Origin of the sequence: Pseudomonas sp. NPDC089569, from assembly GCF_050280625.1 — a bacterium.
In the GTDB taxonomy this organism is placed as follows: Bacteria; Pseudomonadota; Gammaproteobacteria; order Pseudomonadales; family Pseudomonadaceae; genus Aquipseudomonas.
In genome coordinates, this window is the sequence record NZ_JBNNVQ010000030.1 from 1 (window position 1) to 57,671 (window position 57,671).

At 61.7% G+C, this 57,671-nt stretch carries 48 protein-coding genes and 3 pseudogenes (1 of these 51 running past the window's edge); 24 read left to right on the top strand and 27 right to left on the bottom strand.

What is annotated here, in order from left to right:
• Nucleotides 1-95 precede the first annotated feature (95 nt).
• The 10 genes and pseudogenes from ACQKP2_RS14435 to ACQKP2_RS14480 all read right to left on the bottom strand — a co-directional run.
• Nucleotides 96-608, bottom strand: a pseudogene (locus ACQKP2_RS14435) (CvpA family protein); the annotation flags it as partial.
• Between the two features lie 98 nt (nt 609-706).
• Nucleotides 707-1,372, bottom strand: a complete 666-nt coding sequence (locus ACQKP2_RS14440) for an SPOR domain-containing protein (protein WP_427577325.1) — start codon at nt 1,370-1,372, stop codon at nt 707-709.
• Nucleotides 1,356-2,663: a bifunctional tetrahydrofolate synthase/dihydrofolate synthase gene (gene folC / locus ACQKP2_RS14445; protein WP_427577326.1), complete on the bottom strand. Its 1,308-nt coding sequence runs from the start codon at nt 2,661-2,663 to the stop codon at nt 1,356-1,358. Before folC ends, ACQKP2_RS14440 begins: the two co-directional genes overlap by 17 nt.
• The gene (accD, locus tag ACQKP2_RS14450; protein WP_427577327.1) at nt 2,660-3,580 is read right to left on the bottom strand and encodes an acetyl-CoA carboxylase, carboxyltransferase subunit beta; all 921 of its coding nucleotides are present in this window, start codon (nt 3,578-3,580) and stop codon (nt 2,660-2,662) included. The genes folC and accD overlap by 4 nt, the downstream gene beginning before the upstream one ends.
• 225 nt (nt 3,581-3,805) lie before the next feature.
• Nucleotides 3,806-4,429, bottom strand: a complete 624-nt coding sequence (locus tag ACQKP2_RS14455; protein WP_427577329.1) for a phosphoribosylanthranilate isomerase — start codon at nt 4,427-4,429, stop codon at nt 3,806-3,808.
• 63 nt (nt 4,430-4,492) lie between these two features.
• Entirely contained in the window at nt 4,493-5,317 is an 825-nt protein-coding gene (truA, locus tag ACQKP2_RS14460; protein WP_427577386.1) for a tRNA pseudouridine(38-40) synthase TruA, read from the bottom strand.
• Nucleotides 5,318-5,609: 292 nt separating this feature from the next.
• The gene (locus ACQKP2_RS14465; protein WP_427577331.1) at nt 5,610-8,267 is read right to left on the bottom strand and encodes a FimV/HubP family polar landmark protein; all 2,658 of its coding nucleotides are present in this window, start codon (nt 8,265-8,267) and stop codon (nt 5,610-5,612) included.
• Nucleotides 8,268-8,472: 205 nt separating this feature from the next.
• Nucleotides 8,473-9,483: an aspartate-semialdehyde dehydrogenase gene (locus ACQKP2_RS14470; RefSeq protein WP_427577332.1), complete on the bottom strand. Its 1,011-nt coding sequence runs from the start codon at nt 9,481-9,483 to the stop codon at nt 8,473-8,475.
• A gap of 136 nt (nt 9,484-9,619) precedes the next feature.
• Entirely contained in the window at nt 9,620-11,302 is a 1,683-nt protein-coding gene (locus ACQKP2_RS14475; protein ID WP_427577333.1) for a methyl-accepting chemotaxis protein, read from the bottom strand.
• Nucleotides 11,303-11,588: 286 nt separating this feature from the next.
• Complete coding sequence (locus ACQKP2_RS14480) at nt 11,589-12,905, bottom strand: Na+/H+ antiporter family protein (RefSeq protein WP_427577334.1); 1,317 nt, start codon at nt 12,903-12,905, stop codon at nt 11,589-11,591.
• Between the two features lie 554 nt (nt 12,906-13,459).
• Between ACQKP2_RS14480 and ACQKP2_RS14485 the strand changes: the two are divergent.
• The 3 genes and pseudogenes from ACQKP2_RS14485 to ACQKP2_RS14495 all read left to right on the top strand — a co-directional run.
• A pseudogene (locus ACQKP2_RS14485) lies at nt 13,460-14,530 on the top strand (PDC sensor domain-containing protein); the annotation flags it as partial.
• Between the two features lie 318 nt (nt 14,531-14,848).
• Nucleotides 14,849-15,388: pseudogene (locus ACQKP2_RS14490) on the top strand (methyl-accepting chemotaxis protein); the annotation flags it as partial.
• A 248-nt stretch (nt 15,389-15,636) separates the two neighbouring features.
• Nucleotides 15,637-17,313: an MFS transporter gene (locus ACQKP2_RS14495; RefSeq protein ID WP_427577336.1), complete on the top strand. Its 1,677-nt coding sequence runs from the start codon at nt 15,637-15,639 to the stop codon at nt 17,311-17,313.
• Between the two features lie 147 nt (nt 17,314-17,460).
• On the opposite strand, the gene ACQKP2_RS14500 is transcribed toward ACQKP2_RS14495, so the two are convergent.
• Genes ACQKP2_RS14500 through ACQKP2_RS14510 form a run of 3 tightly spaced genes read right to left on the bottom strand, consistent with a single transcriptional unit; the run spans nt 17,461 to nt 19,715 of the window.
• Complete coding sequence (locus ACQKP2_RS14500) at nt 17,461-18,777, bottom strand: sensor histidine kinase (protein ID WP_427577337.1); 1,317 nt, start codon at nt 18,775-18,777, stop codon at nt 17,461-17,463.
• On the bottom strand, nt 18,774-19,442 hold the full coding sequence (locus ACQKP2_RS14505; protein WP_427577338.1) for a response regulator transcription factor: 669 nt from the start codon (nt 19,440-19,442) through the stop codon (nt 18,774-18,776). The genes ACQKP2_RS14500 and ACQKP2_RS14505 overlap by 4 nt, the downstream gene beginning before the upstream one ends.
• A 3-nt stretch (nt 19,443-19,445) precedes the next feature.
• A complete protein-coding gene (locus tag ACQKP2_RS14510; RefSeq protein WP_427577387.1) occupies nt 19,446-19,715 on the bottom strand; it encodes a PepSY domain-containing protein in 270 nt (89 codons plus the stop codon).
• 285 nt (nt 19,716-20,000) lie between these two features.
• On the opposite strand from ACQKP2_RS14510, the gene ACQKP2_RS14515 reads away from it, so the two are divergent.
• From ACQKP2_RS14515 to codA, 3 genes are all read left to right on the top strand, one after another.
• The gene (locus tag ACQKP2_RS14515; RefSeq protein ID WP_427577339.1) at nt 20,001-21,080 is read left to right on the top strand and encodes a patatin-like phospholipase family protein; all 1,080 of its coding nucleotides are present in this window, start codon (nt 20,001-20,003) and stop codon (nt 21,078-21,080) included.
• 75 nt (nt 21,081-21,155) lie between these two features.
• Nucleotides 21,156-21,512 (top strand): 6-carboxytetrahydropterin synthase QueD, encoded by a 357-nt coding sequence (gene queD / locus ACQKP2_RS14520; RefSeq protein WP_003223505.1) that lies wholly within the window; start codon nt 21,156-21,158, stop codon nt 21,510-21,512.
• A 178-nt stretch (nt 21,513-21,690) separates the two neighbouring features.
• Nucleotides 21,691-22,935 carry a cytosine deaminase gene (codA, locus tag ACQKP2_RS14525; RefSeq protein WP_427577341.1) on the top strand — a complete coding sequence of 415 codons (1,245 nt, stop codon included), beginning with the start codon at nt 21,691-21,693 and terminating at the stop codon, nt 22,933-22,935.
• A 103-nt stretch (nt 22,936-23,038) separates the two neighbouring features.
• On the opposite strand, the gene ACQKP2_RS14530 is transcribed toward codA, so the two are convergent.
• Complete coding sequence (locus tag ACQKP2_RS14530) at nt 23,039-24,031, bottom strand: diaminopimelate epimerase (RefSeq protein WP_427577342.1); 993 nt, start codon at nt 24,029-24,031, stop codon at nt 23,039-23,041.
• 167 nt (nt 24,032-24,198) lie between these two features.
• Here ACQKP2_RS14530 and ACQKP2_RS14535 point away from each other — a divergent pair, with 167 nt between their 5' ends.
• A complete protein-coding gene (locus ACQKP2_RS14535; RefSeq protein ID WP_427577343.1) occupies nt 24,199-25,350 on the top strand; it encodes an MFS transporter in 1,152 nt (383 codons plus the stop codon).
• Between the two features lie 148 nt (nt 25,351-25,498).
• On the opposite strand, the gene ACQKP2_RS14540 is transcribed toward ACQKP2_RS14535, so the two are convergent.
• The 5 genes from ACQKP2_RS14540 to ACQKP2_RS14560 form a co-directional block, all read right to left on the bottom strand.
• Nucleotides 25,499-27,922: a TonB-dependent siderophore receptor gene (locus tag ACQKP2_RS14540; RefSeq protein ID WP_427577344.1), complete on the bottom strand. Its 2,424-nt coding sequence runs from the start codon at nt 27,920-27,922 to the stop codon at nt 25,499-25,501.
• 98 nt (nt 27,923-28,020) lie between these two features.
• On the bottom strand, nt 28,021-29,004 hold the full coding sequence (locus tag ACQKP2_RS14545) for a FecR family protein (protein WP_427577345.1): 984 nt from the start codon (nt 29,002-29,004) through the stop codon (nt 28,021-28,023).
• Between the two features lie 40 nt (nt 29,005-29,044).
• Nucleotides 29,045-29,545: a sigma-70 family RNA polymerase sigma factor gene (locus ACQKP2_RS14550; RefSeq protein WP_427577347.1), complete on the bottom strand. Its 501-nt coding sequence runs from the start codon at nt 29,543-29,545 to the stop codon at nt 29,045-29,047.
• Between the two features lie 131 nt (nt 29,546-29,676).
• Nucleotides 29,677-30,042, bottom strand: a complete 366-nt coding sequence (locus ACQKP2_RS14555; protein WP_427577349.1) for a cytochrome c3 family protein — start codon at nt 30,040-30,042, stop codon at nt 29,677-29,679.
• Between the two features lie 5 nt (nt 30,043-30,047).
• A complete protein-coding gene (locus ACQKP2_RS14560; protein ID WP_427577350.1) occupies nt 30,048-30,758 on the bottom strand; it encodes a ferric reductase-like transmembrane domain-containing protein in 711 nt (236 codons plus the stop codon).
• 525 nt (nt 30,759-31,283) lie between these two features.
• Between ACQKP2_RS14560 and ACQKP2_RS14565 the strand changes: the two genes are divergently transcribed.
• Entirely contained in the window at nt 31,284-31,643 is a 360-nt protein-coding gene (locus tag ACQKP2_RS14565; RefSeq protein WP_427577351.1) for a DUF6124 family protein, read from the top strand.
• Between the two features lie 375 nt (nt 31,644-32,018).
• A complete protein-coding gene (gene tynA, locus ACQKP2_RS14570; RefSeq protein ID WP_427577352.1) occupies nt 32,019-34,307 on the top strand; it encodes a primary-amine oxidase in 2,289 nt (762 codons plus the stop codon).
• 479 nt (nt 34,308-34,786) lie between these two features.
• Here tynA and ACQKP2_RS14575 read toward each other — a convergent pair whose 3' ends face one another.
• Complete coding sequence (locus ACQKP2_RS14575) at nt 34,787-35,095, bottom strand: cupredoxin domain-containing protein (RefSeq protein WP_427577354.1); 309 nt, start codon at nt 35,093-35,095, stop codon at nt 34,787-34,789.
• Nucleotides 35,096-35,109: 14 nt separating this feature from the next.
• Nucleotides 35,110-36,078, bottom strand: a complete 969-nt coding sequence (locus tag ACQKP2_RS14580) for a metallophosphoesterase family protein (RefSeq protein ID WP_427577356.1) — start codon at nt 36,076-36,078, stop codon at nt 35,110-35,112.
• 166 nt (nt 36,079-36,244) lie between these two features.
• Between ACQKP2_RS14580 and ACQKP2_RS14585 the strand changes: the two genes are divergently transcribed.
• Nucleotides 36,245-36,757, top strand: coding sequence for a sigma-70 family RNA polymerase sigma factor (locus tag ACQKP2_RS14585; RefSeq protein ID WP_427577357.1), 513 nt, complete (start codon nt 36,245-36,247; stop codon nt 36,755-36,757).
• On the top strand, nt 36,750-37,493 hold the full coding sequence (locus ACQKP2_RS14590) for an anti-sigma factor family protein (protein ID WP_427577358.1): 744 nt from the start codon (nt 36,750-36,752) through the stop codon (nt 37,491-37,493). The genes ACQKP2_RS14585 and ACQKP2_RS14590 overlap by 8 nt, the downstream gene beginning before the upstream one ends.
• A gap of 294 nt (nt 37,494-37,787) precedes the next feature.
• Here ACQKP2_RS14590 and feaR read toward each other — a convergent pair whose 3' ends face one another.
• The 3 genes from feaR to paaY form a co-directional block, all read right to left on the bottom strand.
• The gene (gene feaR, locus ACQKP2_RS14595; RefSeq protein ID WP_427577359.1) at nt 37,788-38,699 is read right to left on the bottom strand and encodes a transcriptional regulator FeaR; all 912 of its coding nucleotides are present in this window, start codon (nt 38,697-38,699) and stop codon (nt 37,788-37,790) included.
• Nucleotides 38,700-38,785: 86 nt separating this feature from the next.
• A complete protein-coding gene (paaX, locus tag ACQKP2_RS14600; protein ID WP_427577361.1) occupies nt 38,786-39,709 on the bottom strand; it encodes a phenylacetic acid degradation operon negative regulatory protein PaaX in 924 nt (307 codons plus the stop codon).
• A 150-nt stretch (nt 39,710-39,859) separates the two neighbouring features.
• The gene (paaY, locus tag ACQKP2_RS14605) at nt 39,860-40,462 is read right to left on the bottom strand and encodes a phenylacetic acid degradation protein PaaY (protein WP_427577362.1); all 603 of its coding nucleotides are present in this window, start codon (nt 40,460-40,462) and stop codon (nt 39,860-39,862) included.
• Between the two features lie 347 nt (nt 40,463-40,809).
• On the opposite strand from paaY, the gene paaF reads away from it, so the two are divergent.
• From paaF to paaZ, 12 genes are all read left to right on the top strand, one after another.
• Nucleotides 40,810-41,583, top strand: a complete 774-nt coding sequence (gene paaF, locus ACQKP2_RS14610; RefSeq protein ID WP_427577363.1) for a 2,3-dehydroadipyl-CoA hydratase PaaF — start codon at nt 40,810-40,812, stop codon at nt 41,581-41,583.
• A gap of 49 nt (nt 41,584-41,632) precedes the next feature.
• Complete coding sequence (gene paaG, locus ACQKP2_RS14615) at nt 41,633-42,424, top strand: 2-(1,2-epoxy-1,2-dihydrophenyl)acetyl-CoA isomerase PaaG (RefSeq protein ID WP_427577364.1); 792 nt, start codon at nt 41,633-41,635, stop codon at nt 42,422-42,424.
• A gap of 3 nt (nt 42,425-42,427) precedes the next feature.
• On the top strand, nt 42,428-43,945 hold the full coding sequence (gene paaH / locus ACQKP2_RS14620; RefSeq protein WP_427577365.1) for a 3-hydroxyacyl-CoA dehydrogenase PaaH: 1,518 nt from the start codon (nt 42,428-42,430) through the stop codon (nt 43,943-43,945).
• Nucleotides 43,938-44,387, top strand: a complete 450-nt coding sequence (paaI, locus tag ACQKP2_RS14625; protein ID WP_427577367.1) for a hydroxyphenylacetyl-CoA thioesterase PaaI — start codon at nt 43,938-43,940, stop codon at nt 44,385-44,387. Before paaH ends, paaI begins: the two co-directional genes overlap by 8 nt.
• Nucleotides 44,380-45,591, top strand: a complete 1,212-nt coding sequence (gene pcaF, locus ACQKP2_RS14630) for a 3-oxoadipyl-CoA thiolase (protein ID WP_427577369.1) — start codon at nt 44,380-44,382, stop codon at nt 45,589-45,591. Before paaI ends, pcaF begins: the two co-directional genes overlap by 8 nt.
• Before the next feature lie 99 nt (nt 45,592-45,690).
• Complete coding sequence (gene paaK / locus ACQKP2_RS14635) at nt 45,691-47,016, top strand: phenylacetate--CoA ligase PaaK (RefSeq protein WP_427577371.1); 1,326 nt, start codon at nt 45,691-45,693, stop codon at nt 47,014-47,016.
• Nucleotides 47,017-47,513: 497 nt separating this feature from the next.
• Nucleotides 47,514-48,503 carry a 1,2-phenylacetyl-CoA epoxidase subunit PaaA gene (gene paaA / locus ACQKP2_RS14640; protein WP_427577372.1) on the top strand — a complete coding sequence of 330 codons (990 nt, stop codon included), beginning with the start codon at nt 47,514-47,516 and terminating at the stop codon, nt 48,501-48,503.
• Between the two features lie 141 nt (nt 48,504-48,644).
• Nucleotides 48,645-48,926 (top strand): 1,2-phenylacetyl-CoA epoxidase subunit PaaB, encoded by a 282-nt coding sequence (gene paaB, locus ACQKP2_RS14645; protein WP_007943393.1) that lies wholly within the window; start codon nt 48,645-48,647, stop codon nt 48,924-48,926.
• 8 nt (nt 48,927-48,934) lie between these two features.
• Nucleotides 48,935-49,696 carry a 1,2-phenylacetyl-CoA epoxidase subunit PaaC gene (gene paaC / locus ACQKP2_RS14650; RefSeq protein WP_427577373.1) on the top strand — a complete coding sequence of 254 codons (762 nt, stop codon included), beginning with the start codon at nt 48,935-48,937 and terminating at the stop codon, nt 49,694-49,696.
• Entirely contained in the window at nt 49,683-50,216 is a 534-nt protein-coding gene (gene paaD / locus ACQKP2_RS14655; protein WP_427577375.1) for a 1,2-phenylacetyl-CoA epoxidase subunit PaaD, read from the top strand. Before paaC ends, paaD begins: the two co-directional genes overlap by 14 nt.
• Before the next feature lie 32 nt (nt 50,217-50,248).
• On the top strand, nt 50,249-51,325 hold the full coding sequence (gene paaE, locus ACQKP2_RS14660) for a 1,2-phenylacetyl-CoA epoxidase subunit PaaE (RefSeq protein ID WP_427577376.1): 1,077 nt from the start codon (nt 50,249-50,251) through the stop codon (nt 51,323-51,325).
• Between the two features lie 128 nt (nt 51,326-51,453).
• Entirely contained in the window at nt 51,454-53,508 is a 2,055-nt protein-coding gene (paaZ, locus tag ACQKP2_RS14665) for a phenylacetic acid degradation bifunctional protein PaaZ (RefSeq protein ID WP_427577377.1), read from the top strand.
• Nucleotides 53,509-53,759: 251 nt separating this feature from the next.
• Here paaZ and ACQKP2_RS14670 read toward each other — a convergent pair whose 3' ends face one another.
• From ACQKP2_RS14670 to ACQKP2_RS14680, 3 genes are read right to left on the bottom strand one after another with little or no spacing between them, the layout of a single operon-like run.
• A complete protein-coding gene (locus ACQKP2_RS14670; RefSeq protein ID WP_427577378.1) occupies nt 53,760-54,668 on the bottom strand; it encodes a helix-turn-helix domain-containing protein in 909 nt (302 codons plus the stop codon).
• On the bottom strand, nt 54,665-56,083 hold the full coding sequence (locus ACQKP2_RS14675) for an aminotransferase (RefSeq protein WP_427577380.1): 1,419 nt from the start codon (nt 56,081-56,083) through the stop codon (nt 54,665-54,667). The genes ACQKP2_RS14670 and ACQKP2_RS14675 overlap by 4 nt, the downstream gene beginning before the upstream one ends.
• Nucleotides 56,084-56,138: 55 nt before the next feature.
• Nucleotides 56,139-57,245, bottom strand: a complete 1,107-nt coding sequence (locus ACQKP2_RS14680; RefSeq protein ID WP_427577382.1) for a polyamine ABC transporter substrate-binding protein — start codon at nt 57,243-57,245, stop codon at nt 56,139-56,141.
• A 218-nt stretch (nt 57,246-57,463) separates the two neighbouring features.
• On the opposite strand from ACQKP2_RS14680, the gene ACQKP2_RS14685 reads away from it, so the two are divergent.
• On the top strand, nt 57,464-57,671 hold the beginning of the coding sequence (locus tag ACQKP2_RS14685; protein WP_427577383.1) for an enoyl-CoA hydratase-related protein. Its footprint extends 575 nt past the window's final position; 208 of the gene's 783 nt are visible here — the first part of the coding sequence; it begins with the start codon at nt 57,464-57,466; its stop codon lies off the right edge, out of view.

Below are 57,671 nucleotides of genomic sequence, written 5' to 3' on the forward strand. Positions count from 1 at the left end.
CCTGTACCGATAGGGTGCGAAAGCAAATTGCAGGCATGAAAAAGGCCCTGAGCCATTTGGCTCAGGGCCTGTTCTATTCCGATGGGCCTATTTTGTTCAGCGGGTACGCTGATACCGCTGGCAAGCCACTGACTGCTCCACCCGAGAATCAGGTTTTTGGACCAGTCCGCGACCAATAGAAACCTTGGCACGAGCTGTGACTGTTTCCACCACTCGTCCTGCTGTACCGGCCCCAGGCTCAACAGCCCGACCGCCACGACCACCAGCAGCACGCCACGTGCGGCGCCGAAGGCCATGCCGAGGAATCGATCGGTCCCGGACAACCCGGTGACTCGAACCAACTCGCCGATGAGATAATTGATCATTGCGCCGACGATAAGCGTGGCGACAAACATGATGGCACAACCCGCGATCACGCGAGCCGAAGGTGTTTGAATGTATCCGCCCAGGTATTCGGACAATGAGCCGCCGAACATCCAGGCAACGGCTCCCGCAATGATCCAGGTCACCAGCGACAGGGCTTCCTTGACGAAGCCACGGCTCAGACTGATCAATGCGGAAACGGCGATGATTGCTATGATCGCCCAGTCAACCCAGGTAAATGGCACAGTGCAGCCTACAGACGGATAAGGCGGCGCATTTTAGCAGAGCCCATGCTTATCGGTAAGCTGCGATTGTCAGTGCATTTCAAATCAGGTCGATAGACTCAGCCGCGCTCGGGCTGAAAGCGAACCACAAAGCCCTTGAGGTTTTGCTGGCGGTTCAGCAGGTCACGCAGGCGATCAGCCTCGGCACGCTCGATCAGCGGCCCGACAAACACCCGATTCTTGCCGTCCGCAGAACGGATATAGGCGTTATAACCCTGGCTGCGCAGGGTTTTCTGCAACTTTTCCGCACTTTCACGACTGGAAAGGCTGGCCAGCTGCACCGACCAGCTGACCGACAGGCCATTGGCGTCGACGCGGCTTTGCGTGGTGTCCGGTTTGCCCGGCGCAACATTGATGGGCTGGACAGGCGCGGCTGCGGGCTTGGCGGCCAGCGCCGGAACCGGTGCAGGAGCGGCCGGTTTGGCTGCCGGCACGGGAACCGGAACAGGCACAACCGGCGCAGGCGGCGTCGCCGGCGTGTCCTGGGCGACTTCGTCGTCACTTGGCACCGGCTCCTGAGGCAGGGCTTGCGGCTCAGGTACCGCCACCGGTGCAACCTGGACCTGCGCCATCGCTGGAGCCTGTGGCGCAGCCGGGGCATCGACCGTGATCTCGCGCTGCTCGTCCTGACGGGAAAACAGCATCGGCAGGAAAATCACGGCCAGCGCCACCAGAACCAGGGCGCCGACCATGCGCTGTTTGTAGGCCTTATCCAGCAATGCCATTTGCCGCATCCTCCGTGGAGCGCCGAGTCAGCCAATCCAGGGCCTCGGCTACACAATAAAATGATCCGAACAACAGAATTTCGTCGTCGCTCGTCGCCAGCGCGCACTGCCCTTCCAGGGCGGCAACCACACTCCCAAAAGACGCTACAGAAGCACCGCGCCTGCTCAGCGCCTCATGCAATTCGACCACCGGCCGCGCCCGTGGCGAGTCCAGCGGTGCGACGGCCCAGTGTTCGATACTGGCACCCAACTCGTCAATGACACCCTCCAGATCCTTGTCCGCCAGCAATCCGAACACCGCCAGACGCTTGCCGACCGGAGGACGACTGGCCAGACGTCGAGCCAGGTACTCCGCCGCATGGGGGTTATGCCCGACATCCAGCAGCAGATTCAGGCGCTTACCCTGCCAGTCGAACTGCCGACGGTCGAGTCGCCCCACCACCCGCGTGGCTTGCAACGCCTGGATAATCTGCGCATCCACCCAAGGCAGACCGAGCAGCAGATAGGCCTGCAAGGCCAGTGCCGCGTTTTCCATCGGCAGATCGAGCAGCGGCAGATCACGCAACTCGACAACACGCCCCTGAGCATCAAGACCGCGCCATTGCCAGTTGTGATCGGTGATTCCCAGGTCAAAATCACGCCCGCGCAGGTAAAACGGGCAGTTGAGTTCGCGCGCCTTGTCCAGCAGGGGTTGCGGAGGATTCAAGTCGCCACAGAGTGCCGGTGCACCCTGACGGAAGATCCCGGCCTTCTCGTAGGCCACGGATTCGCGGGTATCACCCAGATAGTCGGCATGATCGACGCCAATGCTGGTTACCAGCGCCATGTCGGCGTCCACCACGTTGACCGTGTCCAGGCGTCCACCCAGGCCGACTTCAAGCACCACTGCATCGAGCCCGGACTGCTGAAACAGCCAGAACGCCGCCAGGGTGCCCATTTCGAAATAAGTCAGGGACGTATCACCGCGCCCCGCCTCCACCGCAGCGAAGGCCTGGCACAGCTCGGCATCGGTAGCTTCGACGCCGTTGATCTGCACCCGCTCGTTGTAACGCAACAGGTGCGGAGAATTGTAGGCACCGACCTTCAGGCCCTGGGCCCGCAGCAAGGACGCCACGAAGGCACAGGTCGAACCCTTGCCGTTGGTACCGGTAACCGTGATCACCCGAGGCGCCGGCTTGCCCAGCCCCATGCGGGACGCTACCTGCTGCGAGCGCTCAAGGCCCATATCGATGGCCGAAGGGTGCAACTGCTCAAGGTAGGCGAGCCATTCGCCCAGGGTGCGCTCGGTCATACGTTGGCAGGCACCGGTGGAACGACAACCGGCTCGATCGGCGCGGCGACGAATTTCGGTGTCGGCAGGCCCATCATCTGTGCCAGCAGGTTGCCCAGGCGAGGACGCAGCTCCTGACGAGAGATGATCATGTCGATTGCGCCATGCTCCAGCAGGAACTCACTGCGCTGGAAACCTTCAGGCAGCTTTTCGCGCACGGTCTGCTCGATGACGCGCGGACCGGCGAAACCGATCAGTGCCTTGGGCTCACCGACGATCACGTCGCCCAGCATCGCCAGACTGGCCGAAACACCGCCGTAGACCGGATCGGTCAGCACGGAAATGAACGGAATGCCTTCTTCGCGCAGACGCGCCAGCACCGCAGAGGTCTTGGCCATTTGCATCAGGGAGATCAGCGCTTCCTGCATCCGCGCACCGCCGGAAGCGGAGAAACAGATCATCGGGCAGCGATTCTCCAGTGCGTAGTTGGCAGCGCGCACGAAGCGCTCGCCGACGATGGCACCCATCGAGCCACCCATGAAGGAGAATTCGAACGCCGAAACCACCACCGGCATGCCCAGCAGCGTGCCACTCATGGAGACCAGCGCGTCTTTCTCACCGGTCTGCTTTTGCGCACCGGTCAGGCGATCCTTGTACTTCTTGCCGTCACGGAACTTCAGACGGTCAACCGGCTCCAGGTCCGCCCCCAGCTCAGTCCGGCCTTCGACATCGAGGAAAATATCGATGCGGGCGCGGGCGCCGATACGCATGTGGTGATTGCACTTGGGGCAAACGTCCAGGGTCTTTTCCAGCTCCGGACGATACAGCACAGCCTCGCAAGACGGGCATTTGTGCCAAAGACCTTCAGGCACCGAGCTCTTCTTGACCTCGGAACGCATGATCGAAGGGATCAGTTTGTCTACTAACCAGTTGCTCATGCTTTCTTTCTCCAGTACCGGCGACCCGAACACTCTGGTTCGCAGCCCCGCGCATGCCCTTGAGCTAAATTCATATGTGCGGCGATGATCGATGGGCCGCCACGATCGGCGCGAAGCCTGACCTGCGTGCAACCCCAACAATCCTCAGCCATGCCTGCTTGATGCAAGTGCGACCTGTTTTACACAGAGCAGTGGACGGCGGCAGTCTGCCAGCCGTCACATCCACTAGGTTGCGCTACGTGCTGCCTTGATGAACGCCCTAATCTTGCCGTGATCCTTGATGCCCTTGCTCGCCTCTACCCCGCCGCTGACATCCACGGCATAAGGCCTGACCTGCTTGACGGCTTCGGCGACGTTGTCCGGAGTCAGCCCGCCGGCGAGGATGATCGGCTTGCTCAAGCCCTGCGGTATCAATGACCAATCGAAGGCTTCGCCGGTTCCACCGGGAATGCCTTCGACATAGGCGTCGAGCAAAATCCCGCTGGCCCCCGGATAAGCGTCGCACGCGGCAGCGATGTCATCGCCCGCCTTGACCCGCAACGCCTTGATATAGGGACGGTGCCAGGCCTGGCATTCAGCGGCACTTTCATCGCCATGAAACTGCAGCAAATCCAGCGGTACAGCGTCGAGAATCTGCTGCAACTCGCCACGACCGGCATTGACGAACAACCCCACGGTGGTGACGAACGGCGGCAACGCCTGAATGATTGCGCGTGCCTGCCCGGACGTCACCGCCCGCGGGCTTTTTGCATAAAACACGAACCCGATGGCATCGGCCCCAGCCTCGACCGCTGCCAACGCATCTTCTAAGCGGGTAATCCCGCAAATCTTGCTGCGAACGGCTGACATGTCGATAAAACCTCACGGCAAATCCGGGAAAGTCCCGGATGGTAACAAAAGCGTTCGAGGGCGTCAGCCGTCAAGTTCCGAGAAACCGGTGAGGAAGTGCGGCCCGATAAAACGCTCGGGCAACTGGAACTCATCGCGATACTCGACCTGCACCAGATACAGCCCGAACGGATGCGCCGTGACACCGCCGGAACGGCGTATACGACTGTCCAGCACTTCCTTCATCCACTCCACCGGACGCTCGCCGGCACCAATGGTCATCAATACACCGGCAATGTTACGCACCATGTGATGCAGGAAGGCATTGGCGCGGATATCCAGCACGATCATCTTGCCGTGTCGCGTGACGCGCAGGTGATGCAATTCCTTGATCGGGGACTTGGCCTGGCACTGTCCGGCACGGAAGGCACTGAAATCGTGGGTGCCTACCAGGTATTGCGCGGCCTCGGCCATGCGCTCAACGTCCAGCGGACGGTGATTCCAGGTGATTTCTTCGTTCAGGTGCGCCGGACGGATCTGATCGTTGTAGATCACGTACCGATAGCGTCGGGCGATGGCCTTGAACCGCGCATGAAAATGCGCCGGCATGACCTTGGCCCAGCTGACGCTGACATCGTGGGGCAAATTGATGTTGGCCCCCATGACCCAGGCCTTCATCGAACGCTCGACCTGAGTATCGAAATGCACCACTTGTCCGCATGCGTGCACGCCGGCGTCCGTACGCCCGGCGCAGAGCAACGAAACCGGTGAATCGGCAACCTTGGACAAGGCCTGCTCAAGGGTTTCCTGTACGGTGAGCACGCCGGAGGCCTGGCGCTGCCAGCCTCGATAACGCGAGCCTTTGTATTCAACGCCCAACGCGATCCGGAAAAAGCCATCGGCCGCCATTTCCGCTTCCGGGTTATCTATATTTGCCAAGGTGTGACAGCCTGCTGATGTACGCAAAGGCCGGCATTATAAGGCGCTTGGGCGCAGACGCCAGCACAACCATGGATACTGTGCCGCCTGAAATTGCGCCTTAGTCGGAACGAGGCCCGCCCCACATTCGCTCTGTGAACAAAGGCCCAATGTGGGAGCGAGCCTGCTCGCGATAAAATCCCGACAGACACTGACATCTTCCCCACAAACAAAAACGGCAGCCTCACCGGGCTGCCGTTTTGTCTGCATCTATTTCGAGGACTCAAGCCAGGCGGGAAAGCATCTCCCTGGCTTCGCTCTTCTGGCCGTCATCCCCTTCGCTTACCACTTCGTTGAGGATATCCCGGGCGCCGTCGTTGTCCCCCATGTCGATGTAGGCCTGGGCCAGATCGAGCTTGGTAGCGACTTCGTCGGTGCCGGACAGGAAATCGAATTCCGGCTCGTCATCCACGGAAGCCAGCGCATCATCCATCGTGAAACTCGGCTCACTGATGCTCTGGGACAAACGATCCAGCTCGGCGTTGACGTCATCCAGCTCGGCGGCAAACGCATCCGGAGCCGGCGAAGCATCCGGCTCATCGGCCAGCGACAGGTCGAAATCGGCCGGCAACTCCAGATCGTCGAGCGTCACCTGCGGGGCTGCTGGCGCTTGAGCGGCAGGCAAGTCCTTGACACCCTCATCCAGGTCCAGCAGGAAATCGTCTTCACCCAGGGATGCCGTGGAAGGCTCGGCACCCAGATCCAGATCCAGATCGAAGTCCGACAGGTCGTCGAGGCTTTCCTTGATTTCAGTCTGTTGCTGCAGCACCGATTCAAAGCTCAGATCGTCGTCCAGCGGGAAATCTTCCAGATCATCCAGCGACGCCGCTTGCGGCTCGGGCTCCAGCAACGGAGCGGGAGCTGGAGCAGGGGCTGGAGCCGCCGGTACGATGTTGTCCAGATCATCCAGGCTCAGATCGAACGCACTATCAAGGTCGTCATCAGCCGCTGCCGGGGCTTGTGGCTCGTCCTTCAACAGATCCTTGACGTATTGCGCATCCATCTGCGCGGCGACGGCAGCCGCGGCGATGCCACCGGCTGCGACGAGCGCCATGGCCGGGAAACGGCTTTTCAGTTTTTCGACCTGGGCAAAGTTGTCGCCATTGGCGACCAATTGCCGTTCCTGCCCGACGAACGCATCACGGTCGCCTTGCTGGCCATAGACTTCCATCAGCTTGAGACGCACATCACTGCGCTGCGGCTCTTGCTTGACACCCTCTTCCAGCAGCGCGGCGGCCTGATTCAGGCGACCGGCAGCGATGTGCGACTGAGCCTGACTGAGGACGTCGTCGGAACGCTCGGCAGCCGGAGCCACCAACGGCGCGGCGATGGGTGGCGTGACCACAACCGGAGCAACCACAGGAGCTGGGGCTGGGGCTGGGGCTGGGGCTGGGGCTGGGGTGGTCAGTTTCACGCTTGGCGCTGGAACCTCCAGACCTTCGAAGCTGCTTTGCGGCAGATCGAGATCCGAGGGAAACGCTTGCTCTTCAGCAAGCGCGCGGGCCATGCGCAGGTGCTTCTCGGCTTCCTGCTGCGCCTTGCGGCGACGGGCCAGCAACAGCAGCAACAGCAGTGCAACCACCGCCCCGCCACCTGCCAGGCCAAGCAGCCATGGATCAGTCAGCAGGTCGTTGAACTGTCGCTCCTCGACCACCCGTTTCGGTTCGGCTGGTTGCTCGGCCGGCGCCGCAGCAGTCTCTGGCGTCGCAACAGCCGGGGCTGCCGGCACAGGCTCGGCGGGCGTTGGCGCCGGATTGGGTGCCAGTTCAGCGGTGATCGCCGGAACAGGCGCGACAGGAGCAACTGCCGGCGTTTCGGCGGCACCTTCGGCCTGCAACTTGGCCAGTTGATTGTTTTTCAGCTCGATCAGGCGTTGCAGCTTGTCCATCTGGCTTTGCAGATCGGAAATGCGACTTTTCAGCTCTGCATTGTCACGACGGGTCGTGTCGAGGCTTTCCTGAGTGACCGCAAGCTTGTTGCTCAATGCCTTGGCATCGCCTGCCTTGCCTTTGCCGCGCGCCTTGCCGGACTCGGCGGAAACCAGGCTCAGATTGTCCTTGCCGGCCTGAGGCGACACCGCTTCGGCGCGGCCGCGCTTGGTGGCATCGAGTTGCTGCCGCCCGGTAGCGGGCTTGGCGACATAGCGGCGGCCCTGGCGCCACGCGGTGTTCTGCGCAGCCACTTCAGCAATGGCCTTGGGCTGCGGCAGGCTGGTGCTTTGCGCCTGATCCGGCAGACGCAGAACCTGCCCGGTTTTCAGGCGGTTGATGTTGCCGTCGATAAAGGCATCGGGGTTCAGCGCCTGAATGGCCAGCATGGTTTGCTGGATCGAACCGCCATTACGCGCCTTCGCGGCGATTTCCCAAAGGGTGTCTCGTGGCGTGGTGGTGTATTGAGACGGCTTGCCTGCACCGGTGACCGGCGACGTCACGCTTTGCGCCGGCGCAGTCTGCGTGGCCGCTTCCGCCGTTTGAGGGGAGAACTTGGACGGATCGAGCAGCACACTGTAATCGCGCAGCAAGCGACCGTTGGGCCACATCACCTGAACCAGGAATTTCACCATCGGTTCGGCAAGCGGCTTGCTGGAGGTTACACGCAGCACGCTTTTGCCACTGGCGTTCAACACCGGGGTAAAGGTCAAGTCGTTGAGGAACGCCTGGCGATCGACGCCCGCCTTGGCGAAATCCTCAGGCGAAGCCAGGCTCGGCACCACTTCGGCAGCGGTCAGCTCCTTGACGTCGAGCAATTCGATTTCCGCCACCAGCGGCTGGTTGAGCGTCGACTTCAGGGTCAGTTCCCCGAGCCCGAGGGCATGCGCCATACCGGAGGACAGCGCCGAGGCGGCCGCTATTGCTAACACCAGTTTGCGAACTTGAACCATAGCTCATCCTTAGTTTGAACATTCCTCGGCCAGCGAGAAGGTGATGATTGCCGCTGCCGTAAGGCATTGCGCGCGCCGACGAAGAGTCGTCGCGCGCGATCGTTTCGTGCATGCCCCGGAAAGCCCCGCAGGGTGGCTCGCCTTCAGCATTCCGCCCAAGCATAGCGCTCGCCCGGAACCATTGAAAAATTGTTGCAAGTATCTTTTACAGCAGGTCTTTTATCAACAACTCAGCCAGTTGCACAGCGTTGAGCGCGGCGCCCTTGCGTACGTTATCTGACGTCAGCCACAGATTTAGTTCCGACAGGTCGTCGATACCGTGGCGCACCCGCCCCACATAGACGACATCCTGCCCTACCGCATCGCCGACGGGGGTCGGGTAATCACCGGCCTCCACCAGCTCGATGCCCGGAGCATCCTCCAGGGCAGCGTTGACGCTCGACAAATCGATGTCGCTGGCACATTGCAGGGTTACGTTAAAGCTATCGCCAAAAAACACCGGGGCTTGAATGCAGGCGACGGAAATCTTCAATGACGGCTGCCTCAGGACCTGACGCAGCTCCCGCACCAGGCGCTTTTCCAGCAATGTATGCCCTTGATCGTCCGGCTTGCCCACCTGAGCCAGCAGATTGAACGCCATTTGCCGGTCAAAAAAGGTCGGTTCCAGCGGACGCACGTTGAGCAACTCGGCGGTCTGACGCGCCAGCTCGGTCACCGCTTCGCGCCCAAGGGCAGAGACGGCAAGGCTCGCCGTTACGTTGATGCGCTGCAGATCGAGCCTGTCGAGCAATGGAGCCAGGACCACGGCCAGCGTGGTGGCCGACGGGCTCGGGCTGCTGACCCGAAACGGTTTCTGCAGGCCGGCCAGCACCTGCGCATTGGCTTCCGGCACTACTTGCGGCGCCTGGTCGGCCGGCAAGGCACCGGACAGGTCGACGACCGAGCAGCCCGCGGCCGTGGCACGCGCGGCAAAACTCAGGGTGACGGCCGGCCCGGCCGCAAAGAACGCCAGCTGCACCTTGCCGAAGTCAAACTCGTCGACCTCGCGCACACGCACGTTCTTGCCGCGAAACGGTACCGAACTGCCCGCCGATTCGCTGCTGGCCAGCAGGTGCAGATCGCCGACCGGAAAGTCGCGCTCCTCAAGAATCTGCACAAGCGTTTCGCCGACGGTACCGGTGGCGCCGATCACGGCAATATCAAGGGACTGGCTCATGGTTTTACCTCTGGCGAAACGGCGGGGAGCGGCACTTTACAAGGTGACCGGCGCACAGGCAATTCGAGGCAGGACAGGCGGCGCCTGCCCTGCCTTATCGGACGCAGTGTGTTGCCCATCGCTTCGACGACATCGGTCAGATACGGAACTGTCCCACCAATTTGCCCAGGCGCTGCCCCAGATCGGCGAGGCTACGCGAGGTTTGCGCGCCGAGTTGGGTTTCGTCGGCGACGTTGTCCACCGCCACTGCAATCTGATGCACGCTGCGATTGATCTCTTCGGCCACGGCCGTCTGCTCTTCGGCGGCACTGGCGATCTGTGCGTTCATCGAATTGATGGTGGCGATCAACTGCGCCATGGCGTCCAGGGACGCGCCCGCCTCATTGGCCTGTGCCGAGGTGCCGTCACCGGCCTCGCTGGAACGACGCATGGCTTGCACCGCCGACTGGGTTCCGGCCTGCAAGCGGTCGATCATGCCCTGGATTTCCTGGGTGCTGATTTGCGTGCGACTGGCCAGTGCCCGGACCTCATCGGCCACCACTGCAAAGCCACGCCCGGCTTCGCCGGCACGGGCCGCTTCGATGGCCGCGTTGAGCGCCAGCAGGTTGGTTTGCTCGGCAATCGAGCGGATGACTCCGAGCACGCTGACAATCGAGGACACATCTTTTTGCAGGCTGTCGAGGGAAGCACCGCTGCTGCGGATGTCATCGACCAACGCATGAATTTTCACAATGCTGCCGGCCACCACACGCTTGGCGGCCTGCCCCTCTTCGTCGGTCTGCCGGGCAGCCACTGCGGCGTTTTGCGCACTCTTGGCCACTTCCTGCGCGGCGGCAGACATCTCATTGATGGCCGTGGCGACCTGATCGGTCTCGTGACGCTGGCGCTCCATGGCCTGGTCCGAGCGGTGGGCCTGGTCGGAAACCTGATTCACCAGCCCGGTCAGTTGCGACGTCATTTCAGTGATCTGACGGACCAGGCCGTGGATCTTGTCGACGAAGCGGTTGAAGGAACCGGCCAGTTCGCCCAGTTCATCCTGGCTGGTGATAGCCAGGCGACGGGTCAGGTCGCCCTCGCCTGCCGCGATGTCGTCGAGATTGGCTTTCATCAGGTTCAGAGGACGCAAAATGGTGTTGGCCAGCAGCATCCCGGCCACCGCGATCAAAACGAGAACCACCACGGCCACACCGACGATGCTCAGCACCACGCCTTGCATGCGTTCGTGAACCGAAGCCTCGACTTCGGCCACCTGCGCTTCGATACCGTCGAGGTTCACCGAGGTACCGACGGCCATGTCCCACTTGGACAGGTATTCGGTGTACCCCAGCTTGGGCACCAGCACCTGGCTGTTGCCCGGCAACGGCGAGCTGTATTGCAGGTAATGGGTACCGTCCTTGGCGACTTTCACCAGGTCACGGTTGACATAGACACCGTTCGGATCGCGATTGTCCTTGAAGCTCTGGCCCACGCCTTCGGGGCTGTTGGCCTTGAACAGGCGCACGATGTTGGAGTCGTAGGCAAAGAAGTAGCCCTCCTTGCCGTAGGCAATACTCGACAGCAGCTTGATCGCCTGGGTTCGCGCCGCGTTATCGCCGGGGGCGGCAGCGTCGTACAGCGGCTTGATCGTGGTCATGGCCACGGCAACATAACTTTGCAGAGTGGCCTTGGCGTCACTGAGCAGCCGCTCGCGGGTTTCCTCGACCTCGTGGCGGGCCTGGCCCTGGAGAATGAACAAGGTGGTCAGGCTGATGACCAGCGCAAAGAGCAACACCGGGAGGACGGCAAGGGACAGGACTTTAGCCTTCAGGCTCATGCGCATGACGTTCACCCTTCTGATTTTGTTGGCGTGGTTAAAGGCGTTAACGGCACATCAACGTAAAACTGTAGGAGCCAGGCTTGCCGGCGAAGAACGATGACACGGTGCGACAGAAACACCCCGCTGCCCGGTTCGCGGGCAAGCCTCGCTCCTACAGGCGAAGGCGATTTCAAGGGCGCCTTCGCTGTAGGAGCCAGGCTTGCCGACGAAGAACGATGACACGGTGCGACAGAAACACCGCGGTGCCCGGTTCGCCGGCAAGCCTGGCTCCTACGGGGGGGGGGTGAAATCAGAGCACCATCGCCGCCAGCCAGCCGAACGCCAGCAACGGCAGGTTGTAATGCAGGAACGTCGGGACCACGGTGTCCCAGATGTGGTGGTGCTGACCGTCGATGTTGAGGCCGGACGTCGGGCCGAGGGTGGAGTCCGAGGCAGGCGAACCGGCATCGCCAAGCGCTCCCGCCGTGCCGACGATGCACACGATGGCAATCGGGCTGAACCCCAGTTGCACGCACAACGGCACGAAAATCACCGCCAGAATCGGCACGGTGGAGAACGACGAACCGATCCCCATGGTCACCAGCAGCCCCACCAGCAGCATCAACATGGCGCCGATGGCCTTGCTGTGGCCGATCCACGCAGCCGAAGCCTCGACCAGCGCCCGTACGTCCCCGGTGGCCTTGATCACTTCGCCGAATCCGGAGGCGGCGATCATGATGAAGCCGATCATCGCCATCATTTTCATGCCTTCGGTGAACAGATCGTCGGTGTCACGCCACTTGACGATGCCCGACAGCGAAAAAATCAGGAAACCCGCCAGGGCGCCGATGATCATCGAATCCAGCAAAAGCTGAATGACGAACGCTGCAACGATGGCCAGGCCCGCCACCATCAGGCTCAACGGGTTGTATTGAACGGCGACCTGCTCGACCTGCTCGATCCTTTCCAGATCGTAGACGCGCTTTTTGCGGTAGCTGATAAATGCCACGCCAAGCCCGGCCAGCATGCCCAGCGCCGGAATGCCCATGGCGTGCGTGACATTGATGCCGCTGATGTCCACGCCGCTGCGGGCGACGTTTGCCAGCAGGATCTCGTTGAGGAAGATGTTGCCGAAGCCCACCGGCAGGAACATGTACGGGGTGATCAGGCCGAACGTGATGACACAGGCAATCAAGCGGCGGTCCAGTTGCAACCGGGTCAGCACATACAACAGAGGAGGCACCAGCAACGGAATGAAGGCGATATGAATCGGCAGCAGGTTCTGCGAAGCAATGGCCACCACCCACAGCAGGCCAATCAGCAACCACTTGACCTGCCCGCCGCCCGTGGCGTGATGGCGATCGACCAGGGCCAATGCCTTGTCCGCCAGGGCATGGGCCAGGCCGGACTTGGCAATGGCCACGGCGAAAGCACCCAGCAACGCATAGGACAGTGCCACCGTAGCCCCGCCACCCAGGCCGCTGTTGAAGGCCTTGAGCGTGGCCTCGATCCCCAGGCCACCGGTCAGGCCGCCCACCAGCGCGCCGACGATCAGCGCGATGACCACATGCACGCGGGACAGGCTGAGTATCAGCATGATGCCGACCGCAGCAATCACTGCATTCATTTCATTACCTCGAGACAAACGAAAAGACTCCGTCCGGCAGTCTGCAAAGAGCCGCCAGCGGATTAAGGAATGGGTTTTATTAGAGGGCGCGCACTTTGCAGCACGGGCGTACCCATGTCAAAGCGCACCGTGCACGTCATGTGAAGTCCTTTGTAGGAGCGAGCATGCTCGCGATGGTCGCCAACGATTACGCGGGCTGTCTGAATGCACGCGGTGGCTGGACTTGCATCGCGAGCATGCTCGCTCCTACAGGGAGGGGCGATGGGGATAAAGAAAGCCGCAACCCTGCCGCTACAGTGCAAAGCCTCAAATATTTATCGAAAAAGGACGTCTCCATGTCGATCAGACAACTTTCCATTCAATGGAAAATCACCCTGCTGGCCGGGTTGTGCCTGGCGGGCATCGTGACCCTGCTGGTGGGTCTTTCGCTGTATCGCATGGAGCACAGTTCCGAGCTGGTGAAAGCCTCGAGCATGGAGATGTTGACCGAAGCGGCCCAGGCCCGCATCGAATCCCAGGGTGAAAACCAGGCGCTGGGTATTCGCCAGCAGTTCATGGACGCCTATCAATATGGCCACGGTTTTTCCCGGCAGGTGCTGTTTCTTCGCGATCAGGCCGAAAAGCGTTTTCTCGATGCCTTCGATTTGCGTGAAGACCTGACCCATCAGGTCAAGACGGCCTTGCAAGCCAACCCCGAACTGCTCGGCCTGTCCCTGGTATTCGAACCCAACGCGCTGGACGGCAAGGACGAACTGTTCGCCGGCCAGAGCGACATCGGCAGCAACGAAAAGGGGCGTTTTTCCTTGTACTGGTCGCAACCGACCGCAGGCAAGCTGACCTCCATGCCATTGCCGGAAAAGGACCTGGCCGACACCAGCACCGGCCCCAGCGGCGAAGCGGCCAATGCCTGGTTCACCTGCCCGCGCACCAGCCTCAAGCCTTGCGTGATCGAGCCGTACTTCTATGTGATCGACGGCCAGAACGTACTGATGACCAGCATCGTTTTTCCGTTGATGAACAAAGGCAAGCTCATCGCCTCGCTGTCGGTGGACATCAACCTCAACAGCCTGCAAGCGGTCAGCCAGAACGCCAGCAAGAAGCTCTATGACGGCCAGACCAGTGTCAGCATCATCAGCCCCGCCGGCCTGCTCGCCGGTTACAGCCCGGATGCGAGCAAACTCAGCCAGCGCCTGGAGGCGGTGGACAAGAGCACCGGTGGCGAACTCATGCGCATGCTGGCCGGCATCAACAAGACCTCCAGCCTGCACAGAGATCAGCAGCTCAAGGTCATGGCGCCCTTCCAGCCGATCCCGGACGGCAAAGCCTGGGGCGTATTGCTCGACGTACCGGAGAAAGTCCTCGTCGGCCCTGCCCAGGCACTGAAAAACCAACTGGATGAAAGCAACACCGCCGGCACCCTGACCGAACTCAGCCTGGGTGTACTGGCCGCGTTGATCGGCCTGTTGCTGGTGTGGTTGATGGCTCGCAGCGTGACCAAACCGATCCTCGGCGTGGCCCACATGCTCGAAGACATCGCCAGCGGCGAAGGCGACCTGACCCGCCGCCTGGCCTATGACAAAAAGGATGAACTGGGCCAACTGGCCGGCTGGTTCAACCGTTTCCTCGACAAGCTGCAACCGATCATCGCCGAGGTCAAACGCTCGGTGCAGGACGCCCGCGGCACGGCGGACCAGTCATCGGCCATCGCCACCCAGACCAGCGCCGGCATGGAGCAGCAGTATCGCCAGGTCGACCAGGTTGCCACCGCGTCGCATGAGATGAGCGCCACCGCCCAGGACGTCGCCCGCAGCGCCGCGCAGGCAGCACAAGCGGCACGGGATGCCGACCAGGCCACCCGCCAGGGCTTGACCGTTATCGACCGCACCACCGCCAGCATCGACAACCTGGCCGCCGACATGAGCGCAGCGATGGTGCAGATCGAAGGTCTGGCCGCCAACAGCGAGAAGATCGGATCGGTCCTGGAAGTGATCCGCTCCATCGCCGAGCAGACCAACCTGCTGGCGCTCAACGCAGCCATCGAAGCGGCTCGTGCCGGTGAAGCCGGACGCGGTTTTGCCGTGGTCGCCGACGAAGTGCGCAACCTGGCACGGCGTACCCAGGAGTCGGTCGAGGAAACCCGCCTGGTGATCGAACAACTGCAAGGCGGTACCCAGGATGTGGTCGACTCGATGGGCAACAGTCATCGCCTGGCCCAGGGCAGTGTCGAACAGGTCGGCCAGGCCGTGACGGCGCTGCGACAGATCGGCGATGCGGTGACCGTGATCAGCGACATGAACCTGCAGATTGCCAGCGCCGCCGAGGAACAGAGCGCGGTGGCCGAGGAGATCAACAACAACGTGGCCACCATTCGCGACGTGACCGAGTCGCTGTCGGGGCAAGCCCAGGAGTCGGCACGGGTGAGCCAGTCGCTCAACAGCCTGGCCAATCAGCAACAGAGCCTGATGGATCAGTTCCGCGTCTAACCCCCTCTCCCTGTAGGAGCGAGCACGCTCGCGATGCAAGTTCAGCCACCGCGTGCATTCAGACAGCCCGCGTAGTCGTTGACGACCATCGCGAGCTTGCTCGCTCCTACAGGTTTTTGTGCCCGAGTGGATATCTGACGGAAGCCGATTATGCTTCAGGAAGTCCGATGACATCAGCCCCAGGGCCAGGGTGCGGCAATAAGAATATGAAGGTGCTCCGGCCTGAACAAGAACAACGGAGAAACCCCATGGCGGCAATCGACAACACATCCACCGGCAGCGCCCCCCATCACGGAATCACCAGGGAGGAACGCAAGGTCATCTTCGCCTCGTCCCTGGGCACCGTGTTCGAGTGGTACGACTTTTATCTCTACGGCTCCCTCGCCGCCATCATCGCCAAGCACTTCTTTGCCGGCGTCAACGAAACCACCGCCTTCATCTTCGCCCTGCTGGCCTTCGCTGCGGGCTTCGCCGTCCGCCCCTTCGGAGCCATTGTGTTTGGCCGGCTGGGCGACATGATCGGACGCAAACACACGTTCCTCATCACCATCATCATCATGGGTGTCTCCACCGCCGTCGTGGGCATGCTGCCCAACTACGCCACGATTGGCGTGGCGGCACCGGTCATCCTGATCAGCCTGCGCTTGTTGCAAGGGCTGGCGCTTGGCGGTGAGTACGGCGGTGCGGCCACTTACGTGGCCGAACATGCGCCCAAAGGCAAACGTGGCTTCTTCACCTCGTGGATTCAAACCACCGCGACCCTCGGCCTTTTTCTGTCGTTGCTGGTGATCCTGGCCTGCCGCACCGCCCTGGGCACCGAGGCCTTCGAAGCCTGGGGCTGGCGAATTCCGTTCCTGCTGTCGATCCTGCTGCTGATCATCTCGGTGTACATCCGCCTGCAACTCAGCGAATCGCCGGTGTTCCAGAGAATGAAGGCAGAGGGCAAGGCTTCCAAGGCGCCGCTGACCGAGTCTTTCGCCCGCTGGGAAAATCTCAAGGTCGTCATCATGTCCCTGCTCGGCGGCACTGCCGGCCAGGCCGTGGTCTGGTACACCGGACAGTTCTATGCGCTGTTTTTCCTGCTACAGACACTCAAGATCGATCCGCAAACCGCCAACCTGCTGATTGCCGGTTCCCTGCTCATCGGCACGCCGTTCTTCGTGATTTTCGGCAGCCTGTCCGACCGCATCGGCCGCAAGGGCATCATCATGGCCGGCTGCATCCTCGCGGCGCTCACCTACTTCCCGATCTTCCACGCCTTGACCCAGTACGGTAACCCCGACGTGTTCATTGCCCAGGAGAAGAACCCGGTCACGGTCATCGCCAATCCGGACCAGTGCTCGTTCCAGTTCGACCCGGTGGGCAAGGCCAAATTCACCAGTTCCTGTGACCTGGCCAAGACGGTACTGGCCAAGCGAGCCATTCCCTATCAGAACGTGAAGGCCGAACCGGGTACGGTCGCGCAGGTGCGCATTGGCGACAAAGTGATCCAGAGTTTCGAAGGCACCGGCATGCCGGCCGCCGACTTCAAGGCGCAGAACGATGCATTCACCGCCACCCTGGCCACCGCGTTGAAGGACGCCGGTTACCCTGAAAAAGCCGACCCGGCAAAGACCAACTATCCGATGGTGCTGCTGCTCCTGACGATTCTGGTGATCTACGTGACCATGGTATACGGCCCGATTGCCGCCTGGCTGGTGGAGCTGTTTCCGGCACGCATCCGCTACACCTCGATGTCGTTGCCCTATCACATCGGCAACGGCTGGTTCGGCGGTTTCCTGCCTACGGTAGCCTTCGCCATGGTCGCGGCCACAGGCGATATCTATTACGGGCTGTGGTACCCCATCGTCATTGCGGTGATGACCGCCGTTCTGGGCATTTTCTTCATGCCGGAAACCAAGGATCGGGAGATTCATCACAGCTGAGGCCGGGAGGCTGCCCGCTCTCTCGGGGATCACACACCCCCTGTGGGAGCGGGCTTGCCCGCGATAGCGGTGGGTCATATAACATTGATGGCGACTGACACTCAGCTATCGCGGGCAAGCCCGCTCCCACAGGGCGGCGGTGAAAATTCAGGAGCGCGCCGGCAACTCGACCAGCACCTTCAACCCACCCCACTCGCTGTCCTGCAGGCGCAAATCCCCACCCCAGGCCTCGACAATATCGCGCACGATGCCCAGGCCCAGCCCATGGCCGGCAGTCTGCTCATCCAGTCGTGCGCCGCGGCTCACGACCTGATCGCGGCGCTCTTCGGGGATGCCGGGGCCGTCGTCTTCCACGCTCAGCTCGAATCCTTGCACCGTCTCGACCACCGTCACCCGAACTTCGGCGTCCGCCCATTTGCAGGCGTTGTCCAATAGATTGCCGAGCAGTTCCAGCAGGTCCTCACGATCCCACGGCAAGCGCAGGTCGGGCGGAGCGCAAAAGCTCAGGTTCAGGTGTTCGCCGTGAATCACTGTCAATGTGGCCAGCAAGCCCGGCAATTCGGTGCTGCAGTCAAACAAGGCGCCAGGCAGCGCATCACCGGACAACCGTGCGCGGGTCAGTTCGCGGTTGAGCCGCCGCTCAACCTGTTCCAGTTGCTCCCTTAAGGTCTTGCGCAGTTGCGGGTGCGTATCGAGCTGCTCGCTTGAGGCCAGGCTCAGCAACACCGCCAAAGGGGTTTTCAAGGCATGACCGAGATTGCCCAGGGCATTGCGCGAACGCTTGAGACTGTCTTCGGTGTGGTTGAGCAAGTGGTTGATTTGCGCCACCAGCGGCTCGAGCTCCACGGGCACCTGATCGTCAAGTTGCGAGCGCTGGCCCTGTTGCAATTGCGCAATCTGTTTGCGAGCCCTTTCCAGCGGACGCAGGGCACGACGCACGGTGATCCGTTGCAACACCAGAATCAGCAGCAACCCGGCCAGCCCCAGGGCGAGTCCCACCTGCTGCATGCGGCGAAAGCTTTGGCGCACCGGCGTGTAGTCCTGCGCGACACTGATGGAAACTGACTGCCCCAGGCGCCGATAGTCCGAACGCAACACCAGCAATTGCTGGCCTTCGGGTCCCAATTGCAGATTGCCCTGCAGGCCGGGATGCTCCAGACGCGGCAGTTCTCGATCCCACAGCGAACGGGACCGCCATTGAGTGTCGGCAAAATCGATGTGGAAATAATGCCCGGAAAACGGTCGTTGATAGGCCGGCGGCAAGCGCCGCTCATCAAGCTGCAAGCCTTCAGGGCCGCGCACCACTGCCATCAACAGACTCTCGCTGTCGTTGCGCAACCCGGCTTCGAGGTAGCGCTGCAATCCTATTTCGAACAGCCACAGGCTGGCTTGCGCCAGCACCAGACCGACGACCACCATCACGCTGATCAGGCCCAGGCTCAGGCGGCGCTGGATCGACCTCACGGCATTTGCCCGCCGAACAGGTAGCCCTGGCCGCGACGGGTTTCGATCACGCTGCGCCCAAGTTTGCGGCGCAAGTGATTGACGTGGACTTCCAACACGTTGGAGTCGCGTTCGGTTTCACCGTCATAGAGATGTTCGGCCAGATGGGTTTTCGAGAGGATCTGCTGTGGGTGAAGCATGAAGTAACGCAACAGACGAAATTCAGCCGCGGTCAGTTGCACGTCCACGCCGTCACGGGCCACGCATTGGCGCCGTTCATCCAGTTGCCATCCTGCCGCATTGAGGGTCGGTTGATTGACATGGCCATGGGAGCGGCGTAACAGCGCCTGGACCCGCAGGTGCAATTCTTCGGGATGGAACGGCTTGGTCAGGTAATCGTCGGCTCCGGCCCTGAGCCCTTCGATGCGCTCGGCCCAGGAACCGCGGGCCGTCAGAATCAGCACCGGCGTGGCCAATCCGTCGGCACGCCAGCGGGCCAGCACCTCAAGCCCGGGCAACCCTGGCAGGCCAAGATCAAGGATGATCAAGTCATAGGGCTCGCTGGCGCCCTGATGCACGGCGTCGCGCCCATCGGCCAGCCAATCGACGGCATACCCCTGGCGATTGAGGCCGACCGTCAGTTCATCGGCCAAAGGCACGTGGTCTTCCACCAGCAGCAATCGCATCGTTCAATCTTCCTTGTCTTTGAGCAAACGGCCAGTGGCGGCATCGAGATCGAGTTCGCGAACCACCCCTTCAGCGGTCAGCAGCTCGACATCATAAATGTAGGTACCGTGCTTTTGCTCAAGCTCCGCCTCCAGCAGCTTGGCCCCCGGATAGCGATCCAGCGCCAGTTGCAGCAGTTGCTCAAGCGGCAGGATCACCCCTTGCTGGCGCAGGCGCAGGGCTTGGTCCTGATCGAGGTCGCGGGCATGGGCGAGGCCGACGGTCAGGCCCATGACGGACGCGACTAACAGGCCTGGCAGGTTTTTCATGGGTGACTCCATCTATGTCAGGTGTTGCCTGCGGCTGCACCTTAGCGATATGAACTTAACTGAAGCTGAATTGCCATCATTGGTGACAACCACACCCATCCTGTGGGAGCCGGCTTGCCTGCGATGGCATTTGCACGTCCAACATCGATGTGACGCAAACACCGCCTTCGCCGGCAAGCCGGCTCCCACAGGGTCACTGCTTCCCCAAGATGTTTATAATCGGCCCGCTTGCCCATATTCGAGACCGGTATGACCGCCATTCACATCAAGTTTCCCTCCCTCACCCTCAAGGCCGGCCCACGTGCCTTTGCACGCATACGTGAAAACGGCCTGCAAGCCGCCGACGTCGGTACGCTGCCGGGTGCGGCGGGCGGTCCGAAGGCACTGGGCATTCAAGGGCTGGACCTGGCCTTGTTCGGCCAATGGCTACCGTCGGCACCGCGCGAACGTTCGCTGATCGGTGCGTCGGTCGGTTCCTGGCGTTTCGCCAGTGCCTGCCTGCCGGACGCCGCCGAAGGCATCCGCCGCCTCGGCCATCTCTACACCGAACAGAACTTCGCCAAGGGCGTGACCATGGCGCAGATCAGCCAGAGTTCGCGGCGCATGCTCGATGACTTGCTCGACGGCCGCGACGCCGCCCTCCTCGACAACGCCCACTATCGCCTGAACATCATGGTGGTCAAAAGCCATGGTTTGCTCGCGGACGATCATCGCGGCCGTCTGGGTCTGGGACTGTCGTCGGTGATCGCCGACAACCTGCGCGGGCGCGCCCGCCTGGCGCGACACTTCGAACGCCTGATCCTGCACGATCCGCGCCTGGCACCGCCGGTCAATGCACTGAACGATTTCCCGTCGCGCTTCGTCGCCCTGGGTACCGGCAACCTGCGCCAGGCCCTGCTTGCCTCGGGCTCGATCCCGATGGTGATGGAAGGAGTACGCGACCTTCCCGGTGCCGGCGCCGGCACGTTCCGCGACGGCGGCTTGCTGGACTATCACCTGGATCTGCCCTACAGCGGCGATGACATCGTGCTCTACCCGCATTTCACCGACCGGATCATTCCCGGCTGGTTCGACAAAACCCTGCCCTGGCGCCGCGCCTGCCCCGCGCGCCTGCAGAATGTGCTGTTGCTGGCGCCATCGAAGGAATATCTGTCGCGCCTGCCCTACGGCAAACTGCCTGATCGCAACGACTTCAAGCGCTTCATGGGTGATGCCCAAAGTCGACAGAAATACTGGCGCGCAGCGATGGATGAAAGCCGTCGCCTGGGCGATGAATTCCTGGAACTGGCCGCCAATGGTCGCCTTGGCGAGCGCTTGCTGACCCTTTAGTCAGGACAAGCTGTTAAACTCGCCGCCTGCCCGAATCGCTGCGGCGAACGCCACTTCAACAGAGCTGAAAAAACCGTGGAAATCTTCAAAGAGTTTACCTTCGAGTCCGCCCATCGCCTGCCTCACGTCCCGGACGGCCACAAGTGCGGACGCCTGCACGGCCACTCCTTCAAGGTGGCGATTCACCTCAGCGGCGACCTCGATCCGCACACCGGCTGGATCCGCGACTTCTCCGAGATCAAGGCGATCTTCAAGCCGCTGTACGAGCGTCTGGACCACAACTACCTGAACGATATTCCAGGCCTGGAAAACCCGACCAGTGAAGTCCTGGCCAAGTTCATCTGGAATGAAATGAAGCCACTGCTGCCGGAGCTGAGTGCCATCCGCATTCACGAAACCTGCACCAGCGGTTGCATCTATCGCGGCGAGTAAGCCCGCAAACCTGTAGGAGCGAGCATGCTCGCGATGGACGTCAACGATGACGCTGGCGGCCTGACACCCCGCGGCGCTCCGTCGTCCATCGCGAGCTTGCTCGTTCCTACACGGGGTTGCTACAGCCGGGCTAATGTAGAGATAGTGTCTGCCCGCTTTCTCTACAAGGATCTGCCTCATGCACATCATCAATGCCCGGCTGCGTAATCAGGAAGGCCTGCATGAGCTGCACCTGGAAAACGGCCTGATCAGCAGCATCGCCCGGCAGACCGAAGCCCCGACCCTGGGGCCCGACGACCTGGACGCCGGCGGCAACCTGGTCGTACCGCCCTTTGTCGAACCCCACATCCACCTCGACGCCACACTGACGGCCGGCGAGCCTCGCTGGAACATGAGCGGCACGCTGTTCGAAGGCATCGAATGCTGGGGCGAGCGCAAAGCCACCGTTACGCTGGAAGACACCAAGACCCGCGCCTGGAAAACCATCCAGGCCCTCGCGGCCCACGGTATCCAGCACGTGCGCACCCACGTCGACGTGACCGACCCGCAACTGACTGCGCTGAAGGCGATGCTCGACATCCGCGAGGAAAGCCGCCATCTGATCGACCTGCAAATCGTCGCCTTCCCCCAGGAAGGCATCGAGTCCTATCCCAATGGCCGGGATCTGATGGAAGAAGCGATCCACATGGGCGCGGATGTGGTCGGTGGCATTCCGCACTTCGAATACACCCGCGATCAGGGCGTCAGTTCGGTGAAATTCCTGATGGACCTGGCCGAGCGCACCGGTTGCCTGGTGGATGTGCATTGCGATGAAACCGACGACCCGCATTCGCGCTTTCTCGAAGTGCTGGCAGAGGAAGCCCGCAGCCGCGGCATGGGCTCGCGGGTTACCGCCAGCCACACCACCGCCATGGGCTCCTACGACAACGCCTACTGCGCCAAGCTGTTCCGCCTGCTCGGTCACTCGGGCATCAGTTTCGTGTCCTGCCCCACCGAGAGCATTCACCTGCAAGGGCGTTTCGACAATTTTCCCAAACGCCGGGGCGTGACTCGGGTCAACGAATTGCTCGAAGCGGGGATGAACGTATGCTTCGGCCAGGACTCGGTCGTCGACCCTTGGTATCCGCTGGGTAATGGCAACATTTTGCGGGTTCTGGAAACCGGCCTGCATGTCTGTCACATGCTCGGCTACCGCAACCTGCAAAGCGCACTGGACCTGGTCACCGATAACAGCGCCAGGGCACTGGCCCTGGGTGACCGCTACGGGCTGGAACCGGGGCGACCGGCGAATCTGCTGATACTGTCGGCGCAAAGCGATTACGAAGTCATCCGCAGCCAGGGGTTGCCGCTGTATTCGATTCGTGGGGGCAAGGTGTTGATGAAGCGGAGCATGCCGGTGGTGGAGTTCGTCGGTCCGAGCTGAAATCTGCGGCGGCTCATTCGCGGGCAAGCCTCGCTCCTACAGGTTTTTTATGCCGTTCACAAAACCTGTGGGAGCGAGCCTGCTCGCGATGGCAATTTCAGACTCAACCCATCAACCGCGCCGTACCAAACAGGCTGACCCGACTCAACTCCCCCTGCTCTTCCTCCAGCAGAATCGGCGCCGTGCCCCCGGGCATCGTCACCTTCACTTCCCCGGCAGTCACCCACCCCACCCGCCAGGCCGCACACGCCACCGCACTGGCGCTGGTGCCGGAGGAAGCGGTCGGCCCTTCGCCCCGTTCGAACACCCGCGCGATCACTTGCTGTCCGCCCCCATGCATCGCCCATTGCAGGTTGATCCCCGCCGGACACGGCCGCCCCGCGCCTGCCGGCATGGCATAGGCGATACGCGTCAGGCCCTCGGACAATCCCGGCTCACGCATCCGCTCATTGGCGGGCAACGCGTTCATGTTATCCACCAACGTCACGCAATGCGGATTGCCGACCCGCACAAACTGGCTGCGCGACCAGGCACCGTCGAGCGCGGCCAATGGCGAAACATGGCTCAGTTCGCGCCCATTGAACATCGCGCTGCCAACCCCCTGCGCGCTGACCGCTTCAGGACCGAAACCGGGTTTGCCCAGATCCAGCCAGAAACCATCGACACCCCCCACCTGCGCCGCTTTTACCGAGGTTTGTCCCGGTGAAGGCGTATCTGCCTTGTCGTGGTGCACGCGGAGCACAAACGCCTGGTCCTTCGGCACAAGCCCCTGATCGCTGAGTGCCTGGGAAAAGATCGTCAGCCCGTTGCCGCTACGTTCGGCCAGGGTGCCGTCGGTATTCACGATCAACAGATCGAAAGGCGGCGCCGACTGGAACGGCCCCACCAGCAATCCGTCGCTGCAATGATCCTTGCTGCCGGGTGGTTGTGTACCCGGTGCCCAGGAACAGCAGGCGTCGATGGCCGCCAGCGCCCAGGTGTCACGGTTTTTTGCAGCGGTGCCGGCCTGATCGGGCACATCGATGCCCAGGCTGCGCAGCTCCTGCGGCGCCACAACCCGGTAGATATTGCCTCGTGCATCGTACGTGTGCGCCATGACGCGCTCCCTGTCGCAATGAATGGTCTGCCCCAACATATCGCGAAACACGCCCCGGCTGTGCAAGGATATCCAATTGTCGGAGCACAAAACCCCGCCGGCACTGATCGAACCCCCGCCCCCGATCAGTGTCCCTTGGGGTGCGACGTTTTTTGCCAGGGATCGATATGACCGACCTCAACACCCAGACCTCTTTCGTTCCAGGGCGCCTGGAACAAATGTCCACGCGCATCGCGTTCTTCATCGCCGGTTTCGGTATCGCCGCGTGGGCCCCACTGGTGCCCTACGCCAAGGCCAGGGCCGGGCTGGACGAAGGCACCCTCGGTTTGTTGCTGCTGTGCCTGGGGGTTGGATCGATTCTGGCGATGCCCATGGCCGGCGTGCTGGCCACACGCTTCGGTTGTCGCAAAGTGGCGAGCGGCGGGACATTGCTGATCTGTATCGCCTTGCCGTTGTTGGCATCGGTGTCGTCGATCCCGGCATTGATTACCGCCTTGTTTTTGTTCGGTGCCGGGCTTGGCACCGTGGATTCGACGGTGAACCTGCAAGCGGTGATCGTCGAGCGGGCCAGCGGCAAGACCATGATGTCGGGCTTTCACGGCATGTTCAGCCTGGGTGGAATCGTCGGTGCGGCAGGTGTCAGCGGATTGCTCGGTCTCGGGCTTTCGCCTTTTGGCGCCATGCTGGTGGTGATCGCCCTGCTGCTGATCGCCTTCATCAAAGCAGTACCGCATCTTCTGCCCTATGCCGGTGAGCATTCGGGGCCGGCGTTTGCCGTTCCCCATGGCATCGTGCTGTTCATCGGCGGGATGTGCTTTATCGTGTTCCTCGCCGAAGGCGCAGCCCTGGATTGGAGCGCCGTGTTCCTGGCTCAGGAGCGCGGGATCGACAAGGCCTATGCCGGATTGGGTTACGCCGCGTTTGCCCTGACCATGACGGCCGGTCGATTGACCGGTGACGCCGTCGTGCATCGCCTGGGCGCGACACGGGTGATTGTCTTCGGTGGGGCGACAGCGGCAGTCGGCCTGTTACTGGCGACATTCGTCCCGAGCTGGGAAGCGGCGCTGGCGGGTTACGCACTGCTGGGTGCCGGCTGCTCGAACATTGTCCCGGTGCTGTACACCGCCGTGGGCAAGCAGAAGGTCATGCCCGAAAGCATCGCCGTACCGGCCATCACGACCCTCGGCTACGCCGGGATCCTCGCGGGGCCTGCGATGATCGGCTTCATCGCCCATGGCAGCAGCCTGAGTTTCGCCTTCGGCTTGATGGCGCTGTTGCTGCTGGCGGTGGCGATTGGCGGGAAGGTGTTGAAGGCCTGAAACCTCACCCAACAGACACCACCCCCCGTAGGAGCGAGGCTTGCCCGCGAAGACGGTGTATCAGGCGAAACAATCATTTCGTCTGTAATGGCCTCTTCGCGGGCAAGCCTCGCTCCTACGGGTTCATCGGTGTCATGCAGACCGTGGATCAGAACCCGACGCTGGCCTGTACAAAGAAGGTGCGCGGTGCACCGACGTACATGCCCGAGTTGTTGTCGCTGGAGCGGGTGAAGTACTGCTTGTCGAAGATGTTCTTCACGCCCGCGCCGAGCTTCAGGTTCGACACTTGCGGACCGAAGTCATAACCACCGCGCACGTTCCAGGTGACGTAACCCGGAATGTCGCCGTACTGGCCATCGGCGGTGCCTTCGGTGATGTAGTTGTGGGTGAAGCTGCCGTCGGCGTTCACGGCAACGCCGGGCGCGCGCTGCTGGGACTGCGCAAAGGCATCGAGGTTATAGGTCCAGCGGTTGATGTCGTAACGCAGGCCCACGGTTGCCACCTGACGCGAGTAGAACGGCAGGTCGCGGCCCTTGAAGTCCGGGATTTCCCCTTCATAGACGGCACGGGTGTAAGTGAACCCGGCATTGGCGGTCAAGCCTGCCAGGCGCGGGTCCAGCGCGGCCATGTCGTAATGCACCGATGTTTCGATACCCCGGTGTGTGGTCGCGCCAAGGTTGGTCCAACCCGCGTCGTTACTGATGTACTGCAGCTCCTTGTCGAAGTCGATGTAGAACAGCGTCACTTCGCCGCCCCACACCTCATCGTTGTAGCGCGTACCGATCTCGTAGGTCTTGGCTTTTTCCGGCTCCAGCCCGTTGGCGGTGTTGTCACCCACCCCACCCTGGCCGAGCTGGAAGTACTGCAAGGCACCGAACGACGTTTCGTAGTTGGCGAACAATTTCCAGGCGTCGGAGATGTGATACATCACGCTCAAGGCCGGCAGCGGCTCGTTGCTTTCGATACTGCGGTGCTTTTCCGGAACAGGCTTGCCGGCGGTGTCGAGTACCGGGCGATCGTGCCAGTCGGTGCTGATGTGTTCGAAACGGATACCGGGCGTGACGGTCCAGTTGCCGACATCGATTTTGTTGTCGACATACACCGAGTTGGCCTCGGTGCCGCCGGTGCGGTCCTGATACACATGACCGTCCGACGACTTGGTCGCCACCGGCTCGTTGTTGACCAGCGCCAGGCGACTGGCCTCCTCGTGCATGCCTTCCTTGAGGTAGCGATAACCGACACTGACTTCCTGAGTGGTCGGGCCGACGTCGAACACATGGGACACCCGCGGTTCGATGCCGAAGGTGTAGTAAGTGCGCGGGAACGAGCCAAGGGTCTTCTGGTCGCGGGCGGCAATGTTGCTGCCACGGAAACTGTCGGAGTAGTAGGTCAGCACTTCCGCCTGGGTCCGGTCGTCGATCTGGCGCGCCCACTTGAACGAGACATCCTTGCGACGGCCGCTGAAGTTGTCGTTGTTGCGGTCGGACTGGAACGGATCGGCATCGTACTGCGCCTGGGTCAGACCGCCGGGCATGTCGGCGCTGGCATCGTAGTAGTGAAAGTTCAGGCTGAAATCGTCGACATCCGTCGGCGCCCAGTGCGTCTTGAGGATCACATCGTCGATGTCGTTGCCGTTGTTGCGCTCGCGGTAGCCGTTGCCGTTCACGCCGGAGTACAGCAGCGCCACACCCATGCCGTTGTCGGCAGTGCCGCCCATGAACGCCGTGTCGATGTGCTTCCAGCCACCGTGCTGGGAGGTCTCCAGCGTGGTGCCGATTTCAGCGGAGGCTTTTTCCGGGATCGCACGGGTCACGAAGTTGATCACGCCACCCACGTTCTGCGGCCCATAACGCACGGAGCCGGCGCCGCGGACCACGTCGATGCTGTCGAGGTTGCCGGAGGAGATTGGCGCCATGGACAGTTGAGGCTGGCCATAAGGCGCGAACGCCGCCGGAACACCGTCGATCAGCACCGTGGAGCGTGGCGACAGCCGCGACGTCAGGCCGCGCACGCCGACGTTGAGGGAGATGTCGCTGCCGCCGGTGCCGTTGGCGTCCTGCACCTGCACGCCAGGAACACGCTTCAGCACGTCGCCGACGTTCATCGCGCCCTGTTCGACCATGGCCTCGCGGCGGACCACGGTCCGCGCGCCCGGATGATTCTGTACCACGGCGGCATCGGCATCACCGAGCCAGTCGCCCACCACCTTGATATCGGTCGCGCTCAACTCCAGCGGACCGTTGGACGCGGACGACGGCGCGGGCATCAATGTCACCGAACCTTCATCGATCTGATACTGCAGGCCGCTGCCCTGCAACAACTGGCGCAACGCCTCTTCCGGCGCGAAATTGCCGTCCACCGCCGGGGCCTGCTTGCCGGCGACGAGTTCAGGGCTGAAAAAAACCTGCAGCGAGGTTTGCTGGCCCAGTTGGGTCAATGCCTGGCCCAGGGGTTGCGCCTGGATATGAATGGCATCGGCAGCGAATGCCTGGGGCATTGCAGCGTTGACCGCCAGCGCGAGTGCCAGCGGCAACCAGGAGAAGGTTGAAGGTTTAGCGGTGGATTCTTTCACGTCGAACGTAGTCCTGTGGATCGCAAGCGTATGCGTTTGTTAATGCAAACCAGTTGCAGTTGAACAGGAAGACGATGAACTCGAAAAAAACCTGAATATTATTTTGAAATTATTTCCTGGCTGCCGTCATCGAGGGTGCGCACGGCCACCGGAAGGATGTTCGGCAAGGCCTTGAGCAAGGCGTCGGTGTTATCGGACTTGAACACACTGGTCAGGCGCAGATTGCCCACCGCCGCGCTGCCGACCTTCAATGGCTTGTCCCGATAACGGGAAACCTGTTCGGCAACATCGCTCAGGCTGGCGTTGTTGAACACCAGTTTGCCGCTGCGCCAGGCCGTCAGTTCTGCCGGATTGACCGCATAGGCAGGCGCAACCTTGCCCGAGGCATCTACATGGGTCCCCATGCCCGCGGTCAGGCTGACGAAGTCACTGTCGGACGCCGAACGTCCCTGTACCTTGACCGTACCCTGCTCCACCACGACGCGGGTTTCGGCGCTGCCCCGGCGCACATCGAAGCGCGTTCCGGTGACCGTGACCTTGCCGCTGCCAGCCTCGACCACAAAGGGGCGGCTGGTGTCATGCTGGACGCTGAACATGGCCTCGCCTTCGGCCAACTCGACGGCGCGGCGATTGTTTTCAAAACGCACCTCGATCCGGCTGCGGCTGTCCAGATCGATCACCGAGCCATCCGGCAACGCCACCTGCCGACGCTCGCCCAGCGCCGTGGAAAACGCTGCCGTGTAGGCTGATGGCTGATTCAATCCGCTGAACAAGCCAAGACCGACCGCCACCGCCAGTACACCGGCAGCCACGGCATAGCGCGCCCATGCCCTGCGTTTTGTGCGGGTCGGCGCTTCCTCGCACAGGGCTTGCAAGCGTGCCGCCGGCACCAGGTCGGCGGCCTTCCACAAGCCCTGGAGCACCTCGAATTCGTTTCGGTGTTGCGGATGTTCATTCAACCAGGCTTCAAACCGGCGGCGCGCATCGACATCGACCACCGGTTCCTGCAAACGCACAAACCAGCACGCCGCTTCATCGCGAACCGTTGTTTGCCCGCACGCGCAATCACGAGTATCCATCATGGAAGTTCCTGTTTGGCCGGGGATGAGAAAGCGCGCCCGCTCATGGGTACAGTCCTTCAAGGCGGTCGCGCAGATGCCGCAGCGTGCGGATCATATACTTTTCCACCATGTTCCTGGACAGCCCCAGGCGTTCGGCGATTTCTGCCTGGGTCAGGCCTTCGATTTTCTGCCAGACAAACACCTTTCGGCAGTTGACCGGCAGCTCGCCGAGCGCCTGTTCGATGGAGTCGGCCAATTGGATCGCATGCATGAAATGCTCCGGGTCGCCGGTGGGCGACTCACTGTGATCAATCGCCTCTGACTCCATGGCGCCCCGCCGATCCTCACGCCGAAACCCATCCACCGCGATATTGCGTGCGGTCTGGTGCAGGTACGCCCGAGGCTGCTGCACCACCGCCGAATCGGACTCGAGCACGCGCACAAAGGTGTCGTGGGCCAGATCCTCGGCCTGCTGACGATTTCTCAGGCGACGGGTCCAGGTGCCAACCAACTCTTCGTAGTGCTCGAAAAAGCCGTGTCTGCGGGGCAGCTTGGGGGTCATTGCGGCATGCTGTGTAAACGGGGCGTGAATAGTAATGCTTCGTATTAACAAGATGCAATCACCTCCGATCCCCGACCAGGACAGGTCATGGAAATTACCGGTACTCACAATTGGGTACTTATCCGTCTCATCTATTTGGGTACTTCGAAAGACGCAGACGCATGACAGCGCTGGCACTCGCGCACCGGCCCGGCCGCATGCAGCACTTGCACCTCTTTAAGATGGCAGTCACGACACAGGGTATGGAAGTCCTGTTCGATGCGCAGTGCCAGTGCCGGCGTCTTCTTATGGCACAGCAGGCAGCTACGTTCTCCGGTGGGCGCCGAAGGTGAATGGTCTGAGTAATCGTGGTGACAGGTCAGGCAGTTAACCTTGCCATGCGCCTGATGATTGAAATCCAGTGGCAGCATGGGACGGTTTCGAACCCATTCGGAATGCCCGGCAAAAAACACGTATCCGAGCGTGGCAACCGGCACCAGCCACAGGAGCCAATACACGCGCTTCAAAGCGGCAGATCACTGTTGGCCAGCAACGAATAGCCGACTGCCAGTGTCAGGGCAAAAAGTACCACCGCTGCACTTAGCCAACTGGCGAAAGCTGCGGTATGACGTCGCCTTGGACCAACACCGCGCTCCAACGCAGATCGGGGAAGCAAAGGCTTCAAGATCGCCACACCGATCAGCCCACCCCATAGAAGTGATTTCCACAGCTCTCGGGTATAGAAACCCACACTGATCACATGCCACGACATCATGGCCAGCATCAGCACGCCCAGCCCGTAATGCCAATGCTTGAAATGCTTGTGATTGCGCCAGATTTTTCGGCGCATGCCTGCCAGGCTGGCAGGCACCAGAGCCACCAACAGCAGCGTTGCCAGCGTGCCACTGAGCATGGACCAGCCAGCAGAAGGTTTGAGGTAGTCGATGACCAGAGGCTCACTGACCAGCAAAACGCCAATGTGCACAATCAACAGCAGCGTGGCGGCGTAGCCCAGGTCGCGATGCAGATTCATGAAGAATTTGCCGTCGTAGTACGGCTGAGACAGCGGACGACCGCTGAAAACGAACAGCAACGCCATCAACAGGCCAGAAAAAAGCCCGGCGGCATTGGCAAAGTCCCAGGCTGGATTGACACCCGGCATGGCGTTTTCGAGCAACAACAGCATGAAAGGCAGCGCACTGAGGATCGTCAGGCGAATGATGAGTGCGACCATCCCGGGCCTCCTCCAGGACAGAGCCCTGCTGAATCCGTTTATATCGGCGATTATCGTCGCGATTTCTGTCAGGCATTGGCACTTGGCTGCCAGATTTGTTGTTGGCTGTGACAGTTATTCGAACGATGCTCTCGACTCAGTTGGGGGGTACTCGTGGGGCCGCTTTTTGCGTCAGGAGCGAGCGTGTTTAAAGGCCGTCAGGGTTACTTGATGAAAGCTACAAGACCTTGCGTCGTTGCCTACGGTTACGCCAGAATCCGCCGGCTTGAGCGCATAGGGCTCGGGTTCTATCGTTTCCCGGTCGCTGAAAAAAACAGCGATCGGGTTTGGTAGCCCGGTTGACTTATGTGCATAGCTACACCTGCTGCAAGCCTTTTAGCTTGTGGTTTTAATGGTGGTCATGCGCAGGGCGCTTTCGAGCGCGCCGGTTTTCCAAGTCACCGGTCTACCAACCCGCGTATGGCCACCTCCCTTCGTTTGGTAGCGAGGGTGATGGCTCCTCTTTTTTGATTTGGAGTTTCATCTATGTTCAAGGTCACCCCCAACCCGCCGGACACCGATCCGACATCCCCCTACGAAAGCCTCGACTCAAAAAAACTCCACGAAGCCGCCGAGCGTGCTCTGGACATTCACTTCCCCTCGACCGCCGACATCAAGGCCACGCCACGCACACCCAGCACCCTGTTCAGCGTCGACCCCGAGGCGTCGAGCGAAACCCTGATGGTCTACCTGGTCGAAACCCTGGCCTCGGTGGACGTCATGGTCCATCAACTGGTCGATCACCTGGACGGCGGCTCGCGCAATGCCCTGCTGGGCATTTCCAACAGCATCATGCTCGCCGAAATCACAGCGAACCGGGTGTTGGATCAGATTGATCCCGCCTGAGTAGGTAGACGCCGATTCAGCGTGGCCGACTCCGAAATGGCAACAGCAACAGGAGGCCATCGAGCAACTGCCCAAGCACCAACAGAAACCTGTTGCACAGATGCTCGATGCCCTGATCGCTCAGGCCACGACTAAAGCGAGCAGCGAAGGAAGGGAGGTTTTGCAGTAAGCGGATAAAACAACACCGGCGCGAGGCCGGTGTTGAGTTAAATCCATGCGATTCAACCTTTGCCGCTTGCCAATCCCCCGTCAGTCGGGAAAGCTGTTTTCGGCACAGATCCAAAGGATTCTGGCAGGAATCCCAATGCGGCCAACCTCAAGCTGTAGCAAAGTGCTGGCATGCCTGTTACCGGCTTTTCCGAAGGATTTCCACAAATGTTCACCTCCCTTGCATCGCGCAACAGAAAACCGCTCGCCCGACTCGCGCTGGCCATCACCCTGGGTACGCTCGGCCTGCCCTACTGGGCTGACACGGCCCTGGCCCATGGCGGTCACGCCGAGATGGTGCCGCTGCAAGCGGGCCTGGAAGAGTTTGGCGCCACGGTCAAATGGGACGACTACTCCAACCTGTTCACCATCGCCAAGGACGGGGTCTACCTCAAGGTCAAGCCGAACAGCAAAACGGCCATGCTCAACGGCAAGCCCATGGAGCTGACGGTACCCGTGGTGTTCAAGGGCAAGACCGCCTACATGTCCAAGGACTTCATCAACCAGGTGTTCCAGTCCGGGCTGGACAAGACCTTCGTCGTCGAGACCCGCCCCAACCCGCTCAACCCCTTAAGCGTCGCCGAAATCAATACGGCCGTGGACATCGTCAAGAAGTCGGAAAACTACAAGCCGGGCTTTCGCTTCACCGAAGTCTCGGTCAAGGAGCCGCCGAAAGATCAGGTGTGGAACTTCGCCCTCACCGGGCAGAAAGTCGACCAGCCGCGTGAGGCCTCGATCGTGGTGCTCGACGGCAAACACGTGATCGAAGCGCTGGTGGATCTCGACAGCAAGGCACTCAAGTCCTGGAAGCCGATTGAAGGCGCCCACGGCATGGTGCTGCTGGATGACTTCGCCACCGTGCAAAGCGCCATCGAAGCCAGCCCGGAATACGCGCAGGCACTGGCCAAGCGCGGCATCAACGATGTGAAGAAGGTTGTCGCCACGCCGTTGACGGTGGGTTACTTCGACGGCAAGGACGGTCTGGCACAGGACAAGCGCCTGCTGAAAATCGTCAGCTACCTCAATGTCGACGACGGCAACTATTGGGCGCACCCCATCGAAGGTCTGGTGGCGATTGTCGATCTGGAACAGAAGAAGCTGATCAAGATCGAAGACGAAGCACTCATCCCGGTGCCGATGAAACCGACGCCCTACGACGGGCGCGGGCGCAAGGGCACGCAGGTCAAGCCGCTGGAAATCATCGAGCCAGAAGGCAAGAACTACACCATCACCGGCAACAGCATTCACTGGCAGAACTGGGACTTCCATGTTCGCCTCGACTCGCGGGTCGGCCCGATCCTGTCCACCGTCACTTATGACGACAAGGGCAAGAAACGCAAAATCATGTACGAAGGCTCGCTGGGCGGCATGATCGTGCCTTACGGCGACCCGGACGTGGGCTGGTACTTCAAGGCCTACCTGGACTCCGGCGACTACGGCATGGGCACCCTGACTTCGCCGATCGCGCGCGGCAAGGACGCCCCGGCAAACGCCGTGCTGCTGGACGCGACCATCGCCGACTACACCGGCGCACCAACCGCAATCCCGCGCGCCATGGCGGTGTTCGAGCGCTATGCAGGCCCGGAGTACAAACACCAGGAAATGGGCCAGCCCAACCTCAGCACCGAGCGGCGTGAACTGGTGGTGCGCTGGATCAGCACCGTCGGCAACTATGACTACATTTTCGACTGGGTCTTCCAGCAGAACGGCACCATCGGCATCGATGCCGGCGCCACCGGTATCGAAGCGGTCAAGGGTGTGAAATCCAAAACCATGCACGAAGACACCGCCAAGGAAGACACGCGCTACGGCACCCTGCTCGATCACAACATCGTCGGCACGACGCACCAGCACATCTATAACTTCCGCCTGGACATGGATGTGGATGGCGAAAACAACTCGCTGGTGGAAGTGAACCCGGTGGTACTGCCAAACGATCGCGGCGGTCCACGTACCAGCACCATGCAGACTGAAAACAAAGTGGTCGGCACCGAACAACAGGCCGCACAGAAATTCGACCCGTCGACCGTGCGCCTGCTGACCAACTTCAGCAAGGAAAACAAAGTCGGCAACCCGGTTTCCTACCAGTTGATTCCCTATGCCGGCGGCACGCACCCGGTGGCCAAGGGCGCCAACTTCGGCAGCGACGAATGGCTCTACCACCGCCTGAGCTTCATGGACAAACAGCTCTGGGTGACCCGCTACAACCCCGAGGAAAAGTACCCGGAAGGCAAGTACCCGAACCGTTCGGACCACGACTCGGGCCTGGGGCAATTCAGCGGGGATAACCAGTCCATCGAAAACAGCGACGATGTAGTCTGGCTGACCACCGGCACTACCCACATTGCGCGGGCCGAAGAGTGGCCGATCATGCCGACCGAGTGGGTGCACGTGCTGCTCAAGCCGTGGAACTTCTTCGATGAAACGCCGACGCTGAACCTCAACGCACCGAAATAACGCGAACACAAAGGAAATGTAGGAGCCAGGCTTGCCGGCGAACAAGACGACGCGGTGTTCCAGATACAACGCGTCATCGTTCTTCGCGGGCAAGCCTCGCTCCTACAGGCGAAGAACGATAACGCGGTGAAACAGATGCACCGTGTCGTCCGGTTCGCCGTAGGAGCCAGGCTTGCCGGCGAAGAACGATGACACGGTATGACAGATGCACCGTGTCATTCGGTTCGCGGGCAAGCCTCGCTCCTACAGGCGAAGAACGATAACGCGGTGAAACAGATACACCGTGTCGTCCGGTTCGCCGTAGGAGCCAGGCTTGCCGGCGAAGAACGATGACACGGTATGACAGATGCACCGTGTCGTTCGGTTCGCGGGCAAGCCTCGCTCCTACAGGCGAACAAGACGACACGGTGTTCCAGATACAACGCGTCGTCCGGTTCGCGGGCAAGTCGGATCGCCGCCCGCTCGCTCCTACAGGCTCTCTACGGGCTGACGATGATCTTTCCCACCATCTGCGGATGCAGCGAACAGAAATACTCGAACTCTCCCGGCGTGTTGAATACCCAGGAATAACTGTCCCCGCTGTCCAGTGCCGCTGAGCGAAACGCCTTGTGGGTTTCCGCTACCGTGTGGGGGATTTCATCGTCGTTGACCCAGGTCACTTTGGTCCCCGCGGCGACGGTCAGATCCTTGGGGCCGAACATGAATTCCTTGATATCGATCTTCACTTCATTGGCCCACACCGGCATCGACAACACCAGGCAGGCCACCGCCAGCAATCGCGTTTTCATACCCATTCCCTCCCCTATGCCAGCGTCGAATCAATCAGTGCCAGCGGGTGCTCGCCCTGGGTCGCGCGCACATCGGTGACCCCCAGGTAATTGCGCAGTTGATCCGCCGCCACCGTCATCGGCCCCGGCGACGGCGCCATGCCCGGTGCCGGTTGTGGATAAGCCGTGCCGCGCGCCGTGTGGAAGGTGATATTGCCTTCGACTTTTTGAATGACCTGATGAATGTGCCCGTTCAGCACCGTCACCGAACCGTACTTGCGCAGCATTGCAATCGCCTGATCGCCATCCTCGGTCCCCCAGCCCCAGGGCTGATAAATCGTCCATAACGGGATGTGGGTAAACACCACGATCGGTGTGCTGCTGCTCACTGCGCGCAGGTCGTCGGCCAGCCACGCCAGTTGCTCGGCGCCCAGGGTCGCTTCATGGCCGGCCTGGAAGTTGAAAACGTTCACCAGGCCAATGAAGTGCACGCCATGGTCATCGAAGCTGTACCAGCCGTTGCCCTTGGTACCCTTGCCATAGCGCTCCAGGTAAAGCTTGCCGCCGCCCTCGTCGAGGGTGTCGTGCTCGCCCGGCACGTAGTGCACGGTAGCCGGCAAGCCTTTGAGCACCTGGGCGGCGGTGTCGAACTCTTCGGCCCGGGACAGGTGGGTGATGTCGCCGGTGTGCAGGATCAGCGAAGGGCGCTTGGGCAGCGCGATGACCTTGTCGATCGCCACCTGCAGGGTCTTCAGCGGCTCCGGATTGGCCTCCTTGTTGAAGCCGATATGCGAATCGCTGATCTGCACGAAATGAAAGGAACTGGCGAGCGCCATGGGGTCGGAGACCTGGCCGGCTTCGTCCAGGGCGAAGGCCCGCGGAATGCCGCCGTGCAAGGCCCAGATCACGCCGGCCCCGGCCCAGGCCGAGCACTTGAGGAGCGTCCGGCGGTCGGGATTCAACAGGCCGTCGGTGCGCTGGGGATGTTTTGCTTGAATGTCCATCGGGGTTTCCTCAATGCAGAGCTACAGTCATGTAGCGAGTGATGTGACTGGCATGAGGTAAACCGGGCGGGACCGCTGTTTTATTCCCGCTGAAAAAAATAAATATTTCCGGGAATAAAACCCCAGGCCGCGCAGTTATAAGGGGTGGGAAAGTGCGGAAACCACTATGAAGCGATTTGAGGAACTGTTTGCGCCGCACCTGGATGCCGCTTACAACCTCGCCCGCTGGCTGACGGGCAATGACAGCGCCGCGCACGATGTCGTGCAGGAAAGTGCCCTGCGAGCCTTCCGGTTTTCGCAGCGCTTCGCCGATGGCAACGCCAAGGCCTGGTTCCTGACCATCGTACGCAACGAAAGCTACACCTGGCTCAAGGCCGTGGCAGGTCGTCACTGGGTGGCGTACAGCGATGAGCTCAACGAAGCCGACGAGCTGCCAGGCCAGGCCCACTCCCCGGAGCTGCTGGCCATCCATACCGAAAATGCGGCGCTGATCCAGCAAGCCCTGAGCGCCCTGCCACCGGCGTTTCGTGAGGTGATCGTGCTCAAGGAACTCGAAGACCTGCCCTACAAGGACATCGCCCTGGTGGCCGACATTCCCATCGGCACGGTCATGTCGAGGCTGGCCAGGGCTCGGGCCATGCTCAAACTCGAACTACTGAAGTTGCACGCCCATGAATGAACTCGACTGCACCGTTTGCCGAACCCTGATACACGGCTATCTGGACAAGGAACTCGATCCGGCGGCGACCGCGAGGGTAGCCGGGCATCTGGCCGAATGCGCCGCCTGTGCGCGCGAGCATGAACAAGCGGCGCGGCTGGTGATGGCGGTCAGGCATAAGGCAGTGCATTACACGGCGCCCGCGTCCCTGACCGCCCGCGTGTTCCCCCCTGAACCGCCCAAAGTCTCGGTTATCGAGCGCTGGAGAAGCTGGTTCGCCCCGGTGTTTTCGGCGACGGCGCTGGCCCTGGCGATGGTGTTGTTCGTCGCGACGCCGGGCAGCGAACAACCCTTGATGGACGAAGCGGTCTCCAGCCATGTCCGCTCGCTGATGGGCGAACACCTGAACGATGTGGTGTCGTCCGACCGGCACACCGTCAAACCCTGGTTCACCGGCAAACTCGACTTCTCGCCACCGGTGTTCGATTACAAGGAACAAGGGTTCCCCCTGCTGGGCGGACGCCTGGATTACCTGCAACACCAGACCACCGCGGCGCTGAGCTATGGCCGGGCCAAACACATCATCAACGTCTTCATCCTGCCCGCCTCCGAAGCCGACAAGCCGCGCCAGACACAAACCATTCGTGGCTTCAACGTGGTGTCGTGGCAGGAAAACCACCTGCGTTATGTGCTGGTGTCCGACGTGGAAAAAAGCGAGCTGGAGGCCTTCGGCCAGTTGCTCAAAAATGGTGGCTGACATATTCGCCTGTAGGAGCGAGCGGGCGGCGATCCGACTTGCCCGCGAACCGGGCAGCGCGGTATTTCTGTCACACCGTATCATCGTTCTTCGCCTGTAGGAGCGAGGCTTGCCCGCGAAACAGACACCGCGGTGTTTCTGTCGAAACCGCATCATCGTTCTTCGCCGGCAAGCCTGGCTCCTACAGCGAACCGGGCACCACGGCGTTTCTGTCACACCGTATCATCGTTCTTCGCCGGCAAGCCTGGCTCCTACAGCGAACCAGGTGCTTTGGTATTTATGTCGCGCCGCGCCTCAGGCGTGCTGCTTGCGGTACTCCCCCGGCGCAATGCCGAAGCGCGATTTGAACGCGGTGGAGAAGTAGCTCGAATCGGAAAAACCCCACGAATACCCCAGCACCGACAGCTTCTGCTCCTTGCCCGACTGGCGCAGGGATTCGGCGCACAGGTCCAGGCGGCGATTCTTGATGTAGCGCGCCACCACCAGCCCCTTCTTGGCGAACATCCGGTACAGGCCACGGGTCGACATGCCCACTTCCCGTGCCAGCCATTCCGGACACAGCTCTTCGGAGCGGATGTGCTGGTCAATGAAACTCAAGGTCTTGCGAAAGGTTCGCTCGTGCAGGTCCGTGCATTCGTCGGTCTGGCTGATGGCCGGACGCAACAGGCTGACAATGGCCTCCAGCGTCGCTTCGCTTTCCTGAGGATTGAGGTTCTGGCGCGTAGCGTCGAGGATCAAGCGGTGCGACAACATCGCCATGGGTGAAGTCGCGGCAATCCGGTGGCCGCACTTGACCTGGTTGAAGCGCAGGGTCTGCTCCACCAGTTGATACGGCAGGATCAACGACAGTTGCCGGGAATTTTCGCTGTAGGTGAAGTCGCTGGGGCGCGAGGCGTCGATCAACGTGATGTCGCCGGCGGACAGCAACACCTTGTCGTCGCCCTGAGCCATGCCCGCCGTGCCATCGAGCTGGAACACCGCGAAGTACTTGCCGCCCTCGCCTGCCGCGACCTCCTGCGGCGTGCGATACAGCCGCGCCTGGCAGGCATCGACGAAGCTGAGCTTCAAGGCGTCGCTGCGGAATTCCCGGATCTGGCCGGCGAACTCGGCCCCCAGGGGCTGAGCGTTGAAGGCGCCACAGATCTGGTTGATCTGATGGATCCACTGATCGAACCCATCCTGGCGCTGTGCGGTTGTTGAAATCATGGCAGGCCTCACGCAGGCTTTGTTTTTATTGTCTACGTCAAAACGCGTGTTCTCCTGAACAGCGACTCTCCTTCAACGACGACGGATTACTTCAACCCGCCAAAGCGTCGATAAAAACTCTCGCCAGCGTCCGGCAAAGGTCCGTCGGCGGTTTCCAGTGCACTGTTGAGCCACTCTTCGGCTTTGGCGTAGATCAACCGGTAAATATTGCGGCACAACTGCCGGGCCGCACGCCCTTCCCAATCGCCGGGCAACAACTCGTCCGGCAGTTGCGGATCGCGCAACAGCAGTTTGCGGTATTCGTGAATCAGCAGAATCCGTGCCAGGAAACAGTCGGCCGGCTGCAGGTTTTCCTGCTCGCGCAGCGCCTGCCAGAGCGGCCGGAACAGCTGAATGAACTCGCTGTAGTGGGTCGCCAGCTCCTCAATGTTCCAGCTCTCGCGCACTTGCAGACGCAGGGCCTTGGACGCCAGCACGTCCTGGGCAGTGGTTTCGAAGACGATGGTTTCTTCCTGGGCGCCAAGGTCGAGCAAGGTCGCGTTGACATCGGTACGGTCACTGCGCGGGCACGCCAGCACCACGGGCGAAATCGCACCAAAACCTTGCCACTCCAGCTCTTCGCGCACTTGTTTGCGCTTGTCCTGGGTCAATTGCGACAGCATCACCAGGCACCAGGAACCGTCCCATGCCGGCATGGTCGTGCTGTAAACCCGCTTGAACGCCTTGTCGAAACGCCGGCGACCGGTGCCGGTCAGGCTGTAGTAGCTGCGTCGCCCGACTTTCTCGGCAGTCAGCCAGCCTTCTTTGGTCAGGCGGAAAATCGAGGTGCGGATCAGCCGTTCGTTGATGCCGATCGGTTCGAGCAATTGAATCAGGCTGCCCAGCCACACCGTCCCGCCGTGAGGCTCGATGGCATCGCCGTACAACGTGATGATCAGGGAGCTGGCGCGAATCGGCGTCTGCTCCTGAAAGCGTGTAATCAGATGGTTCAAGGGTGTCAGGGACGACATGGGCGTACCGGGCTGAAAAAAAGAAAAGGAATATACCGAATGTCTGTCAGTTAATCGCATTCCCTCGTAGGAGCCAGGCTTGCCGGCGAACAAGACGACACGGTGTTCCAGATACAACGCGTCATCGTTCTTCGCGGGCAAGCCTCGCTCCTACAGGGAATCTGCGCTGCCCTTGGGCCGCAAGCCCCGGTCATTCATGCGCGGGCGATCCGCCTCCGGCTCGCTGAGCGGCTCGCACACCTGCATCTGTTCCAGGCAACGCTTGGCAAGCTCCTGATACTCGCGGGTGCCCGCCTGCTTCCAGGCCACTTCCTGATCGCTGAGCGTGCGCTTGATGCTTGCGGGTGCGCCCATCACCAGCGACTGCTCGGGGCATTCGAAGCCAGCCTTGACGAAAGCGGCTGCCGAGACGAAGGACCGCGGACCGATGTGCGCGTTGTCCATCACCACCGCATTCATGCCCACCAGTGCATCGGCGCCAATCCGGCAACCGTGCAGCACGGCGCCATGGCCGATATGGCCGTTGCGCTCGACCACGGTGTCACTGTCGGGGAAACCATGCATCACGCAGGTGTCCTGCAGGTTGGCGCCCTCTTCCAGCACGATGCGCCCGAAGTCGCCACGCAGGCTGGCCAGCGGCCCGACATAGCAATGGGGGCCGACGATCACATCACCGATCAATACCGCTGACGGATGAACATAAGCAGTGGGGTCAACCACCGGGGTCAGGCCATCGAGGCTGTAGCAGGTCATGGCAGGTTCTCTCACAAAGCGATGCCGTTAATGACAAACTTTGTATCACATCGCTTTTAACCACACAAAGACAAAAAAGCGTATCACTTGAAAAAGCCGCCTTCGCGCCCCGCTCCATTACCGCAAAATTTGCCGAATAGACCAATAAAACCGGGACATTCGCTATGAGAATCAGCTTGCCTCGGGCCGCAGCACAAAATCAACAAACCGACGATAGGACACATTAAATCAATTTTAATGTTGATTTTGCGTATCACGTTGTAGGTATACTCCGGCAAAACCGGCACCCGTGGCCGATCCAATAACAAGCCGGCACTACCGCCGAGCGCACCGTGAGAGCATCCGCCATGCCTCTAACCCTTGCCGTCGAACTGATCGAGCCCGGCGTTCGCCTCATCACCTTGCAGCGTCCGCAAGCCTTGAATGCGCTGAACACCCAATTACTGGGCGAGCTGGCTGATGAGTTGAGCGTTGCGCAAGCCGATCCCGACACCCGCGCCGTGGTCCTGACCGGTAGCCGCAAGGCGTTCGCCGCCGGCGCCGACATCAAGGAAATGGCCGAGCGTGACCTGGTCGGCATCCTTGACGATCCGCGCCAGGCTTCATGGCAAGCCATCACCCGCTTCAGTAAACCGCTGATCGCCGCTGTCAACGGCTTCGCCCTGGGCGGTGGCTGCGAATTGGCGATGCACGCCGACATCATCATTGCCGGCGAGGATGCCCGCTTCGGTCAGCCGGAAATCAACCTGGGCATCATGCCCGGCGCCGGCGGCACCCAGCGCCTGCTGCGCGCGGTGGGCAAATCGATGGCCATGCAGATGGTGCTGACCGGCGAGCCGATCGATGCCCGTCAGGCCCAGCGCGCCGGCCTGGTCAGCGAAGTCACGCAGCCGGAATTCACCGTCGACCGCGCCTTGCAGGTGGCCCGCAGCATCGCCGCCAAGGCGCCGCTGGCGGTACGCCTGGCCAAGGAAGCCTTGCTCAAGGCCATGGACACCGACCTTGCCAGCGGCCTGCGCTTCGAACGCCACGCCTTCACCGTGCTGGCCGGCACCCGCGACCGCAACGAAGGCATCGCCGCGTTTCAGGAAAAGCGCACACCGACCTTCACCGGCCAGTGATCGGCACCGAACAACGAATTCGAACGAACTCCCAGAGAGCGCCAAGACCATGAATTTCGAACACATCCTGTTTTCCATCGAGGCCGGCGTCGCCCTGCTCAGCCTGAATCGCCCGGACCAACTCAACAGCTTCAACACGCAAATGCATGGCGAAGTGAAAGAAGCCCTCAAGCAAGTGCGGCAAAACCCGGACGTGCGCGTATTGCTGCTGACCGGCGAAGGCCGTGGCTTCTGCGCAGGGCAAGACCTGGGCGACCGCAACGTCGCACCGGGCAGCGCGGCACCGGATCTGGGCGAGTCCATCGAGAAGTTCTACAACCCGCTGATCCGTCAGTTGCGCGACTTGCCGATGCCGGTCATTTGTGCGGTCAACGGCGTCGCCGCCGGTGCCGGTGCGAACATTCCGCTGGCCTGCGACCTGGTACTGGCGGCGCGTTCGGCCAGCTTCATTCAGGCCTTCTGCAAAATCGGCCTGATCCCCGACTCCGGTGGCACCTGGACCCTGCCGCGCCTGGTCGGCATGGCCCGCGCCAAGGCCTTGACCCTGCTCGGCAATCGCCTGAGCGCCGAACAAGCCGAGCAATGGGGCCTGATCTACCGCTGCGTGGAAGACGCCGAACTGCGCGAAGAAGCGCTCAAGCTTGCGCAACACCTGGCCACCCAGCCGACCTACGGTCTTGCCCTGATCAAACGCAGCCTCAATGCCAGCATGAGCAACAGCTTCGACGAGCAACTCGAACTGGAAAAAGACCTGCAACGCCTGGCCGGGCGCAGCGAGGACTACCGTGAAGGCGTCAGCGCCTTCATGGAAAAACGCACCCCTGCTTTCAAGGGACGCTGAGCCATGACTGCACTCAATACCAATGCACGCATTGCCGTGATCGGCGCCGGCGCCATGGGTGCCGGCATTGCCCAGGTCGCCGCCCAGGCCGGGCATCCGGTGCTGCTGCTGGACAATCGTCCGGGCGCCGCCGCCCAAGCCATCGAAGGCATCGACCGGCAACTGGGCAAACGTGTGGAGAACGGCAAACTGGCCGCCGAAGCACGCAGCGCGACCATTGCGCGCCTGCAAGCGGTAGAGGCCATCGAAGCGCTGGCCGATTGCGAACTGATCATCGAAGCCATCGTCGAGAACCTCGAGGTCAAGCGCGCACTGTTCGCTCAACTGGAAAGCATTTGCAGCGCGCAGTGCATTCTGGCGAGCAACACCTCGTCGCTGTCGATCACCAGCATCGCCGCACAACTTCAACACCCCAATCGCCTGCTCGGCCTGCACTTCTTCAACCCGGCGCCGGTCATGGCGCTGGTGGAGATCGTCTCGGGTCTTGCCAGCGATCCAGTCCTGGCGCAGTGCCTGTATGACACCGCCAGGGCCTGGGGCAAAAAACCGGTACACACCCGCTCCACGCCCGGTTTTATCGTCAACCGCGTGGCGCGGCCGTTCTACGCCGAAAGCCTGCGTCTGCTGCAGGAAGGCGCCGCCGATTGCCCGACCCTCGACGCCTTGATGCGTGAGGCGGGCGGTTTCGCCATGGGCGCTTTCGAGCTGACCGACCTGATCGGCCACGACGTCAACTACGCGGTGACCTGCTCGGTGTTCGACGCCTATTACGCCGACACTCGCTTCCAGCCATCGCTGATCCAGAAAGAACTGGTGGACGGTGGTCGCCTGGGGCGCAAAAGCGGCCAGGGTTTCTACAGCTACGCCCAGGGTGCCGAGCGCCCGCAACCTGCCGAAACCGCCAGCGCGGCGTCCGTGGACCTGTGCATCGCCGAAGGCGACCTGGGCATTGCCAACGGGCTGCTCGGCCGCCTGCGCGAGCAAGGCGTCGAGGTGATCCAGCGTGATGGTCGCGGCCTGCTGCGGGTCGGCGACGCGGTGCTGGCCTTGAGTGACGGGCGCATGGCCTGCCAGCGTGCGCGGGAAGATGGACTGCGCAATCTGATTCTGCTGGATCTGGCGCTCGATTATGGCAAGGCCCAGCGAATCGCCATCAGCCACGCGGCGGGTATCGATCCATTGGCGCTGGAACAAGGCATTGCCCTGCTGCAACGGGCCGGACTGAAGGTCAGCCTGCTCAGCGACAGCCCGGCGCTGGCGGTACTGCGCACCGTGGCGATGCTGGCCAACGAAGCGGCCGATGCCCTGCTGCAAGGCGTGGCCTCGGCCGCCGACATCGACCTGGCGATGCGTGCCGGCGTCAACTACCCGCAAGGCCCGCTGGCCTGGGCCGACGCCGTCGGACCGGCACACATCCTTGCCGTCCTCGACAATCTGCAAGCGGCCTACGGCGAAGAGCGCTACCGCCCATCGCTGCTATTGCGCCGTCGCGTAGCCGAAGGGAGAACGTTCCATGACTAATCGTGAAGCCATGACACTGGCCAGCGAATGCGCGCAGGCCCTGTTCCAGCGTGACGCCGCCAGCCAGGCAATGGGCATGCGCCTGCTGTCCGCCGGCCCCGGCTGTGCCCGCGTGGGCATGACCGTGCGCGCCGACATGGTCCAGGGCCACGGCACCTGCCACGGCGGCTACCTGTTCGCCCTCGCCGACTCGGCGTTCGCCTTCGCCTGCAACAGCTACAACGAAGCCACGGTGGCCATCGGTTGCAGCATCGACTACATCGCCCCGGCACGCCTGGGCGACACGCTCAATGCCGATTGCATCGAGCAAAGCCGCTCCGGTCGCACCGGCAACTACGACGTACGCATTGAAAACCAGCAGGGCCAGTTGATCGCCCTGTTCCATGGCAAATCCTACAAAGTGCGCGGCACGGTGCTGACGCAGGAGACCCCGAATGAATGACGCTCTGATCATCGATGCCGTACGGACCCCCATCGGCCGCTACGCCGGCGTCCTGAGCGGCGTGCGCGCCGACGACCTCGGCGCGGTGCCGCTGCGCGAATTGCTGCGCCGTCACCCGCAAGTGGACTGGAGCAGCGTCGACGACGTGATCTACGGCTGTGCCAACCAGGCCGGCGAAGACAACCGCAACGTCGCGCGCATGTCGGCGCTGCTGGCGGGGCTGCCGGTCAGCGTGCCGGGCACCACCCTCAACCGTCTGTGCGGTTCGGGACTGGACGCGGTCGGCACCGCCGCCCGCGCCATTCGCAGCGGCGAAGCCGGGCTGATGCTGGTGGGCGGCGTGGAATCGATGTCCCGCGCACCGCTGGTGATGGGCAAGGCCGAACAGGCGTTTTCCCGTGCGGCCGAGATTTTCGACACCACCATCGGCTGGCGCTTCGTCAATCCGCTGATGAAAAAGGCCTTTGGCATCGATTCCATGCCGGAAACGGCGGAGAACGTCGCCGAACAGTTCAACATCTCCCGAGCCGACCAGGACGCCTTCGCCCTGCGCAGCCAGCAACGCGCCGCGGCGGCCCAGGCCAACGGACGCCTGGCCAAGGAAATCGTTGCGGTGGAAATTGCCCAGCGCAAAGGCCCGGCCAAGGTCGTCGAGCACGATGAACACCCACGCGGCGATACCACGCTGGAACAGTTGGCCAAACTGGGCACGCCGTTCCGCGAAGGCGGCAGCGTCACCGCCGGCAATGCCTCCGGGGTCAATGACGGCGCCTGCGCGCTGCTGCTGGCCAGTCCCGAAGCCGCCCAGCGTCACGGCCTGACCGCCCGTGGCCGGGTGGTGGCGATGGCCACGGCCGGTGTCGAACCGCGCATCATGGGCATCGGCCCGGTACCGGCGACCCGCAAGGTGCTGGAGCTGGCCAACCTGAGCCTGGCGGACATGGACATCATCGAACTCAACGAAGCCTTTGCCGCGCAAGGCCTGGCGGTGTTGCGCGAACTGGGACTGAGCGACACCGATCCACGGGTCAACCCCAACGGCGGCGCCATCGCCCTGGGCCACCCGCTGGGCATGAGTGGCGCACGCCTGGTGACCACCGCCCTGCATGAACTTGAGGAACGCAATGGCCGCTATGCCCTGTGCACCATGTGCATCGGCGTCGGCCAGGGGATCGCATTGATCATCGAGCGTCTATCCCACTAAAGAACCGCGATTCCCAAGGTGCCCGGAGGTATCCTTGGGTCATGCACTCAAAGCCCCTGAAGGCAGGGGCCGAAACACAAAAACAATTCGAGTGAAGTCATGAACATGCCAATTGCCCAATCCGTGCTTGATCCTGTGCTGGACCCGCTGGAGACCGCCAGCATCGATGAGCTGCGTCAACACCAGCTCGAACGCATGCGCTGGAGCCTCAAGCACGCCTATCAGAACGTACCGCTGTACCGTCAGCGCTTCGATGCGCTGGGTGTACACCCCGATGACATCAAGTCCCTGGAAGACCTGGCGAAATTCCCGTTCACCACCAAGTCCGACCTGCGCGACAACTACCCCTACGGGATGTTCGCCGTACCGATGCAGGACGTGGTGCGCCTCCACGCCTCCAGCGGCACCACCGGCAAGCCGACCGTCGTGGGCTACACCCAGAACGATATCGACACCTGGGCCAACGTCGTCGCCCGCTCGATTCGTGCGGCCGGTGGCCGGCGTGGCGACAAGGTGCACATTTCCTATGGCTACGGCCTGTTCACCGGCGGCCTGGGCGCCCACTACGGCGCCGAGCGCCTGGGTTGCACCGTGATCCCGATGTCCGGTGGCCAGACCGAAAAGCAAGTGCAACTGATCAAGGATTTCCAGCCGGACATCATCATGGTCACGCCGTCCTACATGCTCAACATCGCCGACGAGATCGAGCGCCAGGGCATCGACCCGCACAAACTGGCCCTGCGCCTGGGCATCTTCGGCGCCGAGCCCTGGACCGCCGAACTGCGCAGCGCCATCGAGGCACGCATGGGCATCACCGCCCTGGACATCTACGGCCTCTCGGAAATCATGGGCCCGGGCGTGGCGATGGAATGCGCCGAAACCAAGGACGGCCCGACCATCTGGGAAGACCACTTCTACCCGGAAATCATCGACCCGGTGACCGGCGAAGTGCTGCCGGACGGCCAGATGGGTGAACTGGTGTTCACCTCCCTGAGCAAGGAAGCCTTGCCGATGATCCGCTACCGCACCCGCGACCTGACGCGCCTGCTGCCGGGCACCGCACGGCCGATGCGCCGCATCGACAAGATCACCGGACGCAGCGACGACATGCTGATCATCCGCGGGGTCAACGTGTTCCCGACGCAGATCGAAGAGCAGGTACTGAAAGTCAAACAACTGGCCGAGTGCTACGAGATCCATCTGTATCGCAATGGCAACCTGGACAGCGTCGATGTACATGTCGAGCTGAAGGCTGAACACCAGCACCTGAGCGAAGAACAGCAGAAGGCCGTGTGTGGCGAACTGAGCAAGCACATCAAGACGTATATCGGGATCAGCTCGCGTATCGTCTTGCAGCCGTTCCACTCGATCAAACGCTCCGAAGGCAAGGCCTGCCACGTGATCGACAAACGTCCGAAAGCATGACTGCTGCACCCTTTATGACCCCGCATTAGCGGGGTTTTTTTTGGCCATATACGTCTCTTCGCTAACGCTGCCGACCTGCCCCCCCCTCTCGTAGGGGCCAGGCTTGCCGGCGAAGGCGCACCTGAGATCGCTTTCGCCGGCAAGCCTGGCTCCTACGCTTTTGATTTTGATCCACCCGCCCCTTCTGCAGACCTCGCTCCGCCGTTCATTCGGGGATCGGCGCCCATTTCTTTGCTAACGCCTACCAACCTGCCCCTCCCCCCGTAGGAGCCAGGCTTGCCGGCGAAGGCGCACCTGAAATCGCTTTCGCCGGCAAGCCTGGCTCCTACGCTTTTGATCTCGCCATGCACCTATCTCCTGCCCACCCGAAAACCAACCATTCATCCCAAAGCGATACAAAAACACATACGACACGATATTTTCTGTTTGATATTAATTTCTGTATCGCTTATAAAGTTCTCCATGCCCTCGAATAGCTTCAAGGCCGGAGAACAAAAATGTACGCACAGCTTGTAGAAACAGGAGTCAAGCGCATCAAGGACCTGTCGGAGATGTCCGAACAGGAACGCGCTTTCCAGGAAAAAATCGATTCAGAAATCAAGATCGAAGCCAAGAACTGGATGCCAGATGCCTACCGCCAGACCCTGATCCGGCAGATTTCCCAGCACGCCCACTCCGAAATCGTCGGCATGCTGCCCGAAGGCAACTGGGTCACCCGTGCGCCGTCGCTCAAACGCAAACTGCAATTGATGGCCAAGATCCAGGACGAAGCCGGCCACGGTCTGTACCTGTACAGCGCGATGGAAACCCTGGGCGCCGACCGCGATGAAGAGATCGCCAAGCTGCACAGCGGCAAGGCCAAGTATTCGAGCATCTTCAATTACCCGACGCTGAACTGGGCCGACATGGGCGCGGTGGGCTGGCTGGTGGACGGTGCGGCAATCGTCAATCAGGTGGTGCTGCAACGCACCTCCTACGGCCCCTACTCCCGGGCCATGATCCGTATCTGTAAGGAAGAGAGCTTCCACCAGCGCCAGGGCTACGAAATCCTCCTGACCATGATGCGCCACGGCAACCAGGCGCAAAAAGACATGGTCCAGGACGCGATCAACCGCCTGTGGTGGCCTGCCTTGATGATGTTCGGCCCAAGCGACGAACACTCGCCCAACAGCGCCCAGTCCATGGCCTGGAAAATCAAGCGCCAGAGCAACGACGAACTGCGCCAGCGCTTCATCGACCAGACCATCCCGCAGCTCGAGCTGCTGGGCTGCACCTGCCCGGACCCGGACCTGAAGTGGAACGCCGAGCGCGGCCACTACGACTTCGGCGAAATCCAGTGGAGCGAATTCTACGAAGTGCTCAAGGGCAACGGCCCGTGCAACCAGGAACGCGTCGCCACCCGCCGCAAGGCGATTGAAGACGGCGCCTGGGTGCGTGAAGCCGCCGTCGCCCACGCCCGCAAAAAACAAAACAAGAACGCCGCCTGAGGCAAACCGACCCCCTGTAGGAGCGAGCAAGCTCGCGATGGTCGTCAACGACGACGCTGGCAGCCTGACACCCCGCGGTGTTCAGTCGTTCATCGCGAGCGTGCTCGCTCCTACAGAAGCTATCGATGTGGAGTAACAGAAATGTCTGAGTGGACCCTCTTCGAAGTCTTCGTGCGCAGCAAGCACGGCCTGAACCACAAGCACGTCGGCAGCGTGCATGCCGCCGACACCACCATGGCCATCGAGAACGCGCGCGAGCTCTACACCCGTCGCAGCGAAGGCGTGAGCCTGTGGGTCGTGCCTTCGGCACTGATCACCGCCTCGTCGCCGGATGAAAAAGACCCGCTGTTCGACCCGTCGGACGACAAGGTCTACCGCCACGCCAGCTTCTACGAGCTGCCGGCCGAAGTCGGGCACATGTGAGGTCGACCATGGACAACAAGACTGATCTGATCGAATACCTGCTGCGCCTGGGCGACAGCGCCCTGATCCAGGGCCAGCGCCTGTGCCAGTGGTGCGGCAAGGCGCCGGCACTGGAAGAAGAGCTGGCACTGATGAACGTCGGCCTGGACCTGGTGGGTCAGGCGCGCAACTGGCTCGAATACGCCGCCGAATTGCTCGATGACGGCCGCGATGCCGATCACCTGGCCTTCCGCCGTGACGAACGGGCCTACCGCAACCTGCTGCTGGTGGAACAACCCAACGGTGACTTCGCGGTGACCATGCTCAAGCAGTTCCTCTACGACGCCTGGCATTTGCCGGTGCTGCAGGGCCTGAGCCAGTCCAGCGACGAGCGTATTGCCGGGATCGCCGCCAAAGCGGTGAAAGAAGTCACCTATCACCTGCGCCGCTCCGGCGAATGGATCGAGCGCCTGGGCGACGGCACCGAGGAAAGCAACCGGCGCATGCTCGCGGCGATTCCCGAAGTCTGGCGCTTTACCGTGGAACTGATCGCCGCCGACGACAGCGAACAGCGTCTGTGCGAAGCGGGCATCACCCCGGACATCGCCGCTGTGGCCGCGCAATGGCAAGCCAAGGTCGACGCGATTTTCGCCAGCGCCACCCTGCCCGTCCCTGCCGCACCGAGCTATTTCTACCTCAATGCACGCAAGGGCCTGCATACCGAGCACCTGGGCATTCTGCTGGCCGAGATGCAGTTCCTGCCACGAGCGTACCCCGATGCAACCTGGTGAGCTGATCGCCAGCGACCTCGGCGCACGGCCTGCACTGAACGGTGATCTGGACAAGGCCTGGGCGATCCTGGCCGACGTCATGGACCCGGAAGTGCCGGTGGTCAGCGTGGTCGACCTGGGTATCGTCCGCGACCTGGACTGGCAAGCCGGCCACCTGCACGTGGTGGTCACGCCGACCTACTCCGGTTGCCCGGCCACCGAAGTGATTGAGGACGACATCCGCCAGGCATTGGAACAGGCGGGGTTCAGCGCACCGAACCTGGAGCGCCGCCTGACCCCGGCCTGGACCACCGACTGGATCAGCGACAGCGGCCGCGAACGCCTGCGCGCCTACGGCATCGCGCCACCCGAAGGCAGCACCAGCAAACGCAGCCTGCTCGGTGAAAGCCCGGTGATCGCCTGCCCGCAATGCGGCAGCACGCACACCGAAGTGCTCAGCGAGTTCGGTTCCACCGCGTGCAAGGCGTTGTACCGCTGCTGCGACTGCCGGGAACCGTTCGACTATTTCAAGTGCATCTGAGCGGCGTTCGCCGTCCCAGCTGGAGAACAACAATGAGCAAATTTCACAGCCTGACCATCAAGGACGTGCGCGTCGAAACCCGTGATGCGGTGTCCATCGCCTTCGAGATTCCGCAAGACCTGCAAGACAGCTTTCACTTCACCCAGGGCCAGCACCTGGTGATGCGCACTCAGCTGGACGGCGAAGAAGTGCGCCGCTCCTACTCGATCTGCACCGGCGTCAACGACGGTGAAGTGCGCGTTGCGATCAAGCGTGTGGCGGGCGGACGTTTCTCCGCATTTGCCAATGAACAGCTCAAGGCCGGTCATACCCTGGAAGTGATGCCGCCTGCCGGGCATTTCAGCGTCGAACTCGACCCGGCCCGCCACGGCAACTACCTGGCCGTCGCCGCCGGCAGCGGCATTACGCCGATCCTGTCGATCATCAAGACAACGCTGGAAACCGAGCCGCACAGCCGCGTTACCCTGCTGTACGGCAACCGTTCCAGCTCCGGCGCGCTGTTTCGCGAACAGCTTGAAGACTTGAAGAACCGCTACCTGCAACGCCTGAACCTGATCTTCGTGTTCAGCCGCGAGCAGCAGGACGTCGACCTGTACAACGGCCGGATCAATGCCCAGAAATGCGAGCAACTGTTCGGCCGCTGGCTCGACGTCAAGGCGCTGGACGCCGCCTTCATCTGCGGCCCGCAGGAAATGACCGAAACCGTGCGCGACAGCCTCAAGGCCAAGGGCATGGCGCCGGAGCGCATTCACTTCGAACTGTTCGCCGCCGCCGGCAGCCAGCAAAAGCGCGAAGCCCGCGAAGCTGCACGCAAGCTCGATGCCGCCGTCAGCCATATCACCGTGATCAGCGACGGTCGCGCCCTGGCCTTCGACCTGCCGCGCAACAGCCAGAGCATCCTCGACGCCGGTAACGACCAGGGCGCCGAACTGCCGTACTCGTGCAAGGCCGGCGTGTGCTCGACGTGCAAATGCAAGGTGATCGAAGGCGAAGTGGAAATGGACAGCAACCACGCCCTGGAAGACTACGAAGTGGCCGCCGGCTATGTGCTGTCGTGCCAGGCCTTCCCGATCAGCGACAAGGTCGTGCTGGATTTCGACCAGCTCTGACCTCGCAAGAACTCCATATACCCGTAGGAGCGAGGCTTGCCCGCGAAGCTTTTGGCGCCCTCAAGGACGCCTTCGCGGGCAAGCCTCGCTCCTACAGGTAACCCGACTTTTTGATTCCAGGAGCCACCATGTCCCACGCCCCTACCCTGCAAAGCTTCATCGCCGGTCGCTGGATCGGCCAGCACGGCGCGCAGATCCTGCGCAGCGCCATCGACGGCCATGAAATCGCGCGCACTCATGAAGAACGCCCGGACTTCGCCGAAGCCATCGAGCACGGCCGTCGCCAGGGCGTCAGCGCGCTGATGGCGCTGGACTTCCAACAGCGTGCCCAGCGCCTCAAGGCCCTGGCCCTGTACCTGAGCGAGCGCAAGGAACAGCTCTACGCCATTTCCCACCACAGCGGCGCGACCCGTGCCGACAGCTGGATCGACATCGAAGGCGGCAACAGCACGCTGTTCACCTACGCCAGCCTCGGCTCGCGGGAACTGCCTTCGGGTAACGTCGTCCACGAAGGCCCGGCGATGCAGCTGAGCAAACTGGGCACCTTCGCCGGCACCCACATCCTGGTGCCTCGCGGCGGTGTCGCGGTGCATATCAACGCCTTCAACTTCCCGATCTGGGGCATGCTGGAAAAATTCGCGCCCAGCTTCCTCGCGGGCATGCCGTGCATCGTCAAACCGGCCAGCGCCACCAGCTACCTGACCGAAGCCGTGGTGCGCCTGATGGACGAATCCGGCCTGCTGCCGGCCGGCAGTCTGCAGCTGATCATCGGTGGCACCGGTGATTTGCTCGATCGCCTGCAAGGCCAGGACGTGGTGACCTTCACCGGTTCCGCCGACACCGCGGCCAAGCTGCGGGTCAACCCGAACCTGATTCGCAACTCGGTGCCCTTCACCGCCGAAGCCGACTCGCTGAACTGCGCCATCCTCGCCCCGGACGTCAGCCCGGACGACGAAGAATTCGAGCTGTTCATCAAGGAAGTCGCCCGGGAAATGACCACCAAGGCCGGGCAAAAATGCACCGCCATTCGTCGTGCCATCGTCCCGGCCAAACACATCGATGCCGTGGCCACTCGCCTGCGTGATCGTCTGGCCAAGGTTGTGGTCGGTGACCCGTCGGTGGAAGGCGTGCGCATGGGCGCCCTGGCTTCCCACGATCAGCAGAAGGACGTGGCCGAGCGCCTGGAGGCTCTGTTGCAGAGCAGCGACCTGCTGTTCGGCGCCCGCGACGGTTTCGACCCGCGCGGCGAAAACGTCGACAAGGGCGCGTTCTTCGCCCCGACCCTGTTGCAGGCCCGCGACCCGCACGCCGAAGGCGGCGCCCACGACATCGAAGCGTTCGGTCCGGTCAGCACCCTGATGGCCTATGACGACATCGACGAAGCACTGGCGCTGGCCGCACGCGGCAAGGGCAGCCTGGTGGCCAGCCTGGTCACCAAGGATCCGCAAATCGCCGCCAAGGCCGTTCCGGTCGCGGCAGCGTTGCACGGTCGTCTGCTGGTGCTGGACCGCAACTGCGCCGGCGAATCCACCGGTCACGGCTCGCCGCTGCCGCAACTCAAGCACGGCGGCCCGGGTCGTGCCGGCGGCGGCGAAGAGCTCGGCGGCCTGCGTGCGGTCAAACACTACCTGCAACGCGCGGCGGTCCAAGGCTCGCCAACCATGCTGGCAGCGGTCACCGGCGAGTACGTGCGTGGCGCCAAGGTCATCGAAACCGAGGTACACCCGTTCCGTCGCTACTTCCAGGACCTGCAGATCGGCGAATCGCTGCTGACCCACCGTCGCACCGTCACCGAGGCTGACCTGGTGAACTTCGGCTGCCTGTCGGGCGACCACTTCTACATGCACTTCGATGAAATTGCCGCCAAGGAATCGCAGTTCGGCAAGCGCATTGCCCACGGCTACTTCGTACTGTCGGCCGCCGCCGGCCTGTTCGTATCGCCGGGTGCAGGTCCGGTGTTGGCCAACTACGGCCTGGACACCCTGCGTTTCATCAACCCGGTGGGCATCGGCGACACCATCCAGGCGCGCCTGACCTGCAAACGCAAGATCGACCAGGGCAAGAAGAGCCCGCAAGGCATCCCGCAAGGGGTGGTGGCGTGGGATGTGGAAGTCACCAACCAATTGGGTGAGCTGGTGGCCAGCTATGACATCCTGACCCTGGTGGTCAAACGCGAGGATTAATCAACAGCCCTTGATCGTTCCCACGCTCTGCGTGGGAACGCCTCAACGGACGCTCCGCGTTCGGCTCTGGTTTTTTGGGACGCGGAGCGTCCCTGGCTGCATTCCCATTTGGTATACAGCCACCGAACCTGTAGGAGCGAGCATGCTCGCGATGGTCGTCAACGATAACGCGGGCACCCTGACAACCCGCGGTGCCTGGACGTTCATCGCGAGCATGCTCGCTCCTACAGGGTTATCGGTAAACGCAATAATCAGTGCCCGCGCAGCCACTCGATAAACAGCGCAAACAGTTCCGACTGTGAACCCACTTCCAGCTTCAGGTACAGATTCTTGCGGTGCATGCGCACGGTTTCCGGTGAGATATTCATTTCGCTGGCCGTGGACTTCACCGAATGCCCTCTTAGCACCATGTGCGCCACTTCCCGTTCGCGTTCGGTGAGCACGTCACTGCCGAAATGCTCGAACGCCGACTGCACCCGATACTTCAGATCGTCGCGCACGCCTTGATCATTATTGCACTGGATGGCGCAATTGCGTTGCAGGCCACGCCGGCTGAATTCGCTGACGAATTCACGCACCAGCGGCTCGACGGCACGCAGCAGGTTCAGCTGTTCCACCCGCAGGCATTCACCGCCGAAGCCTTGAAAGAGGCTCACCGAGATCTTCGTGTCGTTGCCGGTATCGACGATGTAGTAACTGTCTTCCGAGCAGTTCGCTTTCAGGTAATAGGTCTTGTAGTAGTCGCTGTCGAAGAAGTTGTCCGGGGCAATGTCTTCCAGGTGATAGAAGCCTTGCGCCAACCCTTGCTCCACCGCCAGGCAGAATGGGTCGAGCAAGTAGCCCCCGGCAAAATAGCGCTCGATGATCGAAGCCTGGTACTCCTGGGCGATCCCGCGCTGATGCAGCAACTGGGGCGCACGGTCCTTGCGCTCCAGGCTGATCATCATCGACTCGATGGACACCAGTTCGCCCAACGCCGCTGCCAGGTATTGCAGGGCGTCGGGCTCGTCGACATGGGCGAATGCCTCGCGCATTCCCCCGTGCCATTTGTGCAGTGCCCCGAAGGGCACCGCGATCAGCGTTTCGTCGTCTGGTTTGCTCATGCCCCGCAGTCTAGCGGGAGAGCGGCCCTGCGGTAAAAGCCTCAATGACGATGTCATTGGCCAAAGTACTGGCCGCTCTGCGAAAGCTCGGCCGCGACTTCGAGAATGCATTCGCGCAGGATCTCGACGATTTCATCGACCTGGGCATAGGTCAGGATCAGCGGTGGCGACATCACGTTCAGGTGCATGATCGGCCGCACCAGCAAGCCCTTGGACTGTGCCCGCACATGGATTTTCTCGCCGATGTTGATCTCGTCGGCGAACAGCGCCTTGGTGCGCTTGTCGAGGACGAACTCCACGCACGCCATCAGTTTCAGGCAGCGAACGTCGCCCACCAGCGGCAGGTCCTTGAGCGTGGCCAGGCGCTGCTCCAGATAGCCGCCGACATCGTCGACATGGGCCAGCAGGTTTTCCCGCTCGATGATCTCGATGTTCTTCAGCGCCGCCGTGCAGCACACCGGATGGCCGCTGTAGGTGAAACCATGGGTAAAGCAACGGCCCTTGCCCGGCTCGGCGATGACTTTCCAGATGCGGTCGGAAAAGATGCACGCGCCCAGCGGCAGATAGGCCGAGGTCAGGCCCTTGGCCGTGGTAATGATGTCGGGCTGAACGTCGAACACATCCTTGGAGGCAAAGAACTTGCCCAGGCGCCCGAACGAAGTCACCACTTCGTCGGCGACGAACAGGATGTCGTAGCGCTGGCAGACTTCCCACATGCGCTTGAGGTAACCCTTGGGCGGAATGATCACCCCGCCCGAGCCCATGACCGGCTCGGCAAAAAAAGCGGCGACCTTGTCCGCGCCAATCGACAGGATCTTTTCTTCAAACTCCCGGACCAGGAACTCAAGGAACTGCGCCTCGTTCATGCCACCCGGCGCCCGATAAGGATTGGGGTTGGAGACGTGGTGAATCAGCGGGTTGGCGTAATCGAACTCCGGCACGCGGTCGGCGGCCTTGTTGCCGATCGACATGGTCAGGGTGGTGGAGCCGTGATAGGCGTTGAACCGGGCAATGATGTGTTTCTTCTCAGGCAGGCCCCGACAGTTCTGGTAGTACTGGACCAGACGGTACGCGGTGTCCACGGCGGTGGAGCCGCCGGTGGTCAGGAACACATGGTCGAGATCGCCGGGCGCCAGGCTGGCGAGCTTTTCGCACAACTCGATGGCGACGTTGTTCGCCATGTCGCAAAACGGGTTCGAATAGGCCAGTTGCCGCACCTGATCGGCGATGGCCTGGGCCATTTCTTCGCGGCCAAGGCCAATGTTGGTGCACCACATGCCGCCGACGGCATCGAGAAATCGATCGCCCTGGGTGTCGTAGATGTAGGCGCCGTCGCCTGCCACGATGTTCAGCGAGCCTTGCTCGGCATGCTCGTCGAATACGTGGTAGCCGTGCATGTGATGGGCTTTGTCGGCCTTGACCAGTGCGGCCTCTTGCGCAGGCGAAAATGCGATGCGTGTTGGAGTCGCCATAAATGAACCTCTAACCAAATGGACAAACGATCAATTAACGTCGGGTAACGCAGTCTCAGATCCCGCTTTTCACCGTGCTCCAGACCCGGGTGATGGCGCGCATGTCTTTGGCGTCCTGGGTCTTCTGTGCAAACAGTCGCTGGCGAATGTCTGCGTCGGGATAAATCGCCGGGTTGTCACGCACGCTGGCATTGAGCAGTGGCGTGGCCGCCGCGTTGCTGTTGGCGTAATTGATGAAATCACTCACGTCAGCCATCACCTGCGGTTGCAGCAGGTATTCGAGGAACTTGTGGGCATTGGCCACGTGCGGGGCGTCGGCCGGGATGTACATGTTGTCGAACCAGATCAGCGAGCCTTCCTTGGGAATGAAATAGGCCAGGTTGATCTTCAGCTTGGCTTCTTCGGCGCGGGCCATGGCCGTGGCGTAGTCGCCGGACCAGGTCATGGCCATGCACACATCGCCATTGGGCAGGCTGGTCAGGTAATTGACCGAGTCGAACTTGCGAATGTACGGCCTGACCGCCAGCAGCACATCCTGGGCGGCTTTCAAGTCTTCGGGTGATGCACTGCGCGGGTCGCGTCCCAGATACTTGAGCGCCATGGGAATGACTTCGGTCGGCGCATCGAGCAGGGTCACGCCGCAGTCGGCAAAACGCGAGACGATCTTGGGATCGAAGATCATTGCCAGCGAGCCGATCGGCGCGTCCGGCATGCGTTCCTTGATCTTGTCGACGTTGTAGGTGACGCCGTTGCTGCCCCAGGTGTAGGGCGCGGAGTAGTTGATGCCCGGATCGAACCCCTGCATGTCCTGCAGGACTTTCGGATCAAGGTTGCTCCAGCCCGGCAGCAACTTCTTGTCCAGCGGCTGGAACACCTTGGCCTTGATCAAGGGCGGTGCCAGCGAGGCATTCAATACGATCAGGTCATAACCGGAATGGCCGGTGAGCAACTTGGCCTGCACCGTTTCATACGCGTCGAAGGTGTCGTAGATGACTTTGATGCCGGTGGCCTTTTCAAAGTTGGCCAGGGTCTTTTCGCCGATGTAATCCGCCCAGTTGTAGAGCCGCAGGGTATTGCTGTCGTTTACCTCGGCGGCGTAGGCATTGAGGGTCAGCGGTACAACAAACAGACTGGAAATCACCTTAAGCAGCGTCTTGCCCATAGCAAATGCACCTTGTCAGCGAGTTCGGCTCTGGATGAGCGGATGAACCTACTATTGGCGGATTCATTGGGTGACGCCATACCCCGAATGGGTGTGTCGCGCTGCCGGAACGGGGAAAAATGGCAAAAAGCATCACCCCGGTTGACCCGTTTTGTCATAGCTCCGAAGTTTGTCCGGCGCTTAAAGTGACCGCCAAACCCGTGCAGCCAGAGTCATCCATGAACGACCTGATCAAACAAGCACAAGACGATGGCGTACTGACGCTGACCATCGACCGCCCCGACAAGCTCAACGCCCTGACCAACGCCATGTACACGCGGCTGGCCGACCTGTTGTTCGCGGCCGACGAAGACGACGCCGTGCAGGCGATCATCCTGACCGGCGGCCCGAACTGTTTCACCAGCGGCAACGACCTGGTGGACTTCC

Coding starts and splice junctions, on each gene's coding strand:
- ACQKP2_RS14440 (WP_427577325.1), bottom strand. CDS start 1,372: ATGGCATTGCTGGATAAGGCCTACAAACAGCGCATGGTCGGCGCCCTG.
- folC (WP_427577326.1), bottom strand. CDS start 2,663: ATGACCGAGCGCACCCTGGGCGAATGGCTCGCCTACCTTGAGCAGTTG.
- accD (WP_427577327.1), bottom strand. CDS start 3,580: ATGAGCAACTGGTTAGTAGACAAACTGATCCCTTCGATCATGCGTTCC.
- ACQKP2_RS14455 (WP_427577329.1), bottom strand. CDS start 4,429: ATGTCAGCCGTTCGCAGCAAGATTTGCGGGATTACCCGCTTAGAAGAT.
- truA (WP_427577386.1), bottom strand. CDS start 5,317: ATGGCGGCCGATGGCTTTTTCCGGATCGCGTTGGGCGTTGAATACAAA.
- ACQKP2_RS14465 (WP_427577331.1), bottom strand. CDS start 8,267: ATGGTTCAAGTTCGCAAACTGGTGTTAGCAATAGCGGCCGCCTCGGCG.
- ACQKP2_RS14470 (WP_427577332.1), bottom strand. CDS start 9,483: ATGAGCCAGTCCCTTGATATTGCCGTGATCGGCGCCACCGGTACCGTC.
- ACQKP2_RS14475 (WP_427577333.1), bottom strand. CDS start 11,302: ATGCGCATGAGCCTGAAGGCTAAAGTCCTGTCCCTTGCCGTCCTCCCG.
- ACQKP2_RS14480 (WP_427577334.1), bottom strand. CDS start 12,905: ATGAATGCAGTGATTGCTGCGGTCGGCATCATGCTGATACTCAGCCTG.
- ACQKP2_RS14495 (WP_427577336.1), top strand. CDS start 15,637: ATGGCGGCAATCGACAACACATCCACCGGCAGCGCCCCCCATCACGGA.
- ACQKP2_RS14505 (WP_427577338.1), bottom strand. CDS start 19,442: ATGCGATTGCTGCTGGTGGAAGACCACGTGCCTTTGGCCGATGAACTG.
- ACQKP2_RS14510 (WP_427577387.1), bottom strand. CDS start 19,715: ATGGGCCTGACCGTCGGCCTCGCCCATGCCCGCGACCTCGATCAGGAC.
- ACQKP2_RS14515 (WP_427577339.1), top strand. CDS start 20,001: ATGACCGCCATTCACATCAAGTTTCCCTCCCTCACCCTCAAGGCCGGC.
- codA (WP_427577341.1), top strand. CDS start 21,691: ATGCACATCATCAATGCCCGGCTGCGTAATCAGGAAGGCCTGCATGAG.
- ACQKP2_RS14530 (WP_427577342.1), bottom strand. CDS start 24,031: ATGGCGCACACGTACGATGCACGAGGCAATATCTACCGGGTTGTGGCG.
- ACQKP2_RS14535 (WP_427577343.1), top strand. CDS start 24,199: ATGACCGACCTCAACACCCAGACCTCTTTCGTTCCAGGGCGCCTGGAA.
- ACQKP2_RS14545 (WP_427577345.1), bottom strand. CDS start 29,004: ATGATGGATACTCGTGATTGCGCGTGCGGGCAAACAACGGTTCGCGAT.
- ACQKP2_RS14550 (WP_427577347.1), bottom strand. CDS start 29,545: ATGACCCCCAAGCTGCCCCGCAGACACGGCTTTTTCGAGCACTACGAA.
- ACQKP2_RS14560 (WP_427577350.1), bottom strand. CDS start 30,758: ATGGTCGCACTCATCATTCGCCTGACGATCCTCAGTGCGCTGCCTTTC.
- ACQKP2_RS14565 (WP_427577351.1), top strand. CDS start 31,284: ATGTTCAAGGTCACCCCCAACCCGCCGGACACCGATCCGACATCCCCC.
- tynA (WP_427577352.1), top strand. CDS start 32,019: ATGTTCACCTCCCTTGCATCGCGCAACAGAAAACCGCTCGCCCGACTC.
- ACQKP2_RS14575 (WP_427577354.1), bottom strand. CDS start 35,095: ATGAAAACGCGATTGCTGGCGGTGGCCTGCCTGGTGTTGTCGATGCCG.
- ACQKP2_RS14580 (WP_427577356.1), bottom strand. CDS start 36,078: ATGGACATTCAAGCAAAACATCCCCAGCGCACCGACGGCCTGTTGAAT.
- ACQKP2_RS14585 (WP_427577357.1), top strand. CDS start 36,245: ATGAAGCGATTTGAGGAACTGTTTGCGCCGCACCTGGATGCCGCTTAC.
- ACQKP2_RS14590 (WP_427577358.1), top strand. CDS start 36,750: ATGAATGAACTCGACTGCACCGTTTGCCGAACCCTGATACACGGCTAT.
- feaR (WP_427577359.1), bottom strand. CDS start 38,699: ATGATTTCAACAACCGCACAGCGCCAGGATGGGTTCGATCAGTGGATC.
- paaX (WP_427577361.1), bottom strand. CDS start 39,709: ATGTCGTCCCTGACACCCTTGAACCATCTGATTACACGCTTTCAGGAG.
- paaY (WP_427577362.1), bottom strand. CDS start 40,462: ATGACCTGCTACAGCCTCGATGGCCTGACCCCGGTGGTTGACCCCACT.
- paaF (WP_427577363.1), top strand. CDS start 40,810: ATGCCTCTAACCCTTGCCGTCGAACTGATCGAGCCCGGCGTTCGCCTC.
- paaG (WP_427577364.1), top strand. CDS start 41,633: ATGAATTTCGAACACATCCTGTTTTCCATCGAGGCCGGCGTCGCCCTG.
- paaH (WP_427577365.1), top strand. CDS start 42,428: ATGACTGCACTCAATACCAATGCACGCATTGCCGTGATCGGCGCCGGC.
- paaI (WP_427577367.1), top strand. CDS start 43,938: ATGACTAATCGTGAAGCCATGACACTGGCCAGCGAATGCGCGCAGGCC.
- pcaF (WP_427577369.1), top strand. CDS start 44,380: ATGAATGACGCTCTGATCATCGATGCCGTACGGACCCCCATCGGCCGC.
- paaK (WP_427577371.1), top strand. CDS start 45,691: ATGAACATGCCAATTGCCCAATCCGTGCTTGATCCTGTGCTGGACCCG.
- paaA (WP_427577372.1), top strand. CDS start 47,514: ATGTACGCACAGCTTGTAGAAACAGGAGTCAAGCGCATCAAGGACCTG.
- paaB (WP_007943393.1), top strand. CDS start 48,645: ATGTCTGAGTGGACCCTCTTCGAAGTCTTCGTGCGCAGCAAGCACGGC.
- paaC (WP_427577373.1), top strand. CDS start 48,935: ATGGACAACAAGACTGATCTGATCGAATACCTGCTGCGCCTGGGCGAC.
- paaD (WP_427577375.1), top strand. CDS start 49,683: ATGCAACCTGGTGAGCTGATCGCCAGCGACCTCGGCGCACGGCCTGCA.
- paaE (WP_427577376.1), top strand. CDS start 50,249: ATGAGCAAATTTCACAGCCTGACCATCAAGGACGTGCGCGTCGAAACC.
- paaZ (WP_427577377.1), top strand. CDS start 51,454: ATGTCCCACGCCCCTACCCTGCAAAGCTTCATCGCCGGTCGCTGGATC.
- ACQKP2_RS14670 (WP_427577378.1), bottom strand. CDS start 54,668: ATGACATCGTCATTGAGGCTTTTACCGCAGGGCCGCTCTCCCGCTAGA.
- ACQKP2_RS14675 (WP_427577380.1), bottom strand. CDS start 56,083: ATGGCGACTCCAACACGCATCGCATTTTCGCCTGCGCAAGAGGCCGCA.
- ACQKP2_RS14680 (WP_427577382.1), bottom strand. CDS start 57,245: ATGGGCAAGACGCTGCTTAAGGTGATTTCCAGTCTGTTTGTTGTACCG.